This is a genomic window from Halobacillus alkaliphilus (genome assembly GCF_900113125.1).
Lineage (GTDB): Bacteria > Bacillota > Bacilli > Bacillales > Halobacillaceae > Halobacillus > Halobacillus alkaliphilus.
The window spans coordinates 1-52,143 of sequence record NZ_FOOG01000029.1 but is presented as its reverse complement, the minus strand read 5'-3'; the positions used below and the strand labels follow the sequence as shown (position 1 = coordinate 52,143).

53 protein-coding genes are annotated in these 52,143 nt (G+C 42.8%); 6 read left to right on the top strand and 47 right to left on the bottom strand.

Features of this window, described 5'->3' with window-relative positions; translation table 11 throughout:
* Nucleotides 1-225 precede the first annotated feature (225 nt).
* Nucleotides 226-732, bottom strand: a complete 507-nt coding sequence (locus BMZ06_RS14470) for a universal stress protein (protein WP_089752946.1) — start codon at nucleotides 730-732, stop codon at nucleotides 226-228.
* A gap of 1,060 nt (nucleotides 733-1,792) precedes the next feature.
* Here BMZ06_RS14470 and rlmN point away from each other — a divergent pair.
* Nucleotides 1,793-2,878 carry a dual-specificity RNA methyltransferase RlmN gene (rlmN, locus tag BMZ06_RS14465; protein ID WP_089752944.1) on the top strand — a complete coding sequence of 362 codons (1,086 nt, stop codon included), beginning with the start codon at nucleotides 1,793-1,795 and terminating at the stop codon, nucleotides 2,876-2,878.
* A 110-nt stretch (nucleotides 2,879-2,988) separates the two neighbouring features.
* On the opposite strand, the gene uvsE is transcribed toward rlmN, so the two are convergent.
* The 4 genes from uvsE to BMZ06_RS14450 all read right to left on the bottom strand — a co-directional run bounded on the left by uvsE (nucleotide 2,989) and on the right by BMZ06_RS14450 (nucleotide 5,704).
* Nucleotides 2,989-3,960 carry a UV DNA damage repair endonuclease UvsE gene (gene uvsE, locus BMZ06_RS14460; protein ID WP_089752942.1) on the bottom strand — a complete coding sequence of 324 codons (972 nt, stop codon included), beginning with the start codon at nucleotides 3,958-3,960 and terminating at the stop codon, nucleotides 2,989-2,991.
* A gap of 114 nt (nucleotides 3,961-4,074) precedes the next feature.
* Nucleotides 4,075-4,200 carry a hypothetical protein gene (locus BMZ06_RS21160; protein ID WP_281244481.1) on the bottom strand — a complete coding sequence of 42 codons (126 nt, stop codon included), beginning with the start codon at nucleotides 4,198-4,200 and terminating at the stop codon, nucleotides 4,075-4,077.
* 68 nt (nucleotides 4,201-4,268) lie between these two features.
* Nucleotides 4,269-5,399 (bottom strand): IS200/IS605 family element RNA-guided endonuclease TnpB, encoded by a 1,131-nt coding sequence (tnpB, locus tag BMZ06_RS14455; RefSeq protein ID WP_175477901.1) that lies wholly within the window; start codon nucleotides 5,397-5,399, stop codon nucleotides 4,269-4,271.
* 98 nt (nucleotides 5,400-5,497) lie between these two features.
* Complete coding sequence (locus BMZ06_RS14450; RefSeq protein ID WP_089752939.1) at nucleotides 5,498-5,704, bottom strand: hypothetical protein; 207 nt, start codon at nucleotides 5,702-5,704, stop codon at nucleotides 5,498-5,500.
* 235 nt (nucleotides 5,705-5,939) lie between these two features.
* Between BMZ06_RS14450 and BMZ06_RS14445 the strand changes: the two genes are divergently transcribed.
* On the top strand, nucleotides 5,940-6,470 hold the full coding sequence (locus BMZ06_RS14445; RefSeq protein ID WP_089752936.1) for a DUF420 domain-containing protein: 531 nt from the start codon (nucleotides 5,940-5,942) through the stop codon (nucleotides 6,468-6,470).
* A 96-nt stretch (nucleotides 6,471-6,566) separates the two neighbouring features.
* Here BMZ06_RS14445 and BMZ06_RS14440 read toward each other — a convergent pair whose 3' ends face one another.
* The 3 genes from BMZ06_RS14440 to BMZ06_RS14430 all read right to left on the bottom strand — a co-directional run bounded on the left by BMZ06_RS14440 (nucleotide 6,567) and on the right by BMZ06_RS14430 (nucleotide 8,978).
* Nucleotides 6,567-7,010 carry an Hsp20/alpha crystallin family protein gene (locus tag BMZ06_RS14440; protein WP_175477900.1) on the bottom strand — a complete coding sequence of 148 codons (444 nt, stop codon included), beginning with the start codon at nucleotides 7,008-7,010 and terminating at the stop codon, nucleotides 6,567-6,569.
* Nucleotides 7,011-7,098: 88 nt separating this feature from the next.
* Nucleotides 7,099-8,145 (bottom strand): DUF2332 domain-containing protein, encoded by a 1,047-nt coding sequence (locus BMZ06_RS14435; RefSeq protein ID WP_175477899.1) that lies wholly within the window; start codon nucleotides 8,143-8,145, stop codon nucleotides 7,099-7,101.
* A gap of 62 nt (nucleotides 8,146-8,207) precedes the next feature.
* Entirely contained in the window at nucleotides 8,208-8,978 is a 771-nt protein-coding gene (locus BMZ06_RS14430; protein WP_089752932.1) for an SDR family NAD(P)-dependent oxidoreductase, read from the bottom strand.
* A gap of 380 nt (nucleotides 8,979-9,358) precedes the next feature.
* On the opposite strand from BMZ06_RS14430, the gene BMZ06_RS14425 reads away from it, so the two are divergent.
* On the top strand, nucleotides 9,359-10,696 hold the full coding sequence (locus BMZ06_RS14425) for a sugar porter family MFS transporter (protein WP_089752929.1): 1,338 nt from the start codon (nucleotides 9,359-9,361) through the stop codon (nucleotides 10,694-10,696).
* 230 nt (nucleotides 10,697-10,926) lie between these two features.
* The gene (locus BMZ06_RS14420) at nucleotides 10,927-11,769 is read left to right on the top strand and encodes an STAS domain-containing protein (RefSeq protein WP_089752927.1); all 843 of its coding nucleotides are present in this window, start codon (nucleotides 10,927-10,929) and stop codon (nucleotides 11,767-11,769) included.
* A gap of 69 nt (nucleotides 11,770-11,838) precedes the next feature.
* Here BMZ06_RS14420 and BMZ06_RS14415 read toward each other — a convergent pair whose 3' ends face one another.
* Both BMZ06_RS14415 and BMZ06_RS14410 read right to left on the bottom strand, forming a co-directional pair.
* On the bottom strand, nucleotides 11,839-13,503 hold the full coding sequence (locus tag BMZ06_RS14415; protein WP_089752925.1) for a DAK2 domain-containing protein: 1,665 nt from the start codon (nucleotides 13,501-13,503) through the stop codon (nucleotides 11,839-11,841).
* Between the two features lie 30 nt (nucleotides 13,504-13,533).
* Entirely contained in the window at nucleotides 13,534-13,896 is a 363-nt protein-coding gene (locus BMZ06_RS14410; protein ID WP_089752923.1) for an Asp23/Gls24 family envelope stress response protein, read from the bottom strand.
* 245 nt (nucleotides 13,897-14,141) lie between these two features.
* On the opposite strand from BMZ06_RS14410, the gene rpmB reads away from it, so the two are divergent.
* Nucleotides 14,142-14,330, top strand: coding sequence for a 50S ribosomal protein L28 (gene rpmB, locus BMZ06_RS14405; RefSeq protein ID WP_089752921.1), 189 nt, complete (start codon nucleotides 14,142-14,144; stop codon nucleotides 14,328-14,330).
* A gap of 93 nt (nucleotides 14,331-14,423) precedes the next feature.
* On the opposite strand, the gene spoVM is transcribed toward rpmB, so the two are convergent.
* The 14 genes from spoVM to BMZ06_RS14335 form a co-directional block, all read right to left on the bottom strand.
* Nucleotides 14,424-14,504 (bottom strand): stage V sporulation protein SpoVM, encoded by an 81-nt coding sequence (gene spoVM, locus BMZ06_RS14400; RefSeq protein ID WP_139205836.1) that lies wholly within the window; start codon nucleotides 14,502-14,504, stop codon nucleotides 14,424-14,426.
* 43 nt (nucleotides 14,505-14,547) lie between these two features.
* The gene (locus tag BMZ06_RS14395; RefSeq protein WP_089752919.1) at nucleotides 14,548-15,210 is read right to left on the bottom strand and encodes a thiamine diphosphokinase; all 663 of its coding nucleotides are present in this window, start codon (nucleotides 15,208-15,210) and stop codon (nucleotides 14,548-14,550) included.
* 511 nt (nucleotides 15,211-15,721) lie between these two features.
* Nucleotides 15,722-16,384 (bottom strand): ribulose-phosphate 3-epimerase, encoded by a 663-nt coding sequence (rpe, locus tag BMZ06_RS14390; RefSeq protein WP_089752917.1) that lies wholly within the window; start codon nucleotides 16,382-16,384, stop codon nucleotides 15,722-15,724.
* A gap of 2 nt (nucleotides 16,385-16,386) precedes the next feature.
* Entirely contained in the window at nucleotides 16,387-17,268 is an 882-nt protein-coding gene (gene rsgA / locus BMZ06_RS14385) for a ribosome small subunit-dependent GTPase A (RefSeq protein WP_089752915.1), read from the bottom strand.
* A 12-nt stretch (nucleotides 17,269-17,280) separates the two neighbouring features.
* Nucleotides 17,281-19,374 (bottom strand): Stk1 family PASTA domain-containing Ser/Thr kinase, encoded by a 2,094-nt coding sequence (gene pknB, locus BMZ06_RS14380; protein ID WP_089752913.1) that lies wholly within the window; start codon nucleotides 19,372-19,374, stop codon nucleotides 17,281-17,283.
* Entirely contained in the window at nucleotides 19,374-20,132 is a 759-nt protein-coding gene (locus tag BMZ06_RS14375) for a Stp1/IreP family PP2C-type Ser/Thr phosphatase (protein ID WP_089752911.1), read from the bottom strand. The genes pknB and BMZ06_RS14375 overlap by 1 nt, the downstream gene beginning before the upstream one ends.
* Nucleotides 20,133-20,263: 131 nt before the next feature.
* A complete protein-coding gene (gene rsmB, locus BMZ06_RS14370) occupies nucleotides 20,264-21,616 on the bottom strand; it encodes a 16S rRNA (cytosine(967)-C(5))-methyltransferase RsmB (protein WP_089752909.1) in 1,353 nt (450 codons plus the stop codon).
* Nucleotides 21,609-22,556, bottom strand: a complete 948-nt coding sequence (fmt, locus tag BMZ06_RS14365) for a methionyl-tRNA formyltransferase (RefSeq protein ID WP_089752908.1) — start codon at nucleotides 22,554-22,556, stop codon at nucleotides 21,609-21,611. The genes rsmB and fmt overlap by 8 nt, the downstream gene beginning before the upstream one ends.
* Nucleotides 22,557-22,573: 17 nt before the next feature.
* Nucleotides 22,574-24,985, bottom strand: a complete 2,412-nt coding sequence (gene priA / locus BMZ06_RS14360; protein ID WP_089752906.1) for a primosomal protein N' — start codon at nucleotides 24,983-24,985, stop codon at nucleotides 22,574-22,576.
* Complete coding sequence (gene coaBC / locus BMZ06_RS14355; RefSeq protein WP_089752904.1) at nucleotides 24,982-26,187, bottom strand: bifunctional phosphopantothenoylcysteine decarboxylase/phosphopantothenate--cysteine ligase CoaBC; 1,206 nt, start codon at nucleotides 26,185-26,187, stop codon at nucleotides 24,982-24,984. Before coaBC ends, priA begins: the two co-directional genes overlap by 4 nt.
* 100 nt (nucleotides 26,188-26,287) lie before the next feature.
* Entirely contained in the window at nucleotides 26,288-26,515 is a 228-nt protein-coding gene (rpoZ, locus tag BMZ06_RS14350; protein ID WP_089752902.1) for a DNA-directed RNA polymerase subunit omega, read from the bottom strand.
* Nucleotides 26,516-26,518: 3 nt separating this feature from the next.
* A complete protein-coding gene (gene gmk, locus BMZ06_RS14345; RefSeq protein ID WP_089752900.1) occupies nucleotides 26,519-27,133 on the bottom strand; it encodes a guanylate kinase in 615 nt (204 codons plus the stop codon).
* Between the two features lie 13 nt (nucleotides 27,134-27,146).
* The gene (gene remA / locus BMZ06_RS14340) at nucleotides 27,147-27,410 is read right to left on the bottom strand and encodes an extracellular matrix/biofilm regulator RemA (protein WP_014643148.1); all 264 of its coding nucleotides are present in this window, start codon (nucleotides 27,408-27,410) and stop codon (nucleotides 27,147-27,149) included.
* Nucleotides 27,411-27,490: 80 nt separating this feature from the next.
* Nucleotides 27,491-28,372 carry a YicC/YloC family endoribonuclease gene (locus BMZ06_RS14335; protein WP_089752897.1) on the bottom strand — a complete coding sequence of 294 codons (882 nt, stop codon included), beginning with the start codon at nucleotides 28,370-28,372 and terminating at the stop codon, nucleotides 27,491-27,493.
* A 179-nt stretch (nucleotides 28,373-28,551) separates the two neighbouring features.
* On the opposite strand from BMZ06_RS14335, the gene BMZ06_RS14330 reads away from it, so the two are divergent.
* A complete protein-coding gene (locus BMZ06_RS14330; protein WP_089752896.1) occupies nucleotides 28,552-30,288 on the top strand; it encodes an Rqc2 family fibronectin-binding protein in 1,737 nt (578 codons plus the stop codon).
* A 410-nt stretch (nucleotides 30,289-30,698) separates the two neighbouring features.
* On the opposite strand, the gene BMZ06_RS21060 is transcribed toward BMZ06_RS14330, so the two are convergent.
* The 23 genes from BMZ06_RS21060 to spoIIGA all read right to left on the bottom strand — a co-directional run bounded on the left by BMZ06_RS21060 (nucleotide 30,699) and on the right by spoIIGA (nucleotide 51,589).
* On the bottom strand, nucleotides 30,699-30,866 hold the full coding sequence (locus BMZ06_RS21060; protein ID WP_223254276.1) for a hypothetical protein: 168 nt from the start codon (nucleotides 30,864-30,866) through the stop codon (nucleotides 30,699-30,701).
* Nucleotides 30,867-31,034: 168 nt separating this feature from the next.
* Entirely contained in the window at nucleotides 31,035-31,661 is a 627-nt protein-coding gene (gene pyrE, locus BMZ06_RS14320; protein WP_089752894.1) for an orotate phosphoribosyltransferase, read from the bottom strand.
* On the bottom strand, nucleotides 31,654-32,364 hold the full coding sequence (gene pyrF, locus BMZ06_RS14315) for an orotidine-5'-phosphate decarboxylase (protein ID WP_089752893.1): 711 nt from the start codon (nucleotides 32,362-32,364) through the stop codon (nucleotides 31,654-31,656). The genes pyrE and pyrF overlap by 8 nt, the downstream gene beginning before the upstream one ends.
* On the bottom strand, nucleotides 32,330-33,262 hold the full coding sequence (locus BMZ06_RS14310; RefSeq protein ID WP_089752891.1) for a dihydroorotate dehydrogenase: 933 nt from the start codon (nucleotides 33,260-33,262) through the stop codon (nucleotides 32,330-32,332). Before BMZ06_RS14310 ends, pyrF begins: the two co-directional genes overlap by 35 nt.
* A complete protein-coding gene (locus BMZ06_RS14305; RefSeq protein WP_089752889.1) occupies nucleotides 33,262-34,023 on the bottom strand; it encodes a dihydroorotate dehydrogenase electron transfer subunit in 762 nt (253 codons plus the stop codon). The genes BMZ06_RS14310 and BMZ06_RS14305 overlap by 1 nt, the downstream gene beginning before the upstream one ends.
* On the bottom strand, nucleotides 34,020-37,223 hold the full coding sequence (gene carB / locus BMZ06_RS14300) for a carbamoyl-phosphate synthase large subunit (RefSeq protein WP_089752887.1): 3,204 nt from the start codon (nucleotides 37,221-37,223) through the stop codon (nucleotides 34,020-34,022). Before carB ends, BMZ06_RS14305 begins: the two co-directional genes overlap by 4 nt.
* A complete protein-coding gene (locus tag BMZ06_RS14295) occupies nucleotides 37,202-38,314 on the bottom strand; it encodes a carbamoyl phosphate synthase small subunit (protein WP_089752885.1) in 1,113 nt (370 codons plus the stop codon). Before BMZ06_RS14295 ends, carB begins: the two co-directional genes overlap by 22 nt.
* Complete coding sequence (locus BMZ06_RS14290; RefSeq protein WP_089752883.1) at nucleotides 38,292-39,587, bottom strand: dihydroorotase; 1,296 nt, start codon at nucleotides 39,585-39,587, stop codon at nucleotides 38,292-38,294. Before BMZ06_RS14290 ends, BMZ06_RS14295 begins: the two co-directional genes overlap by 23 nt.
* Nucleotides 39,588-40,466, bottom strand: a complete 879-nt coding sequence (locus BMZ06_RS14285; RefSeq protein WP_089752881.1) for an aspartate carbamoyltransferase catalytic subunit — start codon at nucleotides 40,464-40,466, stop codon at nucleotides 39,588-39,590.
* Between the two features lie 145 nt (nucleotides 40,467-40,611).
* Complete coding sequence (locus BMZ06_RS14280) at nucleotides 40,612-42,003, bottom strand: uracil-xanthine permease family protein (protein WP_089752879.1); 1,392 nt, start codon at nucleotides 42,001-42,003, stop codon at nucleotides 40,612-40,614.
* 165 nt (nucleotides 42,004-42,168) lie between these two features.
* Nucleotides 42,169-42,711 (bottom strand): bifunctional pyr operon transcriptional regulator/uracil phosphoribosyltransferase PyrR, encoded by a 543-nt coding sequence (gene pyrR / locus BMZ06_RS14275; protein WP_089752877.1) that lies wholly within the window; start codon nucleotides 42,709-42,711, stop codon nucleotides 42,169-42,171.
* Between the two features lie 165 nt (nucleotides 42,712-42,876).
* Nucleotides 42,877-43,785: an RluA family pseudouridine synthase gene (locus BMZ06_RS14270; RefSeq protein WP_089752875.1), complete on the bottom strand. Its 909-nt coding sequence runs from the start codon at nucleotides 43,783-43,785 to the stop codon at nucleotides 42,877-42,879.
* Nucleotides 43,782-44,255: a signal peptidase II gene (lspA, locus tag BMZ06_RS14265; RefSeq protein ID WP_089752873.1), complete on the bottom strand. Its 474-nt coding sequence runs from the start codon at nucleotides 44,253-44,255 to the stop codon at nucleotides 43,782-43,784. The genes BMZ06_RS14270 and lspA overlap by 4 nt, the downstream gene beginning before the upstream one ends.
* Before the next feature lie 200 nt (nucleotides 44,256-44,455).
* Nucleotides 44,456-44,989 carry a DivIVA domain-containing protein gene (locus tag BMZ06_RS14260; protein ID WP_041601305.1) on the bottom strand — a complete coding sequence of 178 codons (534 nt, stop codon included), beginning with the start codon at nucleotides 44,987-44,989 and terminating at the stop codon, nucleotides 44,456-44,458.
* Nucleotides 44,990-45,067: 78 nt separating this feature from the next.
* Entirely contained in the window at nucleotides 45,068-45,841 is a 774-nt protein-coding gene (locus BMZ06_RS14255) for a YlmH family RNA-binding protein (RefSeq protein WP_089752871.1), read from the bottom strand.
* 77 nt (nucleotides 45,842-45,918) lie between these two features.
* Nucleotides 45,919-46,191 carry a YggT family protein gene (locus BMZ06_RS14250; RefSeq protein WP_089752869.1) on the bottom strand — a complete coding sequence of 91 codons (273 nt, stop codon included), beginning with the start codon at nucleotides 46,189-46,191 and terminating at the stop codon, nucleotides 45,919-45,921.
* Between the two features lie 3 nt (nucleotides 46,192-46,194).
* Nucleotides 46,195-46,650, bottom strand: a complete 456-nt coding sequence (locus BMZ06_RS14245; RefSeq protein ID WP_175477897.1) for a cell division protein SepF — start codon at nucleotides 46,648-46,650, stop codon at nucleotides 46,195-46,197.
* A gap of 24 nt (nucleotides 46,651-46,674) precedes the next feature.
* Nucleotides 46,675-47,343: a YggS family pyridoxal phosphate-dependent enzyme gene (locus tag BMZ06_RS14240; RefSeq protein ID WP_089752867.1), complete on the bottom strand. Its 669-nt coding sequence runs from the start codon at nucleotides 47,341-47,343 to the stop codon at nucleotides 46,675-46,677.
* Nucleotides 47,344-47,361: 18 nt separating this feature from the next.
* Nucleotides 47,362-48,162 (bottom strand): peptidoglycan editing factor PgeF, encoded by an 801-nt coding sequence (gene pgeF, locus BMZ06_RS14235; RefSeq protein WP_089752865.1) that lies wholly within the window; start codon nucleotides 48,160-48,162, stop codon nucleotides 47,362-47,364.
* A gap of 54 nt (nucleotides 48,163-48,216) precedes the next feature.
* On the bottom strand, nucleotides 48,217-48,492 hold the full coding sequence (locus BMZ06_RS14230) for a YlmC/YmxH family sporulation protein (protein ID WP_089752863.1): 276 nt from the start codon (nucleotides 48,490-48,492) through the stop codon (nucleotides 48,217-48,219).
* A 574-nt stretch (nucleotides 48,493-49,066) separates the two neighbouring features.
* Nucleotides 49,067-49,906, bottom strand: coding sequence for an RNA polymerase sporulation sigma factor SigG (sigG, locus tag BMZ06_RS14225; protein ID WP_245756022.1), 840 nt, complete (start codon nucleotides 49,904-49,906; stop codon nucleotides 49,067-49,069).
* 21 nt (nucleotides 49,907-49,927) lie between these two features.
* Nucleotides 49,928-50,647 (bottom strand): RNA polymerase sporulation sigma factor SigE, encoded by a 720-nt coding sequence (gene sigE / locus BMZ06_RS14220; protein WP_014643122.1) that lies wholly within the window; start codon nucleotides 50,645-50,647, stop codon nucleotides 49,928-49,930.
* 15 nt (nucleotides 50,648-50,662) lie between these two features.
* Nucleotides 50,663-51,589: a sigma-E processing peptidase SpoIIGA gene (gene spoIIGA, locus BMZ06_RS14215; protein WP_089752859.1), complete on the bottom strand. Its 927-nt coding sequence runs from the start codon at nucleotides 51,587-51,589 to the stop codon at nucleotides 50,663-50,665.
* Nucleotides 51,590-52,143 lie beyond the last annotated feature (554 nt).

Sequence of the window (52,143 nt, the reverse complement as noted above, 5' to 3'; positions counted from 1 at the left end):
GTGAAGTGAAAGGTCGCATCTTGAGTGCGACGGGGCTAGCCTAATCATTTGAACGAACCGTTAGGTTCGTGCTCTTAGGAATCCCCCAACTTCAAGGAGCGTCAGCGAATAAGTGGGGGTAGTTCAAATCGTCTTCTAATCTTTTATTATTAGACCTTTTGGTAAAACCTATTAAAAGGCTCTATATCCAAAAAGAAGTCCGGGCACTCCGCCCGGACTTCTTTTTTATTTTACAATTAATACGGGAATATCCGATTCTTTAGCTACTTTTTCACTCACGCTTCCGATCACCAATTTCTTAATCCCGCTGTGACCACGACTTCCAATTACTATTAAATCTGCTTCATGAGTGGAAGCAAAATTACATAATTGATTCACTGGATCGCCTTCCAGCCATTCATATTGAATAGGGAGCTGTTCACGTTCAAGTTTTCTTTTGACTTCTAGAAAAATAGGGTGGTTTCCTGCGTAAGCCCTTGGCTCACTTTGCACCACTTCTTTTTCACTAATACGCTCTTCAGAGCCCCCTACGTATGCGCCTCCTTCTTCAAGCGTCATGTCATTACGCATAGTCATGTTAAAACCTGTATTATTTTTGTATTTATCCTTTTCCTTCTCTACAAATACCACAGAGATTTGTGACTGCTGGGTTCTGCTTAATTCTACTGCATGAGTCAAAGCCTTCTCGCTTCCTTCTGAGCCATCAAATGCTACGACTACTTTTTTATACATTAAACTTCATCCTTTCCACTATTGAATAAGGAATATCCAGCATCATCCATGTCTTAGAGGACTTATTTAGTATATACCCGCTGTATCATGAATTAATTTTATATTTAGATAACAATTGCTTAACAGTTTATGTAAAACTTTAACCTCTAATGTTAATCAGCCCTAGTCTTTTATTTCCTTTCCCAAAGCTTTTCTCTTAAAATCTGAATAGTGAATAGCGTTTCTAAGGCAGTAATGCGGAAGTTGTAAGTAGAAAGCCCTTTAATCTTCTTATTCCAATTCTTATAATTATGCTTTGTTAAAGTTTATAATAGATTTTTCACAAGAAGCTTATTACGCTAAAGGACCGGATTGTTGTAGACTCGATTTCGAGATATCTTGGGTCCGTTACTTAATATAGAGGAGGGATGGCTGCGGAAACAACTCGCTTTCCTGCGGGGAAACTGGCAAGCCTCCTCGGTCGCTTCTGTGGGGTCTCGCCTAGCTCCTTCTCCCGCGGGAGTCTCGTTGTTTCCTTCGCCACCCCAGCCACGTGAGAAGAACGTACCCTACTATTGGAGAAGCTAGTGCCCTGCATTAGCCTTAAATGCTTCTATAGCAGGAATTCTCCCACGTGCACGCTCATTGTTATAGGTTTAACCCCACCGTAAACCAGGGCGTTCCGAACATGATTTCGAGTTCCCTATTTAGCAAGGTCCGGAGGGGGACGATGAAGACTTCTGCGGGATGAACATGATCGGTGAGATCCCGCAGGGCTGTTAAGCCCGAGGAAGCTCAGCACATATAGGAAGTTCGACTAAGACCGCCACATCCTGTGACAACGTCGAACGACCCTGCGTCGTGCAGGGCCGAAAAGCGAAATCGTCCCCCGCAGGACCAAATTCTCACAAAAGTCTCGAAATCAAGTCTTCAAGTAATGGGAGCTTTACTTTAGGATCAACACTGAGGTTTAATAGAGTCTTTAATTAAGCAAAAATTTGAACATTCAGTGGAAGGTTGTAAGTTGAAGCTGTATCCATTATGATAGAAATAGTGAACTTTTTTAAAGAGGAGCGTATTTATGAAACCATCTATTTATGGTTTAACGTTTGATCAACTGACGGACTGGGTCACAGAGCATGGTGAGAAAAAGTTCCGTTCCAAACAAATTTGGAATTGGCTTTATCAAAAGCGCATAACTGATTTTTCTCAGATGAAGAATGTGAACCAATCTTGTATTGATCTTCTACAGGAACATTTTACAATTGAAACGTTAACCGAGGAAATAAAACAAGAATCACAAGATGGAACGGTCAAATTTCTGTTCAAATTACATGATGGAAATATTATAGAAACTGTTCTTATGAGATTTAACTATGGGTTATCTGTATGCGTTACGACACAGGTAGGATGTAATATCGGGTGTTCCTTCTGTGCGAGTGGCGTACTGAAAAAAAACCGTGATTTATCAGCCGGTGAGATTGTCGAGCAGATTATGCAGGTGCAGCAGCACCTGGACAAACAGGAAAATGATGAACGTGTCAGCCACATTGTTGTAATGGGAATAGGTGAACCATTCGATAACTATGATAACTTGATCGACTTCCTTAAGGTTGTCAACGATCAAAAAGGTCTATCTATCGGCGCTCGTCACATTACTGTTTCTACAAGTGGAATTGCACCGAAAATGTACGAGTTTGCCGACGAAGGTATCCAGATCAACTTAGCGCTTTCCATTCATGCGCCAAACAACGATCTACGGACTCAGATTATGAAAATTAACCGGGCGTATCCCCTTGAGAAGCTAATGCCGGCCATTGACTACTACCTTGAAAAAACAAACCGGCGGATTACGTTTGAATACATTTTGCTTAAAGATGTTAATGATCATAAGAAAGAAGCTGAAGAACTCGCTGATCTTCTGCAAAATAAAAAGCATCTCTCTTACGTAAACTTGATTCCTTACAATCCTGTAGCGGATAACCCGTATGAACGTAGTGAAAAAGAATCCATTCTTACCTTTTATCAGACATTGATGGATCGCGGAATTAAATGCGGGGTCCGTACCGAACATGGCACAGATATAGATGCAGCATGCGGTCAGCTTAGAAGTAAACAAATTGAAAAAGAAAAAGCGCGCAAACAGAAAAAATTACAAACCAATTAAAAGCATGAGGCGTCGGCCTCATGCTTTTTTTAATCAGGGTTCGATGTTTCCTATCTTCTAAAAACAACACCCATTCCTCTATTTGTTTCTTTAGCTGCTCTATACTTACCTCAATCTACTTTCCACCTAAATGTACTTTCGCTCTCCATAATTACATTCGGATGTTTCTTCAATTCTTCTACTAATACAAAAAGTGCTTCGTCCTTCTTTTTAGCTTCGATCATACAGTCAATTTGATCGGTTGATCCGGTAGTTTGTTTGACAAAATCAAGAAATAATTCCACATCAACAAAATCTGCATGACTTTTAAACTCCTCATGGCTTTTTGGACTGGATATGTGCATTTTAACGGATAAGGGTGAACGGGACCATGTATGTAAAACACGTCCCCAGTGGGAATCCCACTGTTCGTTGTCATAATTGGCAAGATGATGATGGATATCAAAGACAAGGGGGATATTTAACTTCTCACAAACGTACAAACAATTTTCTAGTGTATAAGAGGTGTCGTCATTTTCAATCATAATCATTTTCTGAATCCCCTTCGGAACGAAGGCCCAGTTGTCTATAAAGCGTTCCAGCGATTTTTCTTTATCCTGGTACCTTCCTCCCAGGTGAATCACACATCGATGAGTTGGATCAAGACCCATTTGGTACAGTAAAAGGTAGTGGTACTTTAAAACCTTCATCGATGTTTTAAAAATTTCTTTATCGATTGAATTTATGACCACGAAATGGTCGGGATGGAAATCAAGTCTAATCCCCCATTTTGCAGCTAAAGTTCCAAGCTCGCTAAGATCCTCTTTAATGGCTGACAGGTAATCCCACTTTTCTAATGCTTCGTGAGTAGCAAGCGGTACCAGGCGCGAGCTTAACCTGAAGAATTCAATATCATGAGTTTTATTATGCTTTAGAAGCCTTATACAATTCTGTATATTGGATTGAGAAAGACGCTCAAGTTTTCTAATCGCCGCTTCGCGGTCTCTAACCGCTGAAAACCGTTTATACGTCATGGTTTGAGAAGGGGAAGCATTTTGAAGATTTACGCTCATGGCTACATAGCCCAGCCTGTATAATGTCATCTGCCATCACCCGGTTCTTTTTTAACTTAGTTTCTGCGAACCTGCATAGATTATGTAAGGTATGACCACCTGATTAAAAGAACGCTGAAAAACAGGATGCCCTTATTTACAGGTTCACACTACGTACAGCCACAAAGATAAACCTGCAAATACTTTGATAAATACAGCGGTGAAAGCCCCTTTCTCTTTCTTGCTAAATCCCATTTTCTTTTCTAAATCGTTTATTTGAACTACCCCCACTTACTCGCTGACACTCCTTGAAGTTGAGGGATTCCTAAGAGCACGAACCTAACGGTTCATTCAAATGATTAGGCTAGCCCCGTCGCACCGACGGTTGTAAGGGTTCTTTGAATCTCCTTCAATATATTGAAGCTCGCATTTAGGTCGCGGTCGTGGTGGCAGCCGCAATCTGGGCAATCCCACGTTCGAACAGCGAGATTCTTTACCTCACTGTTTTGGTATCCGCACTTGGAACACAGCTGTGAACTCGCAAAAACGTTCGATACGGTTACCAACTGCTTCCCGTACCACGTTGCTTTGTATTCGAGCATAGACGTGAACATCGACCAGCTCACATCACTAATCGATTTGGATAGTTTTCGGTTTTTGAGCATACTGGAAATTTGGAGATTTTCTACACCGATCACATCGTGGTTTTTGATGATTTCGGTAGAAATCTTATGCAGATAATCTTTGCGGGAGTTCGCTATCTTCTCGTGAAGTCTAGCTACTTTAATACGTTGCTTATGCCAATTCGAAGATCCCTTTTCCCTTCGGGAAAGGATACGTTGAGCTTTTGCTAGTTTCTTTTCGGTCTTACGTAGGTATCGTGGGTTTTCATAGGTGGTGCCATTCGAGAGAACAGCGAAGTCTTTCAATCCGAGATCAATGCCAACATAAGCGTTGGATTTTGGAAGTTCCTGAATATCTGTTTTAACAAGAATCGATACAGAATATTTTCCGGTCGGATTGCGGCGAACCGTCGCACTCAAGATGCGACCTTTCACTTCACGGCTCTTGGCAAATCTCACAAGCCCGAGTTTAGGAAGCTTGATTTTGCGATCCTGGATGGCAATATTTCCGTTTGTGCATTTTGTGGTGTAGGACTGGACTTTGTTCTTCTTTGATTTGAACCGTGGAGGTTGGTTTTGCTTTTTGAAAAACCGTTCATAAGCGTCAGAAAGATGTTTGACCGACGTTTGGATGGCCGTGCTATCCACTTCCTTTAACCAAAGGAATTCTCTTTTAAGCTTGGGTAGTTGTTTGGAACAAGTAGCGTAACTCAAACCTTTTCCGGTTTCCCTGTAGGCACGGCTCCATTTGGAGAGGAAATGGTTGAAGACAAAACGAGCGCAACCGATTGTCTTAGCGATGAGCGATTCTTGGGTTTTATTTGGATAGATACGAAAGTTATACGCTTTATGCTTCAACCTTTCCACCTCCTAATCAGGAACGTATGTTCTTACTTTAGGATATCACGGAAGGGAGAATATTCAAAGGCATTCGCCTTTCGGCGACGGCATTCATCTCCCCCTTGTCACCGGTCTTCGACACGGCGCTTGAAGAGGGAGTCTTCTGCCGAAGAATGATAAATATTCATTAATAAAAATCCAAAAAAAGTGAACGCAAACCCGGCTGAATCGTTTATTGCAGACATCATTCTCATAACTCCTAAGCCTACAAAGATCATCCCTAAATGCCCCAGTGCCATATAAAGATATTGGTTTTTCTTTTCAAAATTCATACTCCGCCTCCTTCTCCTGCAAATAAGAGGTGATTATCCGCAGTCATTTTTTAAGTTCTACTTTTCGGTTGCTTATGTTCAAAACTCTATATTGGCTAACCAATCCTTCTAAAAAATTCTTCATTAAATGCTGATATGTAACATTATCGTCACCTTTTCAGCCCTTTCCTTAATGAAGTGAATGCTATATTTCGATATACTTAACATGACTTGTTTTTTGAGGTGGTGAATCATAGTGGAGTTAAAAAAGGATTTTAATTATGTTCCATGGGTGATTGGTCTTTCTATAGCGATCAATCTCATTGTGTTGGCTTTATTATTTGTTCCTGAAATAGAAAGTGGGACTGGCTTTAACATTAAGCTGCTTCCCCTTTTGAATGCGATATTAAATTCATTTACTTTTGTCTTTTTATTGTCTGCGTTGTTTATGATCATTCGTAAAAATGTGGTGTGGCATAAGCGTTTTATTCTTGCAGCGTTTACAACTACAGCCCTGTTTCTTGTTTCTTACCTAACGTACCACTCCATGTCTTCCTCCACATCCTATGGAGGTGAAGGGGTTTTACAGTACATTTATTACTTTATCCTTATTTCTCACATTTTACTGGCTATTGTCATCGTGCCGCTGGCCTTGATCACTCTGTTCCGAGGTCTCGCTATGAAAATAGACAAGCATCGTAAAATCGCAAGGTGGACCATGCCTATTTGGCTGTACGTGAGTTTAACAGGAGTTATTGTGTACTTGATGATCTCTCCATACTATTAATCATAAATAAAAAGCCTTCGTTTGGAAATGCATTTCCAAACGAAGGCTTTTTTAAGATAGGGAGGCCTGAAAAAAGCTTTCCCCGAGGAAAAGCTTTTACTTAATATCTATATACCCACTGTCTGGATTTCTTTTTGGCGTTTTAATCGTCAAAATACCATTGTCAAAATGTGCAATTGTGTCTATCTCCGAAATGGTGAAAGGCAGAGTAACCGTCCGTTCCATTACCTGCCGGGTCTGCTGTCTTTGATATTGGTGATGTTGGTCATTCCTCATTTCGGTAACTTCTGTATGGTGGACAGTAATTCGTATATGGTTCCCTATAATTTCTATTTCAATCTGACTACGTTCCGCTTCAGGAAGCTGCGCTTGAATAATGACCTCGTTATTGATTTCCTGTAGTGTAACTGGAAAGGTATGCTCCTGTAAATAATCTCCCAGTTGTTTTATGGAATGACTAAAGTATGAATCCATTGATCGGATGATTTTATGGAAGGCATCATTCAATAGTTTTGGAAATTGCTCATCCTGCTTACTCATCAAACTCATCCCCCCTGCTTTCCTATCAATTTATGTTGAGGGGTGCAGAGTGTTCTGGGCAGCTTCACCAATTTAAGTGAAAGAATTATTAGTCAAACCTGATAAGGGGAGGCTGCCACTCAAACCAACGGCCGTGTCCATCGATCTGTCCAATGGTATGCCTCTGTTCCTTTTGATTGATAATAGCGTCTACATGGAGCTTCTGATCATCCATATTATTATAAATATGAAATACATTCCTTCGTTTGCCAATTTGCCGAATTTTATAAAGTAAGTCCTTTTTCATCGAATGAGATAGCTGGTTGGCTACATGGGTGTGAAAAATACATAGTGTTTCATTCTCAGGCACGGTCGCAACAAGGTCTTCCAGAAGTTCAACAGCGTTCCCTTCTACAAGCTGTGGAGGGTTTTTCACGTAATGTAAGGCAGCTCTCTCAAACAGAAGCCTTCTTTCATTATGCTCTGGCCAAATCAGGGCTTTTAACCAAAGGTACTCTTCTTCATTAGTTAAATCTGAAACATTCAGATCTACTCCGATCCGTTTACCAGCAGGTGGTGACGTTTTTAATAAAAAAGGAGCAGTAACTGTTCTTACTTCTGAAGACAAAAGAAGCGATGAGTTTCTGTTTCCATAAACCTCTTCTCCTTCATATACGTATGAATATTGATCCCATAACAGTTGTAACCCGGCACTTGTGCCAAGTTCGATCATAGCCAGTGGATTCTTGGTTAAACGATAAACTTCGCAAAAAACCGGGTAAAGATAGGTGCACCTCCGAACTTCATTTGTCTGTACCAATTTCGTCTGCAATAGTGATTCAATTTCCTTCGAGTACAGCCTGCAGAAATTTTTAAAACATGGAAAGGAGTTTTCAGGATCCTTAGGCTGATCCGTCATACTTCTATAAAAATGTTTAAGTTTATGCGGCCTGCCTTGAAGTAATAAATAATGTACAGCTCCAAAAAGTAAATTAGGTACCGGCTGTCCTTCCTTTGCTTTTTCAGAGAGTTTCAGAACTTCCTCATCTTCAGCAATATTCCTAGCTAGTACTTCATATAAACGGCTTACTCCTCTGCATTCTTCTTGAGCAAATGTACGGTAAATACTGACTAACTTGCTATTCAAAATCCTCATACCCCCTGTTAGTATGTAAAAGAAAAGCGCAATCCAGAGTTTGAATTGCGCTTTTCTTTTAATCATTTATCTGAATCAGTTGAGCGGGAAACATACGGATAAATGGGAGCCTGCAAATGAAACTCATAGGTTTTTCCATCCACAATTCCAACTACTTGATCACTATCATATAATTCTAATAGAAATTGAGCCATTTCCTTAGCCGTATGGTATTGCGGGACATTCCCTTCGTATTTCAGCTCATCATTATCAAATGAACGGTTTATAAATTCTGTCTCTGTAGCTGCCGGTGCGAGTACTTTCGCCTGCATAGCAGCTCCTTTACCAGATAACTCTTGTGCTAGTCCCTCCGTAAACGCACTCACAAAGTACTTTGTTGCACAATAGGTTACGGCGTCAGCCACAATGGCGTACCCTCCACCTGAGGAGACATTGATAAGCTGTGTTCCTGCTTTATCTTCATAATCCCGCACGAATAAGGAAGAGAGAATAGTTAGAGCTTCGTTGTTTAATCGAAGCATCTTCTCTATTTTAGAGAGGTCGTGTTCAGCTATAGGATCGAAATTACCAAACCCAGCATTATTGATCCATGTTTCTAATTCAAACTCCCTAAGGTCTTCGTATAATTGATAAACATTTTCTGATACTGATAAATCTGCTGGTTTCACAATAACATTTACATCAGGTTGATTTTTCTGGATCTCACTTTTTAATTCTTCCAGTTTTTCTTCTCTTCGAGCGACTGCGATTACATGTTTACCGCGCGCTGCAAAGGCATGAGCTGCTTCATAACCTATACCTGAGCTGGCTCCTGTAATAACGGTGTACTTCATATTAAATCCTCCTGCGTCTTTTATGATATATGATTCTCCCTTATCATAACCCTCACCGTTCACTATATGGCAAACGTTAGGACTTACATCCAAAAAACTATTATAACCGAGTTATTCAAACTATTGACTAATCAGAAAGGGTTTATTAACACAAGAACAGGACCATACAAAATTAGAAAGAAAATGCTATCATCCTATAAACTTACCTTTCGCTGTTAATCTCGAAATTTCCATGCTTCTATTAAAAATTTGACCTGTAATTGTCGTTGAACTCTTACTTAGTTTATCAACACTTATGTTAAATTCATACATTTATGTTTTCAGATTCCAATTATGTGGAAAATATTTGGACACAATTTGCAAAGAGGTGGTTAAATTCTATGAATAAGAACTTAAGTAAGGGCTGGATATTTTTCTTCGGCGCCTTAGGCGGTTTGCTGTATGGATATGACACAGGAGTGATTTCAGGTGCGCTTTTATTCATTAATGAGGATATTTCGCTATCCAACTTTCTGGAAGGAGTAGTAGTGAGTTCTCTGCTCGTTGGTGCTATTGTCGGCGCAGGAATGAGCGGTTATGTATCAGACCGCTTCGGGAGGAGACGTGTAGTATTTGTAATTGCGCTCATCTACTTAATAGGCTCTCTAGTTTTAGCTTTATCACCAAACGCAGCAATTCTAATTGCTGGGCGTGTCCTTCTTGGTTTAGCTGTCGGTGGTTCCACAGCCATTGTGCCCGTTTATTTATCTGAAATGGCCCCTACACACCAGCGCGGCTCACTTGCCTCCCTTAACCAATTGATGATTACAATTGGTATTGTGCTTGCTTACTTAGTCAATTACGCCTTCACTCCCATTGAAGGCTGGCGCTGGATGCTTGGGCTTGCTTCAGTACCCGCTATTATCTTAATGATTGGGGTACTGTTCATGCCTGAGAGCCCTAGATGGCTCATCAAACATAATCGTGAAAAAGAGGCCCGTAAAATCATGGCTCTTACTCGTCAGCAAAGTGAAATTGATGACGAGATTAAACAAATGAAAAAGATTGAAGAAGTCGAAGAGAGTACTTGGGATGTACTAAAATCAAAATGGGTTCGCCCTATGCTGCTCGTCGGAAGCGGAATTGCTGTCTTCCAGCAATTTATCGGTATCAATGCTGTCATTTATTATGCGCCTACTATTTTTACTAAAGCCGGACTGGGGAATGCAGCATCGATCTTAGGTACACTGGGAATTGGTATCGTTAACGTGCTTATGACGCTCGTGGCTATTGCAACGATCGACAAATTAGGCCGCAAGAAACTGCTGCTAATAGGAAATGTGGGAATGACCCTCAGCCTCGCCGTACTTGCGACTATACTATTCACAGCAGAACTGACCACAGCCATAGCGTGGATGACCGTGGTATTCTTAGGATTGTTTATCATGTTTTTCTCAGCCACCTGGGGACCAGTGGTGTGGGTAATGCTGCCTGAGTTATTCCCTCTTAAAGCGAGAGGAGCAGCCACAGGCTTTACAACTTTATTACTCTCCTTAGCCAATTTGATTGTCTCCCTTTTCTTCCCTGTTATGCTGGGAGCTTTGGGAACAGCATGGGTGTTTGTCATTTTTGCAGGCATCGGAGTACTTGCTTTCTTATTCGTCATGAAATTTGTACCTGAAACCAAAGGACGTAGTCTGGAGGATATCGAAAGAGATTTAAGAGGTGAAGCTTCTTAGATGATTCTTGTTTTTAAGAGCACTATTAAATGATAGTGCTCTTTTTATTTGGAGATTTGTTAATTTTAATTGATGCTCTTGATAAGGTATTTATTCAGATTATTGGATCGGTTGTTGAAAATAATCTTTTACGAAACAGTTACAATTATCCTGATTTATGTAAATAAGTTACAATAGATCTGTAGTCTCCCAGTATTCAACTTTTTTCAGATAGAGAGAGGAATGTATATATGTCAAATGGACCACAACTAATCGGGGAGTTAATTTTACAACATAAGTATTCGATTGCCCAGGAGATTCACGATGAACGTATGGCTCAAGTTCAGATGACCATTGCACAGCAGGCGGATTTTCAAAAAGTCGAACAGCATGTTATCGATACTCGAGTCAGCTTTATACAAATCTTTGGGGAATCATTAGCAAAACAATTGGATTCCCATAGATCCTCCAATAAAATTATAAAATGGGCGGAAGAGAATGGAAATTATTTTTTTTCATTAGGAGCAGACTTGGATGAATCCTTAAAAGATACGAGCTTCTATAGAGATTATTTATGGAAATTCATACGCGAACACTCGATCAAAAATCAATTCTCAGCTGACACGATTTTTAAGATACGCGCTGTCATAGATCCTTTATTGGATACAGCTGTCTATCATTTCGGTCATTCCTATGTGACTTCTTTGCAGCAGTCGCTCGAGAGTGCCCGAACCTCTTATCTTGCTTTATCCGTCCCTGTAGTCCCGCTTGGTCCAAGTACAGGCATTTTACCCTTGCTTGGTGCAATAGATACTGAAAGAGCTTATTACTTAATGGAAGAAACGCTAAGCCAGGCAGAAAAATTGCATTTAGATCACTTGGTTATAGACCTTTCCGGAGTTTCAACGATTGATACAATGGTTGCCAATCAACTGTTTAGAATAATCGAATCCCTGGATTTAATAGGCGTAGAAACGATTATAACCGGTATCCGCCCAGAAATATCACATACAATGGTGTCATTAGGTTTGAAAACAAAACATCTTAAAGTCAAAGGCAACCTCCAGCAAGCATTAAAGGAATTCAATTTTTAGCCAAAAAAAGAGGAGCCTTTACATGAGGTTCCTCTTTTTTCGCGCTATAAAATATCGCTTCTATCATTCTTATTCCACCGCAAAGATATAAGCGTAAATCGGTTGTCCGCCTTTGTGAATCTCTACTTCAAGATCTTCGAACGTTTCCTCCACGTAGGCTTCCAATTCAGCTATCTCTTTTTCATCCACTTCTTCACCGGAAATGATGGTGAGGATTTCGTCTTCATCTTCATCAATCATTTGGTTAAGGAGTGTCTTCGCTGTCGTGAATTTGTCTTTATCCGTGGCAGATATTTTGCCATCGGCTATGCCCATAAAGTGGCCTTTCTCAATCGATAGCCCTTCGATCTGAGTGTCCCTGACGGCATACGTAATCTGGCCAGTCTTTACTTCACCCATAAGACTGGTCATTTCATCTTTGTTCGTATCAAGATCCGCTTCCGGATTAAACCCTAGTAAAGCACTCATACCCTGAGGGATCGTTTTTGTAGCAATCACAGCTACTTCTTCTTCAGCCATATCTGCAGCCTGCTGGGCTGCCATAACAATATTTTTGTTATTTGGAAGAATAATAATATGCTTTGCGTGCGCCTGTTTGATGGCTTCAGAAATATCCTGGGTGCTCGGATTCATTGTCTGTCCACCTTGGATGACAATGCTTGCGCCAAGACTTTCAAACAACCGCTTAATTCCATCTCCCATGGAAACTGTCACTATACCATATTCAGCTTTTTCTTTAGGTTTTTGAACCTCTTTTTTATCGCCGACAATGGAGGTATGCTGTTCGCGCATGTTTTCGATCTTCATATTGATCAAGCTGCCGAACTGCTGACCGAGATTCATGGCTTCACCGGGGTACTCCACGTGAACGTGTACTTTAATTAAGTCTTCATCAGAGACTACAAGCAGCGAATCTCCAATTTCACTTAATGCCTGACGAAATTTTTCTTCATCAAATGGATTTTCTTCAAGCTTCTTTTCTTCGAATTTCACCATGAACTCTGTGCAATAGCCGAATTCAATGTCTTCTGTGTTCATGAAATCCTGTGCCAGTTTATGGTGTTCTGCACTAACCATCTCATCCATTGATACAGTTTGATCTAATTCAGGGAGTTCTTCTCCTCTTAAATTAGCAAGAAATCCTTCGTAAATAGTCAAAAGACCTTGCCCACCGCTATCAACTACACCGACTTCTTTTAATACAGGGAGCAGTTCCGGGGTTCCTTTTAATGATTCACGAGCTGCACTCACTACACCTTCAATAAAAGAAATGATCTCCTCATCTTCTTCAGCCAGGTTAGCAGCTGCTTCAGCTGATTCTCTGGCTACAGTAAGAATCGTACCTTCGACAGGCTTCATTACTGCTTTATAGGCTGTGGTTACTCCACCTTCAAAAGCCTCGGCTAAATCCTTAGTTGTTAATACTTCCTTATCTTCAATAGCTTTGGAGAAGCCTCGAAAGATTTGAGAAAGAATGACTCCTGAGTTGCCGCGAGCTCCCATTAAAAGTCCCTTAGCGAATGCTTTCGAAACTGCCCCAGCATGATTTTCATCCACGTTTTTTACTTCTTCTGCCCCAGAAGTCATAGATAAATTCATATTCGTCCCTGTGTCGCCATCCGGGACGGGAAATACATTTAACGCATCGATCATTTGGGAGTTCTTTTGTAAATTATGAGCTCCTTGTAAGATCATTTCGGCTAATGTTTTGCCGTCTATATTTTGTAACGTCACGCTTGCTTCCTCCTTTGACTACAACGAAACCTATTCACTTGTCACGCGAACACCTTGAATGTAGATATTCACAGAGTCCACGGATAAGCCTACCGTTTTATTTAATGTATATTTTACTTGTGATTGAACGTTATGAGCGACTTCGGAAATCTTAGTGCCATAGCTTACAATGATAAACATATCTATATGAAGGCGGTCATCGATTTGTCTGACCACTACCCCTCTGGAAAAGTTTTCTTTGCGAAGCATTTCCGATAATCCGTCTCGGATTTGATTCTTGGACGCCATGCCTACAATTCCGTAGCATTCCACGGCTGCCCCTCCTGCAATTGTAGAAATGACATCATTGCTGATCGTAATATGACCATACTGATTAGTGAGATCAACAGACATATGAATCCTCCTTTTAAACTCCTCAACTTCATGCCTATATTATAACACAAGGAAGGCATATGATTAGACGTTCACTTTTCAAAAATTGTATCTAAATATTCCTATTATACTTTGAAACAAATGAAAGTATCTGTCAAGAGAAAATTCTTGATATAATTCTTTTCACTATATTGCAAACATGAAGTGGGTATGATACATTAATTAAGTATCTGAAGATTTATGTATGTAACAGGAGGGATTATCATATGGCACGTAAAAGTGTAATATCCGGTAAAGGAACAACCACTGGAAATCACCGTTCACACGCAATGAACGCTAATAAACGTAAGTTTAAAGCTAACCTGCAAAAAGTACGTATTCTTGTAGATGGCAAGCCGAAGAAAGTTTATGTAACAGCACGTGAATTGAAGTCAGGTAAACTTACCCGCGTATAATTCAAGGCTTCCTATCAGCGTAAGAGATTCTTGCGCTCCGTGTCGAAGAGGTACTTCGACCAAAAAAAGCACCCTCCTGGGGTGCTTTTTTTGTTAATCTTTTTTAAAAGTAGTTATGACTGCGCGTACCAGGCCCCCGAGAAACCTTGGGAGTTTGATCGTATAAAACCTCAAAGAGCTCCCTCCTCCTATATCAAGCTAATGCGGAATGCTTGTTTCAGCCTCTATTAGTCAAGTCTTTACTTCTTATTACTAATAGTATGCCTGAACGAAATGAAAAAGTACCTGTATTATGAATCAGACAATTAGAGACACATAGGGTTGAACCATAAGGTAAATGGGCATTTTGCAGAGGATAATAAAAACCTTGAAGGGTAAGACCAGTTACTTCAAGAGTCATCGGTAAAAAGGATACATAAGGAAATTCACTATCCGCTTTAATCGTATGCTCACCTTCTGCTGCTAATTCCACTTGATTCTGATGGTCCCTTATTGTACAGCGTACTCCTTTCTTTAATAAAGGATAAAGCAGTTGCAAATTAGCCATTGAGTGATCGATTCTTCCACCCGTCACCCCGAATAATAGAATATGCTCTGGGTTCCAATTAAGTGCCTGGTTGATGGCCAGTTCAAGATCCGTTTCATCTTTTTCATTCGGGTATGGCTTAAACTGTACGGATATCTCTTTAATCTTTTCCAAAGAGGCCTGATCCACAGAGTCAAAATCTCCAATGGATACGTCCGGGCATATATCATGTTCGAGAAGAACTTCGGCCCCCTGATCCGCTCCAATCCATATTAGCTCCTGCTGATCAAATCGTTTTAATTCCGGAATATACGCTTTCGGTCCGCCTCCTACAATCGCTATAGACTTCGCCAAATTAGTTAACCTCCTTACTTAATGAATTGTTATAACCTCCGGGGTGCTTTTAAATTAAAACTCCCGTTAGTTGAAGACTTGATTTCGAGATAAATGGGGCCGTTACGTTTAAAGGGAGGAGGGTTGGTGGGGAAATAACTCGTCTTGTTCCATCACCCAGACACTCGAGACATAAGCCGCTCATCAACGGATTGAAAAACCGCAATCCTTTTGATGGTCGGCTTATGCTGATCGTGTCTTTCGGGGTGATGCCACATTTAAACACTTTCCTATGGCCCTACACGACGTAGGGTCGATCGACCCTGCGTCGTGCAGGGCCGCGGATAGCGAGTCGTTCCCTGGAGTCCCTATTTCTACCCAATATCTCGAATTCGAGTCTTCAACTAACCGGCCCTATAGCTTAATAAGCTCTTAATAAAATCAACAAAATGTTTAATATATCCTTCTACAGAAAAAGCCTAAAGGAACTGCCATCAGGCACTCCTCCAGGCGTATGCTACTGCTCAGTTTATTATTTTTCAGCTTTTACAGACTGACGGATGGCTTCGATGGCTTGGCCACGATCCTCTTCTTTAAAAATGGCACTGCCGGCTACAAGCACGTCGGCCCCGGATTCAATGCAAATTGGAGCTGTTTCCTCTTTTACCCCGCCGTCTATTTCGATCTCAAAGGAAAGGGACTGCTCTTCACGCCAATCAGCCACCTGCTGAATTTTTGGAACCACAGATTCAATAAACGATTGCCCGCCGAAGCCAGGATTTACCGTCATAAGTAGCACGAGGTCAACGTCCTGGAGCACAGGTTTAATCGTTTCAGCGGCTGTAGCTGGATTAATCACGACACCGGCCTTGACCCCAAAGCTCTTAATTAGCTGAAGAGTCCGGTGTAAATGCGGACACGCTTCCTGATGAACCGTAATAATATCCGCCCCAGCTTTTGCAAAAGCCTCAATATATTGATCAGGATTTTCAATCATTAAGTGGACATCAAGAGGCAGACTGGTCACAGGACGAATGGCATCCACGATAAGAGGACCAATCGTAATATTAGGTACAAAATGACCATCCATCACGTCCACGTGAATATAGTCAGCGCCGCCTTGTTCAACATCTTTAATTTCTTCTCCCAATTTAGAAAAATCGGAAGCCAGAATGGAAGGAGCAATCTTTGTCATCATTAATACCTCGGCTTTCTGTTTTGTATTTCTTCTAGAAATTGCAAGTAATGTTCATAACGCTGCTTGGAAATATTCCCTTCTTCTACCCCATGTTTTACTGCACATTTCGGCTCTTTATTGTGCAGACACCCACGAAACTTGCAGTCATCCTGTACTTGGACAAACTCGGGAAAACACTCGGGTAATTGTTCCAGCTGCAAATCACCAAACTCCAGTGAACTGAAGCCGGGTGTATCAGCTACAAGACCACCAGATATTTCATATAATTCCACATGTCTCGTAGTATGCTTCCCGCGTCCCAGGCTTTTAGAAATTTCATCTGTGTCGATTGAAAGCCTTGGATCAATCGTATTCAAAAGAGATGATTTTCCGACGCCTGACTGACCCGCAATGACAGTAGTGCGGCCAGCCAGGTGCGCCCGGATCTGTTCCATGGATTCAGCATCGTTTACGGCAGAAAGGATAACAGGATAACCAACCGACTCATACATCTGTTGATAGACTTTCATATCATTTGCTCTTCCTTCATCTAACTGATCCATCTTGGAAATCACGACGAAAGGTTCAATCCTTTTCGCTTCCACTAGCACAAGAAAGCGATCCAATAGTAAAGCGTTGAACTCTGGATTGGCTGCGGATGTCACAATTAAAGCCTGATCCACATTAGCAATTGGAGGTCTGACAAACTCATTCTTTCGCTTATCAATGGATAATATATACCCTTCATCCTGTTTTTCGGCTTTAAATTCTACGGTATCTCCTACGAGCGGACTGACTTTCTTTTTCCTGAAGTTTCCACGGCCTCTGCATTGATACACATGCCCTTCGTAAAGAACATAATAAAAACCACTCAACGCTTTAATAATTTTCCCTACTGGCATTCTTTCACCTTCTTAATACGGAACACTTCCTTCTTCAATTACCTCGTCACCTCTTTGCACTTTATAGGATGCTTCGGTTCCTGGCTGAATTGTTAATGGGATTTCAAACACGGTATCCTCTGTAATGGTTTCCTCTTTAAATACATCGGATAATTTATGGTCCATGTCTTCGATATAAATAAGTACATTTTGCTCCGTCACTTTTGTTTCTTCCGACGGTTCTTGTTCTTCATCTGAGTCTTCTTCCGTTTCACTGTCTGAATCCTGCGAACCATCATCGGGATTTTCAGTGGATTCCTGTTCTGAATCTTGTGCTGTTTCCGGTTCAAAGGGAACCTCTACCTGAATGGTTTCTGTCCTTGGAGGTTCTTCTTTAGGTCCCAATGAGATCGTGATGGAAACCGTAGATCCTTCTTTAACCTGAGTCGCGGCTTCTGGATCCTGAGAAATCACCTCACCTTTTGGAACCTGATCTGAATAACTCTCAGAGACGTCAACTTTAAGTTTTCGTTCATTCAGATATTTTGTTGCCTCTTCCTCAGTCATTCCTTCTAAGACGCCAAGATTAACCCTCGGAGGTCCACTGCTGACCCGGAAAATCACTCGCGTTTCATCCGGAATAACTTCTTCTCCTGCCTGAGGGGAAAGTTGAGCTGTAATATCACCTTCAGGCTGCTGACTGCTTTCCTCAAATGGAATGATGGTCTCATATCCTTTATCTTTAAGTTCCTGCTCCACTTTTTCATAATTCTGGCCCGTATAATCCTTAAATTCGGCTGTCTCTTTCCCCAGACTTGCATACACTACCACTTCAGACTGTTCCTTGATAATCTTACCGGGTTCTGGTTCTGTATGAATAACCTTCCCTTCAGAAACCTCGTCGGAATATTCAGTTTCCCTCTTCACTTCCAGATTCATCTCTCTTAGCTGGCTATACGCTTCTTCATACTCCATTCCTGATACATCAACCATCTCTACATTTGCAGGCTGAATAATACCCGGGATTAGAAACAGGGCAGCGACTCCGCTAAGTAGTAAGATTAAAATGGGTATCAGCCAGAACCGCACCCCTTTTTTCTTTTTCTCTTTGTGGAGCGGTGACTGTGCTGCCTCATCTTTAGACGACTTCCGCTCACGCACGGGAGGGGTTGAACTGGTCTGGCTGTGAACGATTGTATTCTCTTCTTCCTGGGCTCCGTATGTGTCATCCGTAATGACAGGGATGGCCTTTGTTTTCTCATCTTCTTCTTCAACAGGTGTTTCGAACGCAGGCTCATTTACTCGGTCGGGCTCCAGACTTGTTTCTAAATCCGCTTCCATATCCTCGACTGATTCATATCGGTGAAAAGGGTCTTTAGCTGTAGCTTTCAATACAATATTTTCTACACTTTGCGGCAGATTGTTAATCCACCTTCGAAGCGAAGGTGTCTCATGCTGAAGGTGTTTTAGAGCTATTGATACCGGCGATTCCCCCGAAAAAGGTAGCCTGCCGGTTAATAGTTCAAAAAATACAATACCCAGTGAGTACACGTCTGATTTTTTTGTGGCCATTCCCCCACGAGCCTGCTCAGGTGATAGGTAATGAACCGATCCAAGTACTGAGTTGGTCTGGGTCAGGGATGTGGCACTTAAAGCCATAGCAATTCCGAAATCGGTAACCTTTACATGCCCGTAATGATCAATCAAAATGTTCTGAGGCTTTATATCGCGATGGATAATTTCATTATCGTGGGCATGAGAAATGGCTGATGTAATTTGTCTCATAATATCGACTGCTTCCGCGACATCGATCGGACTGTGCTTTTGGATATACTGCTTAAGCGTCATGCCGTCTACGTATTCCATGACCATATAGTAAATATCTTCTTCTTCCCCTACATCATAGATATTGACTATATTCGAATGAGCTAAACTGGTAGCAGACTGAGCCTCTCTATGAAACCGCGCAATAAATTCTTCATCGTTTTCATGCTCTAAACGAAGAATCTTAATGGCAACTTCCCTGTCTAAAATGACATCGTGAGCCAAATAGACGTTGGCCATTCCACCGCCGCCTATCATATCCTGAATTTGGTAACGGTCATTAAGGAGACGGTCGTTAAGCATTAATCCGCACCTCTTTTCTCATCTGTGCTGTCATAATGCACTACGGCAAGCGTTATGTTGTCTTCTCCCCCGCGATCGTTAGCAAGATCCACAAGTTCCTGACAGAATTCCGCCCATTCTCCTTCAAAAGAAGCGAGCTTAGACAGTTCTTCATTATTTACTTTGTTCGTGAGTCCATCGGTGCAAAGGAGCAGTTTGTCTCCAGGTTCAAATTCCAGTGTCTTTGTATCCACTTTAATGTCATACTCCGTCCCCAGTGCTTTAAGAAGTACATTTTTACGGGGGTGATGTTCAGCCTGTTCCTCCGTGATTTGTCCAGATCGCACAAGTTCATTAACAAGAGAATGATCTTCCGTGAGCTGTTTAAATCCATACTCATTAGCATAGTAACAACGACTGTCTCCAATATGAGCGATCGTAATAAAGTCTTCTGTGCAAATTGCCGCGACTACAGTTGTTCCCATACCATGACAGTCCTCATTCTGATTGGCATAGGATATAATTTCGTTATTTACTGCCTGGATGGCAAGCTTTAGCCATGACTGAGATTCATCAGGCGTATGGAGCTTCTCTGCTTCCTGCCATTTGCTATGTAGATGAGAAGCTGCTTTCTGACTTGCTACATCTCCTGCACGGTGCCCACCCATTCCGTCGGCAACCACCGCTAAGATTTGACCGGAGTCATTCTTAAATACGCCCCCGGCATCTTCATTATGATTTCTTACCCTGCCTTGATCTGTAAGATAATAGCCATTCATGGACTCACCTCATTTTCGGTAAGCTCTGCGGCACAAATGGATACGGCAAGCTTTCTAATACTCACCTCAACTCACACTTGCACACGAAAAGCAAAAAATTGGAAGGAGGGGGCCGTGATTGACCCCTCCAATTATTTGGATTGTTTGACTAGTCTCGTCAAAAAGAATCCATCTGTATCAAAATCCTGCGGAAACATCTGGAGGCCAAAGTCGCTTTGACCTTTTGAACCTTTCGTGACCTCAGGAAGATCATTGAAGAATTCGTGATCGACCGTAAATTCAGGATGGTGTTTCAGGAAATGTTGTACAGCTTCTTCATTTTCGTGGCGGTCCACTGTGCATGTACTATAAACCAGTTTTCCACCTTCTTTAAGAAGCGGCGCTACTCGATCCAGTAGTTCATCCTGTATTTTCCTGAGTGAAAAGACATCTTCCACTTGTTTATGATACTTAATATCAGGTTTTCCCCGTAGAACTCCCAGTCCAGAGCATGGGGCATCGAGTAAAATCCGATCAAATGAAGCTGCCTCATGCAATTCAGCAAGGTTTCTAGAATCAGCTTGACTGGCATGAATAGACGTTAACTGCAGTTGTTCAGCTTTCTTATTTACCAGTTTAGCCTTTTTAGCGTGTAAATCATACGCTATAACTTCGCCCTGGTCTTCCATTTTCTCAGCTATATGAGTGGTTTTCCCACCCGGAGCACTGCAAGCATCAAGGATTGTCATTCCTTTTTCAAGATCCATCATCTCAGCTACAAGCATAGAACTTTGATCCTGAATTGTTACCTTACCCTCGGTAAACAAGGAATGCTTCAGCAGCTGTCCTTCACTGACCACCATTCCCTGTGGAGAGAGCAGGCTTTCCTCCACCTGAAAGCCATCTTCTCTTAACTGTTCCATAGCTTCCATCCGCGAAATTCGAAGCGGCTGCACACGAACGGAGAGAGGCAGATGCTGCGTGTTGGCGCGGCACATTTCTTCCGTAACGTTCATGCCATATTGATCCACCCAGCGCTTGACTAGCCATTTCGGGTGACTCGTTTCAATCGACAAGCGCTCCACTGGATCCTTAATCTCATCCAAGCTGCGTAAGCATTTGCGCTGCACGCTTCTCAGCACTCCATTTGTAAAAGAAGATATCCCTTTATGGCCGCGTCTTTTTGAAATTTCAACGGCTTCATGAATAATGGCATGGTCTGGAACGCGTTCGAGAAACTCCATTTGGTACACGGACATATACAACAGCCATTTGACCCAAGGTTTAATTTTCTTCTGCTTAGCTATAAAAGGCTGAATATAATAGTCAATTAAGTCTCTGCGCTGCAGAGTTCCATACACGATCTCTGTAAGCAGCGCTCCGTCCTGACGGGATAAGTCCTGTTTTGTAATTTCACGATCTAACAGCACATGACTGAACCCGCCTTGCTCGCCAATCCGGGTTAATAAATCAAGCGCCGTTTCTCTCAATACATATTTACTCATCATGCTCCCCCAGACGTTCACCTTCTGTAAGTGATTGACCGGTTCCGTTAATGAAGGCACGTCCGTCCATTCGTTTTTTGCCAGAAGGCTGCAGATCGACAACTTTAACAGCTTTTCCATCACCTGTCTGAACGAGGAAGCCGTCCTCCGCAAATCCAACTACGGTTCCGGGCTCCTGATTAAAAGTACCGTTCACTTTTTCCACCCACCATACTTTCAGGGGCTTTCCATTCCATGTGGTATAAGCTACCGGCCAAGGGTGAAGACCGCGGACGTGGTTATAAACCTCCTGTTGATCCTTTTGCCAATCTATACGCTCTTGTTCACGCTTAATGTTTCCAGCAAAAGTCGCCTGGGAATGATTCTGCGGTTGTGCGGTGATGGATCCTTCCAATAAAGAAGGAAGCGTCTGCATTAGTAAATCAGCTCCGGCCACGGAAAGCTTATCATGAAGAGTGCCTACGTGGTCATCGTCGTCAATAGGTACCGTCGTTTTAGCAAGCATATCGCCTGCATCAAGCTTCTTCACCATATACATGATTGTAACGCCGGTTTCCTTTTTCCCTTCAAGAATGGAGTAATGAATGGGAGCTCCTCCGCGGAATTCAGGCAATAACGAGGCATGTACGTTAATACAGCCATATTTAGGTGCTTGCAGCAGATCTTCTGTAAGGATCTGTCCAAAAGCTGCCGTAATGATGAGATCAGGCTCATATTTTAATACTTCCTCATATTCATTCTTAATCTTTTCCGGCTGGAAAACCGGAATGCCATGCTTTTCGGCTGCCACTTTAACAGGCGGAGGGGTCATAACCTTCTTTCTGCCTTTAGGCCTGTCTGGTTGAGTTACAGCGAGGACTACATTATATTGATCTTCCATCAGCCGGTCCAAAACCGGCACTGCAAAATCAGGCGTCCCCATAAATGCAATGCGTGTCATCAAGCAAGTCTCCTTTCCTACATCAACTGGTACGGTTGAAAATCGACCACGATCTGCAGTCCATTTTCCTGTTTCATTTCATCTTCATAGTAGTGCAAAATCCGTTCTACGAGCTTTCGCTGCTCTGGTTCCTTCTTGTATTTTACCATGCATTGATAGCGATATCTATTATTGATCCGAGTAAGTGCGGAGGGGGTTGGTCCAAGCACCATAGACTGATCTGATAACTTCTGTCGCATAAACTGCACAATCTTTTGAGTAACTTCCTGAACCTTCAACTCGTTGGGATGAGAAACCGTAAATAGGGTCAGAAAGTAATAAGGAGGATAATTAAAAGCTTTTCTTAGCTTCATTTCTTCTTGGAAAAACTGTTCGTATTCATACTGACTAGCGAGCTCCACACTGTAATGCTCGGGTGTATAAGTCTGAATAATGACTTCGCCCTGTTTCTCATGACGTCCGGCCCGCCCGCTCACCTGTGTAATAAGCTGGAAGGTTTTTTCAGAAGCACGAAAGTCAGGAAGATTAAGAAGAGCATCTGCGGCAAGTACTCCTACCAGGGTCACATTACCAAAATCCAATCCTTTGGCAATCATCTGTGTACCGAGCAGTATATCGGCTTTTTTATCTCCAAATTGCTGCAGGAGTTTCTCATGAGCGCCTTTTCTTCTGGTGGTATCTACATCCATCCTGACCACTTCCGCTTCTGGTATAAGCTGCTGAAGTACTTCTTCTACCTTTTGCGTTCCCGTACCAAAATAACGAATGGTTTTACTTTCACATTCAGGACAATCCGTAGGCATAGGCTCTTCATGAGAGCAGTAGTGGCACTTGAGGCGATTTTGTTTTTTATGATAGGTCAGCGCAATATCACAGTGCGGACATTCCATTACATGTCCGCAGTCCCGGCACATGACAAAGGTGGAATAGCCCCTTCGGTTTAGGAACAAAACAACCTGTTCCTTGCGTGCCAGCCGCTCTTCGATTTTCTCTTTAAGTACTCTGGAAAACATCGATCGATTGCCTTCATGAAGCTCCTCCCGCATATCTACAAGTTCTACTTCAGGCATAACGGCATTATTCATCCGCTTTGATAACGTTAGCAAATGATAATTACCTTTGGCTGCACGGGCATAACTTTCAAGAGCCGGGGTTGCACTCCCCAGAACAACCGGAGACCCGTGGCGGCTTGCCCGCTCGATGGCCACATCTCTTGCATGGTAACGTGTCCGGTCTTCCTGCTTATAGCTGTTTTCATGTTCTTCGTCGATAATAATGATCCCAATATTTGAAAAGGGAGCAAAAATGGCGGAACGGGCACCTACTACAACCTGAACTTCTTTCCGCTGAATCTTTCGCCACTCATCATATTTTTCCCCTGCAGATAGGGCACTGTGCAGCACGGCTACTTTAGATCCAAACCGGCCTTTAAATCGCTCAACCATCTGCGGAGTTAAGGCAATCTCAGGAACGAGCATGATCGCTTCTTCTCCGTTATCAATGACCTGCTGGATCGATTGTAAGTAGACTTCGGTCTTACCGCTTCCCGTTACACCATGAAGCAGAAACACTTCATGCTGCCTCTGTTCTATGGATGATAAAATCGGTTCTATAGCCTTGGATTGTTCCTCGGTAAGAGGAAATGGCTCGGTCCTTTCAAAATTTCGGTTTTCATAAGGATCTCTGAAAACTTCCTGCTCATATTCCTGAAGAACTCCCTGTTTCACCAAAGGTTTAACTGAGGCAGCAGTCGTTCCCAGTGTCTGAAGCAGTTGTTTTTTCGGAATTGGTTCTTTATGATCCAAAAAATACTCAACTATCGCACGCTGTTTTTTAGCTTGTTTGGATAAGTCCACAAGCACTTCTTCAAGCTGCATGGTATCCATTTTGGGCTCCAGCATGCTGGTGACTTTTTTTGTTTCCCTGCTTTTCACTTCATAATGAACATCTACTTCCCCATCATCTATATGCTTCCTGAGCATTTTATAACTGAGATTGGATTGTTCAAATTCTTCATAGTCAATGACAGCTCTTCCATCAAACAATGGATCTAAATCCGATTGCAGATACTCGTCTGTGAGCTTCCAGAGTTCTTTCCTATATTTTGCTTTCATTACTTGTGGAAGCATTACTTGAAGACAGGAAATATAGTAACTAAGTGTCTTTTGCGAGAGCCATTTTCCAAGCTCGAGCAATTCCTCAGTGAGTACCGGTGTCACGTCCAGGACGTCGATAATATTTTTTATTTTTGAAAAGTCACTTTCCTCTGAAAGAGATACGACATACCCCATTATTTTCCGGGGACCAAAAGGGATAATCACCCTGACCCCCGGCTGTACAATTCCTTCAAACTTCTCTGGAATTCCGTAATCAAAGGGACGATTCGTGTTCTGTGAGGGGACATCAACAATAACGTTGGCAATGGTCACGAAGATTCACCCTTCAAATCATGAACTGACTCTTCAAGAATATTACGGGCCAAGTCGTCCTTAGACATTAAGGGATATGTGTTTTCTTTACCTGTTCTGAATATCATGAGTGAAGCGTTCGTATCATGACCAAAGCCAGAACCTTCCTCAGCCACGTTATTGATCACAATCGCATCGAGATTCTTTTTCTCAAGCTTTTGTCTTCCGTATGACTCAAGGTCATTCGTCTCCGCCGCAAAGCCGATTAAATACTGATGTTCTTTCTGCCTGCCAAGCTCTTTTAGGATATCCTTCGTTCGTTCCATTTCGACTGCGTATTCGCCTGAGGATTTCTTCATCTTTTGCTCATAGGTCACCTTAGGCTTGTAGTCTGCTACCGCTGCAGATTTAATCACAATATCCTGTTGGGGATATTCTTTTAAAACTGCCTGATACATATCCTCAGCTGTTGTAATGTCAATTCTTTTTACGCCACCGGGTGTTTCTAAGTCGACCGGACCTGTGATGAGTGTGACCTCCGCTCCCATTAGCGAAGCCTGACGGGCCAGTGCAAATCCCATCCTGCCTGTCGAGGGATTTGTAAAATAGCGGACAGGGTCGATGTTCTCTCGCGTCGGCCCTGCAGTAATAAGAACTTTTTTACCCTGGAGAATTGTTGTTTTTCTGAATTCATTTTCCAATACCTGTACGATGCTTTCCGGTTCTTCCAAACGGCCTTTACCTACATAACCGCATGCCAAGTAACCTTCACCCGGTTCTATAAAGCGAAATCCCCATTCATCCAGCTGTTTTAAATTCTTGATCACCGCAGGGTGGCTGTACATATGGACATTCATCGCAGGTGCTATATAGACAGGGGCTTCTGTTGCAAGCAGAGTAGTTGAAAGCATATCATCGGCAATTCCTCCTGCTAACTTTCCAATAATATTCGCCGTCGCAGGGGCAAGCAAAAATAAGTCTGCCCAGTCTGCCAGATCAATGTGCTGGATTTGAGTCGGGTCGACTTCTTTAAATGTGTCGGTGTAAACCGGTCGTCTGGATAGGGCTTGAAAGGTGTTCGGCCCTACAAAATTATGAGCGCTTTCTGTCATGATCACTCTCACTTCAGCTCCAGCCTGCGCCAGCTTACTTGTAAGGGCTGCTGCTTTATACGCTGCAATTCCTCCCGATACTCCTAAGACGATCTTCTTCCCTTCTAACATAGGTCCGTCCTCCTCCGTTCCTGTAAAGGATAGGAAAAGCCGCGCTATGACAACCAGGAAGCGCGGCTTTTTCTACAAATTATTCAAGAAGCTCATAGCTTTATGTGGTTTCTGTACGAGACTGTATTTCGTCGGAATACGTGTAGTCGAGTTTACCATCACGAATTTCTTCCAATGCGACACCCACGTGCTGATGGGAAGTTGGTCTATCTACCATTGGAGCACTGCCCTGCTTCAATTCACGGGCTCTTCTTGCTGATAAGGTTACCAATGTATACTTGGATTTGATTTGTTCCTGTAAAGAATCAATGGACGGTTCTAACATCATAATTTATTCATCCTCCAATGCTTTTTTATACTGATGAGCTACTCGCTCCCGCTTGCAATGTTCGCTTGCGACAATGGATTGCACTTTCGTAACCGCATTGTCAATTTCATCGTTGACGACGACATAGTCGTAGGCGTCCATCATATCGATTTCTTCTTTAGCCGCATGCAAACGGTTCTTCACTTTATCTTCCGTTTCTGTGCCACGATTCACAATTCTGTCTTTTAATTCCTCCAGGGAAGGTGGAATTAAAAATATGAACACGCCTTGAGGAAAGTTCTCACGGACTTTAAGTGCGCCCTGCACTTCAATTTCTAAGAAAACATCCTTGCCCTCGTTCAACGTTTTTTCCACGTATTGACGCGGCGTTCCATAATAATTGCCTACGTACTCAGCATGCTCTATCAGCTGACCTTCACTGATCAGTTTTTCGAACTCCTCTCTTGACTTAAAGAAATAATCAATCCCGTCTACTTCCCCTTCCCGGGGATGGCGGGTCGTCATAGAGATGGAATAACGAAGGTCGGTAGATTGATCGAACAGTGCTTTTCTTACTGTTCCTTTTCCTACACCCGAGGGGCCGGAAAGTATAAATAGTATTCCCTTCTCATCTATCACTGCAAAAGTCCTCCTAGTTCTCGTCGGAAATCTCGTCGCTGCTGATTACACGCTGTCCTACCGTCTCCGGCTGTACAGCTGACAGGACTACATGATCACTGTCAGTAATAATAACGGCGCGTGTGCGACGACCGTATGTAGCATCTACTAATTTATTATTGTCACGCGCAACCGTAATAATACGTTTAATAGGTGCAGACTCCGGTGACACGATAGAAATGATACGGTTGGCAGATACTACATTACCAAAACCGATATTGATTAACCTTAGACTCAAAGCTGACTCCTCCTTCTTTTGACCAGGACAAAATAATCGTTATCTCTATTATAAGAAAAAACTAGTCATAAACACAATTACTATTCAACATTTTGTACTTGTTCTTTCATTTTCTCTATTTCACTTTTTAATTCTATAACCCACTCTGTCACTTTTGAATCATTGGATTTCGATCCAATTGTATTTACCTCACGGTGCATCTCCTGAACAATAAAATCAAGCCGTCTTCCAACAGATCCTGCCTGTTCAAGAGTATTGGTAAATTGAAAGATATGAGAACGCAGCCTTGTAAATTCCTCCGTGACATCTCCTTTTTCAGCTAAGAGCCCTACTTCCTGGAGGATACGGGCATCATCCGGCTGAATTTCTTCCTTCACGTAATCTTCAATTCTAGTACGAATCCTGTCCTTGTATTCATTCACAACAACCGGACGTCGGGATTCAAGTTTTTCAAGGAGCTGACTTACACTGGATACACGGGCCTGGAGGTCTTCTGAAAGCCTTTCCCCTTCGTTCTCCCGCATAATAATTAACTGATCAAGAGCGTGGTCCAATGTAGATAAAAGTGATCGTTGAAGTTCGCTTGTGTCATCCTCCATATCCTCGGTAAAGAAAACATCGTCTAACTTGGATACCATATCAATAGATATATCACCCGTCAAATCGTATCGTCCCTTCACTTCATGCAGTCTGTTTATGTATTGATCAAGGACATTCCAATCCACAGACACTCTCTTTTCAAACAGCCTCTGGCCCTCCAGGGAAATAAAGAGATCCACACGGCCGCGCTCCAATTTATCCCTGACGGTTTTTTTTAGTTTTTCCTCTAAAAAAAGCAGGGTTCTTGGCATTTTGGGGGAAATGTCCAAATATCTATGGTTGACCGAACGTAACTCGATCAATACCCTGGATCCTCCTACTTCTGCGGAGCTTTTTCCGTATCCTGTCATACTATTAACCATGATTTATCACCTTTATTAGTTATTTAATTCTATTTTAGCAAATGGGGAGCTTCAAACGCGAATCATTGACCTAAAGTCTGACTTATAAGAGAATCGCATAAGTAGTGATATTCCCAGCCTTTGGTCGTGTAGAGGCGGGCAAAACATGCTATACTGTCAACATTAGAGAGGTGAAGACAATGTCTTTTGACGGAATTGTAACCCGGGCGATCACCCATGAACTTGAGGAGACGATCCAGTCCGGACGAATTATGAAAATCTATCAACCTACAGATACAGAACTTGTTTTTACGGTTCGAGCACAGCGTAAAAATCATTCTTTATTATTATCCGCTCATCCAAGCTATGCACGCTTTCATCTAACAAAGGACGATTATAATAATCCAAAAGAACCGCCGATGCTTTGTATGCTTCTTCGTAAGCATCTGGTTGGAGGATTTATCGAAAGCATCGAACAGGTCAGCATGGAACGGATTGTAAAATTCCAGGTGCGGACCCGTAATGAAGTAGGCGATGAAACACTGAAGACGTTAATTATCGAAGTCATGGGCAAACATTCGAACATCCTGTTAGTTGACGAGGATCAGGGACATATTCTCGACAGCATTAAGCATCTTCCTCCTTCCCAGAACCGGCACCGCACCATAATGCCCGGCCAGCCCTATAAACTGCCGCCTGAGCAAGGGAAAATAAGCCCTCTTGACTTAGAACCAGAGGCGTTGCTAAGAAAGCTTGACTTTAATGCTGGAAAAATTGATCAGCAAATTCTAAGAACTGTGATGGGTTTTTCCCCTATGATCACAAAAGAAATTGCTCATCAGGCAAAACTCGGTGGACGAAGAGCCTATGCCGACGCTTATGGGGATGTTCGGGAGCGTATCCTAAATCATGACTACGAGCCTCGCGTTCACTTAGCGGAACGGGAACAGTTTTATGTGTTTCCCCTCCATTCCTTCTCAGAAAAAGTAGAGACGTATGACACGGTCAGTGGAATGCTGGACGGCTATTATTCAGGGAAAGCAGAAAGAGACCGAGTAAAACAGCAAGCAGGCGACCTGTATCGCTTCCTAAAAAATGAGCGGGACAAAAATAAGCGAAAAATCAAAAAGCATGAACAGACGTTAAAACGTTCCGAATCAGCGGAAGAGTATCAGCGTTTAGGCGAATTGTTAACTGCTCACATGCATATGGTGCAAAATGGAGACTCTGAAGTTACAGTCGTAGACTACTATGATCCTGATCAGTCAGAGCTTACTATTGAATTGAATCCAAATAAATCACCAAGTGAAAATGCTCAAAACTACTTCCAAACGTATCAGAAACTGAAAAAATCTAAGCAGGTTGTTCAGCAGGAAGTTAAAAAGGCAGAAGAGGAAATTCAGTATTTCGAGCGGTTGATTCAACAAGTAGAAACAGCCCGTGAGCAGGACATTGAAGAGATCAGGGACGAACTAAGAGAACAAGGTTATATGAAGAAGAAACCTTCCTATCACGGCAAGAAAAAGAACAAACCTCAGAAGCCGGCACCTGAAAGTTTCTTATCAAGTGATGGCACGTTGATTTATGTCGGCAGGAACAATAAGCAGAATGAATATTTAACCAATCGTATGGCGAACAAATCCGATATATGGCTGCACGCGAAGGATATCCCAGGCTCTCACGTAGTCATTCGGAATGATGATCCGAGCGAAGATACTCTGCTTGAAGCAGCTCAGCTGGCAGCTAATTTCAGTAAATCAAGCCAGTCTTCTTCTGTGCCTGTGGACTACACTCAAATCAAGCATGTCAAAAAACCGTCTGGTGCAAAACCTGGCTTTGTCACCTATGACCATCAACAAACGCTTTTCGTTACACCTGAAGCCTCTTTTGTTAGAGAATTGAGAAGGGCAGCCAAAGAGAAAAGCAAAGAAAGTTAAATGGTTTAATTGAGTTGGTTTATGGCTGAAAAACTGAGGTCTATGATAGAGACCAAAACTATCTAAAAAATAAGGGACAGCTATAAAACATTAACAGTGATAATAACCAAGGGTGCCTGAGTTTAACTCTGGCACCCTTGGTTTGTTTTAAAGTTAGTATATAAGCCTTTAATGCTGCCTAAACTTCCTATTTAAAGCAGATAAAAAAGCCTGCCTCTTTTTTCCACAAGTCCAGGCTTAAATAAGACAGCTATGAACCTTGATTTTCAATGAAGATACTGTCCCGCAAAACTATGTATTTGACTCTGCAACCCGCGTGTCGACCTTACAGCAAAGCTCCCGATACTGGAAGGCTCCGGTTCGAGACAGTGATGGAACAGAAGGTCCTGTAACAGCATAGGCCCTGTATTTCACGTTAAAAAATAAGCAAAAATAACAATGGAGCCAACATAAGAAAAAATAGCCTGCGCCCAGTATCGGTTTCTTTCTCTCTTCAGCATATACATGTTCCATAGAATAAACAGCGTAATCGAACCTGCCAAGCTTAAGAGAGGCTGCCAGGAAAACATGGATTCCATGAAAGAAAAAGCCACCCACGTATATAAATAAACAAAGCACGTGAGTAACCCCAGGGACGCGTTCATTAATATGAAAAAAGAATGCTTTCTTGATTTCAATATCATCACCATTACTTTCTGATGATTCTATCCTACTAGGAGACACTCCAAATAGCAACTGACGCTATGTTAATTTTCCGTAAAGACAGCGGGATCTTTTTTCCACTCATTCAGTAATTTAACTTCTTTCTCTTTCAATTGACCTTGCTGAATTAATTGAAGCAATAGCTGGTCAAAGCTCGCCAGCGATTGATAGGACAATTCACTTTCCTGAAAGGCTTCATTTGCTCTTTCTAAATTGTACGTAAAGATAGACAGTATAGTCTCTACTTCTACTCCGGCCATTCGCAAAGCCTGAGCAGACTCAATAGAGGACTTGCCTGTAGAAATCAAATCTTCGATTACCACGGCGCGCTGCCCCTTTTCAATATGCCCTTCGATTTGATTCCCTTTCCCATGCTTCTTCGGAGACGAACGTACATAAACCATTGGCAGATCCATTCTCTCGGCTACCCAGGCAGCATGGGGGATACCGGCTGTTGCACATCCAGCAATCACATCGACATCAGGTTCAAGCTCTTTAATTAACTTTACAAATCCATCAGCCACACGGCGCCGAATCTCTGGATACGACATGGTCAGCCGATTGTCGCAATAGATAGGTGAACGAAGCCCTGACGTCCAAGTGAACATGTCTTCAACTTCAATTTTAACGGCTTCAATTTTTAATAAGTCCTGTATCAGCTGATCATCCATTGATAAATGCCTCCTTAACGGTTTCATAGGCGTGCTGCGGGTCTTTGGCGTCCCTGATCGCACGGCCAACCACAATTGAATTGCTTTGTTCCTTCTTAGCCTCTTCAGGTGTTGCTACACGCTTTTGATCATGGGTTTCCCCCGAAGGCAGACGGATGCCAGGAGTAAGCGTGTAAAATTCTTTTCCTGCAGCTTCTTTTATTAGACGTGATTCTTTAACTGAACATACTACTCCATCAGCTCCATTTTGTGCAGCCATCTCTGAGTAATGACTCACCATACTTTCTAATGACCGGCTGAGAAGCAGCTCATTTTGGATCATTGCAGCATCAGAAGATGTGAGAATGGTCACTGCGAGCAGTAAAGGTCGTTTAGGCTCGTCTACTTGTTCAAGTCCTTCGCGAGCAGCCTGGATCATATCAGATCCTCCCTGGGCATGAACGTTAACTACATCTACTCCCAGGCGGGCCAGATTTGCCATCGCTCTTTGCACGGTTCTTGGAATATCGTGAAGCTTCAAATCCAGAAATACAGGATGATGATTTTCTTTTAACTGCTGGATAATAGCCGGCCCTTCTCTGTAGAAAAGTTCCATTCCCACCTTCACCGGGATGCCTCCCAGTTGATAGGTTTGCAGAAAGTGAAGAGCCTCTTCTCCCGTTTCAAAATCAAGCGCGAAATAAACCGGATGCAGTTGTTTCATGATGGGCCCCTCCAATCACTTCCTCTATAGATGAAAAACCATATCTCTCAAGTGCTTCAGGTAATTGTTCGATCAGTTCTTTACAAATAAGAGGATTCTTGAAATTCGCGCTTCCTACTGCCACCGCACTCGCACCTGCCAGCAAATATTCGATAATATCATCTGTGGTTTCAATTCCGCCCATGCCAATAATCGGCAGGTTTACGGCTTGATAGACCTGATGAATCATTCGGATGGCCACCGGTTTTACGGCTGGTCCGGACAGTCCACCTGTCTGGTTGGAAATAATCGGCCTTCTCGTTGCCGGATCAATTCTCATGCCTGTTAATGTATTGATCATCGATAACCCATCTGCTCCACCAGCTGCTGCTGCTTTAGCGAGCGCAACGATATCTGTCACGTTTGGTGAGAGTTTCACGTAAACCGGAACCGTACTTACGGCTCTTACCCTGGCTGTTACTTCTTCTGCAAGTCTTGGATCTGTACCAAACTGCACACCGCCTTCTTTTACGTTCGGACAGGAGATGTTTAACTCCAGCGCATCGACTTCCTTACAAATGGTTGCTGCCACCTGTTCATACTCTTCCATCGTACTTCCAGAAACATTAGCAATCAAAGGAGTATCGTAAGTTTTTAAAAAAGGTATTTCCTCTTTCACAATTTTCTCTACGCCCGGATTCTGAAGTCCGATCGCGTTCAACATTCCACTGGATGTTTCAGCTACTCGCGGCGCCTCGTTTCCGTACCGCTTCTCGCCAGTCGCAGCTTTTAAAATAACGGCCCCTAACTCGGAAAGATCATAAAACTGGGCGAATTCTTTCCCAAATCCAAAACAACCGGAGGCTGGCATAATAGGATTCTTCAACTTTAGTCCAGGCAGGGATACTGAAATGTCCATTACAACACAACCTCCTTCGCTTTAAAGACTGGTCCATCACAGCAGACGCGGCGATATCCTTTTTCATCATCTTCCGGTGTATGAACGACGCAGGCGAAACAAGCTCCAATACCACAGCCCATTCTTTCTTCCATCGAAATATAACCGCGTACGTCCTCAAGCTGATTAGCTATAGCCTTCAACATGACTGTGGGGCCGCATGAAAAATACGTATCAAAACTTCCGCGCAGTTCATCGGTTCGATCGGTCACCAGCCCCTTTTCTCCAAGACTGCCATCATCCGTAGTCACATATAATGCTCCGAGAGCCTTGAATTCATCGATTAAAAAAGCCTCTTCCTTACTTCTGAAACCCAGCACTGTAGTAACTTTTATACCTTGTTCTACGAGCTGCTTCGCCAGGTAATACAGGGGAGGGACCCCGATCCCCCCACCTACTATTAAGGCTTCGCGCACGTCTTTTTCAATTGGAAAGCCCTGACCGCCTGGTCCAAGAACATCCAGTTTATCCCCTGTCCGTTTCTCTGTAAGAGCTTGGGTTCCATCTCCTAATACTTTATAGAGCAAAGTAATCTCGTTCTTGTCTGGATGGACATCTGCTATGGAAACTGGACGTCTGAGAAAGAAACGATCACTCACCTGGATATGCACAAACTGGCCTGGATCCTCGACTTCTTCTGCGATTTGACCTTTCAAGACCATTCGATAGGTATCTTTCGCTACGGCACTGTGATCAACGATTTCCATCCATTCTCTTCTCATGAGTTTCTCACCGCTTCCATTGGCGGAATGGCGCGGGCTGTAAAGGTCATCACGTTAATCACATCTACGATTGCTTTGGCAGTATCGAGACTGGTCAGACAAGCAATGCCATGTTCGACTGCTTCCCTGCGGATACGGAATCCGTCAGATCTAGCTCTTGATCCTGTATTCAGTGTGTTAACGACGAACTGGACATCGCCATTTTGTATTAAATCAATGACATCCCTTTGATCAGATCCTACTTTGCCGACCGCTTCAACAGGAATTTTGGCTTCTTCAATGACTGCTGCTGTTCCTTCGGTAGCAAACAGCTGGAAGCCTAACTCATAAAATGTCTGCGCGATTTCCAGCATTTCTGATTTATCTTTATCAGCTACGGTTAGTAAGACTGACCCCTGGGTTGGTATTTTAAGCCCTGCGGAGATCATTCCTTTAAATAAGGCTTTCTCGAGCGTCTGGTCATATCCGATTACTTCACCCGTGGATTTCATCTCAGGTCCAAGCGTCGTATCCACACTTCTTAATTTCTCAAAGGAGAAGACCGGCACTTTCACGTATACACCGTTTGGCTTCGGAGCCACCCCTGAAGGAAAGCCTAGCTCAGGCAGCTTTTCACCGAGAATAACTTGAGTTGCCAGTTTTGCCATAGGTACACCGGTAATCTTACTGAGGAACGGAACGGTACGACTGGCTCTAGGGTTCACTTCAAGAACGTAAGCTGTATCCTCAAACACCACAAACTGAATGTTGATTAGCCCCTTCATGTTTAACTCTCTGGCGATTTTAGTTGTTGCCTCAATGCACTGATCTTCAAGAGACTGTGCCAGACGCTGGGTCGGATAGACGCCCATGGAGTCGCCGGAGTGTACACCAGCTCGTTCAATATGTTCCATGATTCCTGGAATAAATACATCATGACCGTCTGTGATGGCGTCCACTTCAATCTCCATCCCTGTCATATATTTATCTATTAATATCGGGTGGCCATTGTGGACCGTTACATTCGTTTTCAAGTATGTCTTCAACTCTTCTTCCGAATAGACGATCGCCATCGCGCGTCCGCCGAGTACATAGGAAGGCCTTACCACAAGTGGATAGCCAATGTGAGCGGCTGCCTTAAGAGCTTCCTCTTCGCTTGTTACGCTCTCCCCGCCAGGTTTTGCAATTTCGAGCTTGTTCAGCAGCTGTTCGAATAAGTCACGGTCTTCTGTCTGATTGATGGCATCCATGGTGGTTCCTAATATTTGAACTCCCTGGCGGCTTAACCCTTCGACAAGATTAATGGCCGTCTGTCCGCCGAACTGGATGATCACGCCTTCCGGTTCTTCCAGATCGATGACGTTCATAACATCCTCAAGCGTAAGCGGCTCGAAATACAACTTGTCGGAAACGCTAAAGTCTGTGGAAACTGTTTCTGGATTGTTATTCATAATAATCGCTTCATAGCCCATTTCTTTAAGAGCGAGTACAGAGTGAACCGTAGCATAGTCGAACTCTACCCCCTGGCCGATTCGGATCGGTCCAGAACCAATTACGAGCACTTTTTTGTTACTGGAAGGCAGTGATTCATTCTCGTCTTCATAGCTGCTGTAAAAATAAGGTGTTTCTGATGCGAATTCCCCGGCGCATGTATCGACCATTTTGTAAACAGGCAGAATGCTGCGCTCTTTACGATAGGCCATCACATCATCGATGGAACGTTCAGCAAGACGGGCAATTTGTCGATCCGCGAAGCCTGCGCGTTTAACTCTTAGGAGTAAATCTTCCTGCAGGCCATGCTGCTTGAGTTCTTCTTCTAAATGGATAATGTTCTGAAGCTTGTTTAAAAAGAAGTAATCAATCCCTGTTTGTTCGTGCAGTTCCTGAATCGTATGTTTTCTTCTTAAAGCTTCCGCTAAGATGAAGATCCTTTCATCATCTGCGGACTTCATACGAGTAAACATCTGCTCTTTCGACAGATCAGCAATTGAACTCATGTACAGTTCTTCTGTCTCACCCTCCAGGGAGCGGACACCTTTTAACAAGGATTCTTCCAGCGTTCTTCCAATTGACATGACTTCACCAGTCGCCTTCATTTGAGTTCCAAGCTTTCGGTTTCCTTTAGCAAATTTGTCAAAAGGCCATCGTGGAATTTTCGTAACCACATAGTCGAGTGCTGGTTCAAAGCAGGCGTATGTGGTACCTGTAATTGGATTTTGTATTTCATCAAGCGTCATACCTACCGCAATTTTAGCGGCAAGCTTGGCAATTGGATAACCTGTAGCTTTTGAAGCAAGCGCAGAAGAACGACTGACTCTCGGATTCACTTCAATTACATAATATTGAAAGCTGTGAGGATCTAAAGCAAGCTGGACGTTGCATCCCCCTTCGATTTCAAGCGCGCGAATAATATCCAGGGAAGCATTTCTAAGCATTTGATACTCCCGGTCGCTTAGAGTCTGGGACGGTGCTACAACAATAGAATCTCCGGTGTGAATGCCTACCGGGTCAAAGTTCTCCATGTTACATACGACTATTGCGTGATCGCTTTTATCGCGCATGACTTCATATTCTACTTCCTTAAATCCAGCGATGTTTTTTTCAATTAAACATTGTTTAACTGGAGACAAAGCCAGACCGTTCCTTGCGGTTTCTCTTAGCTGAGCTTCGTCATCACACATGCCTCCGCCTGCACCGCCCATTGTATAAGCGGGACGGACGATTACGGGATAGCCAATATCATCGGCAAAGCTGAGCGCTTCATCTACAGAGCTTACAATTTCACTTTCAGGTACAGGCTCCTTCATCTGATGCATAAGAGAACGGAACTTCTCACGGTCCTCCGCTTTTTCAATAGCTTCAAGCGGTGTGCCTAACAGTTCGACTCCATATTGCTCGAGAATACCGGATTCGCTTAAGCCAACGGCCATGTTCAAACCTGTCTGACCGCCAAGGGTAGGCAGGATGGCATCAGGTTTTTCTTTACGAATAATTTTTTGCAAAAATTCAACGGTTAGAGGTTCCATATACACTTGATCGGCAAAGGTGTGGTCTGTCATGATCGTCGCAGGATTGGAGTTGGCGAGAATGACTTCGTAACCTTCTTCTTTCAGAGATTGGCAGGCCTGTGTACCTGAATAATCAAATTCAGCAGCCTGTCCGATGACGATAGGACCGGACCCGATCACCATAATTCTTTTTATATCTGTACGTTTTGGCATGCTGAGTCCCCCTTTTCATTGGCTAGATTTTCTTTAACTTGGCGTAGAAACTCATCAAATAAATGAGATGTATCTTCCGGCCCCGGTGAGCTTTCCGGATGGTACTGGGCGGTAAACACCGGGAAGCGGTTATGTTGCAGTCCTTCTACGGTCTCATCATTCAGTGAGGTTTGCGTCAAAGTGAGATCCGTATGGGTAAGAGAATCTTTATCGACCGCATACCCATGGTTTTGAGAGGTGATATATGTCCTTCCAGATTCAATATCTTTTACTGGCTGGTTGGAGCCGCGGTGACCAAATTTCATTTTCGTAGTATCGCCTCCTGAAGCCAGAGCAATCAACTGGTGGCCCAGACAGATCCCAAAGATCGGAACGGCTCCAATCAATTTTCTTACGGTTTCAATTGCTTCCGGCACGTTCTTGGGATCTCCTGGTCCGTTCGATAACATCACGCCGTCAGGCTTAAGACGTTCGATTTCTTCAGCGGAGGTGTTATAAGGAACAACTGTTACATGGCAGTTACGCTTCGTGAACTCCCTTAAGATTCCGTGTTTCATACCGTAATCAATCAGAACAATCCTATAACCACGGCCTGGAACGACATAAGGCTTAACCGTAGACACTTGTTTAACCTGATCCGTAGCAAGCTCTGTTTCACTTAAGATTTGCAACACTTCATTTACAGGACGTTCGGTTGATGTAAGCATCGCCTTCATCGTTCCATGTTTTCTAATAATTTTAGTAAGCTTTCTTGTATCTATGCCGCTAATGCCAGGAATTTCTTTAGCTTTTAGAAACTCATCCAGCGTCTCTTCGCTGCGGAAGTTCGACGGTTGTTCACAATGCTCTTTCACCACCACGCCGAGTAAGGACGGGTTCACTGTCTCAAAATCATCACGGTTAACTCCGTAATTTCCGATTAAAGGATAAGTGAAAGTGACGAGCTGGCCACAGTAGGAAGGGTCTGAAATCACTTCCTGATAGCCGGTCATTCCTGTGTTAAATACAATTTCCCCAATGGTTTCTCTTTCACTGCCAAACCCTTCTCCGACAAATATGGTGCCATCTTCAAGTACGAGCTGCTTCTTCATTTTGTGCCTCCTCCCAAACGATTTCTCCGTTTGATAATGTTAGGACTGGAAAGCCTTTAGCTGTCCAGTTATGAAACGGGCTATTTTTGCCCTTTGAGATGAATTGATGACGGTTAATCACTCTGCTCGATTCCAGGTCAATAAGAGTAATATCCGCAGGTGCCCCTTCTTGCAAGCGCCCGTATGGCAAGCCGAATACATCAGCCGGAGCCTCTGTCAGCCAGTAAAGAAGCTCTTCCAGTGTAATCACTTCTCTTTCAACCAATTCCGTATAAAGAAGAGGGAATGCCGTTTCGAATCCAGTGATTCCAAAAGGTGAGTTCAAGAAACCTTGCGTTTTATCCTCTTCCGTATGAGGGGCATGGTCGGTAGCGATAAAATCAATGGTCCCGTCTCTCAAGCCTTCTAGAAGAGCTTGCTGATCCTCAACAGATCTGAGTGGAGGATTCATTTTAAACATGGCATCGTCTTCATGAATCGAATGTTCATTTAAAATTAAATGGTGAGGTGTAACTTCTGCAGTTACCCGAATCCCGGCTCGTTTAGCATCTCGAATGACGCGGACAGACTCTTTAGTTGATACATGACATACATGATAGTGGCAGTCAGCTGCTTCAGCCAGAAGCACATCTCTCGCTATTTGAATGGATTCGGCTATGTTCGGGATGCCCGGAAGATTTAAACGTTCGCTCACCTCACCCTTATGGGCAACTCCTCCGTAAACGACCGAATTATCCTCACAGTGAGCCACAACAGCCTTGTTCACTCGGCTAGCTTCAAGCATAGCTTCATACATCTTTCCAGCTGTCTGAACCCCGACACCGTCATCTGTAAATGCAAAAGCCCCATTCTCACTTAAAGCTTCCATATTGACGAGCTCTTCTCCAAGCTGTCTCGTAGTAATCGATGCGTATGGAAGTACGCGCACATGCGCATCTTGATTGATTTTATCCCACAAAGAAGTGAGGTTTTCCTTTGTATCAGGTACTGGTCTTGTATTTGGCATTGCGCATACGGTAGTAAAACCACCTTTCGCCGCCGCCTTCGTCCCGGTTGCAATCGTTTCCTTCGCTTCCCCGCCAGGTTCTCTCAGATGGACGTGAACATCAACCAGCCCAGCGGATACAAGCTGACCTTGAGCGTCAATCATTTTATCTGCCTCTTCTTTGATGGAGACACCTATTTTTTGAATAATTCCATCGTTGATTAATACCTCACAGGCTTCCCATTCTCCGTTAACTCGCCTTTTTCCATTAACAATTTTCATCTGCATTTACAGCTCCCCTTTCAATAATGCTTGAATTATAGCCATTCGGATCGTCACACCATTAGACATCTGTCTGAAAATCCGTGATTTTTTGGATTCGACAAGGTCGGAATCTATTTCTACCCCCCGATTTACCGGGGCTGGATGAAGAATAATCGCATCTTCTTTCATTCTTGATTCTCTTTCTTTTGTTAAGCCATGATCTTTCAAATAGGATGAGGCAGAGGTCTTTTGTTTGTGTCGTTCATGTTGTATTCGGAGCAGCATAAGAACATCACATTGCTCCACCGCTTCATCCATCGTTATGTACCGATGGGAGAAAGATGAGTCTTTCCATTCTGGTTTTGTCACAAATGACACCCTTGCACCAAGCTGTTGAAGTGCATGAGCGTTGGAGCGTGCCACCCGGCTGTGCTTCAGGTCTCCTGCAATGGCTACGTGGAGACCTTCAAACTCTTCAAATTGTTCTTGTATGGTATATAAATCAAGCAAAGATTGAGTCGGATGTTCGCCACATCCATCGCCTGCATTAATAAGAGAAAGGTTTACGTTCTCTGCGCAACTGTCCAGGAGTCCAACTTCAGATTGTCGGACGACAGCTACATCCGCACCGATCGCTTCCAGCGTTTTCAAGGTGTCATATAAACTTTCTCCCTTTGTAAGGCTAGAATCCATTCCATCGAGATGCAGAACATCCAGTCCAAGTTTCCGCTCGGCTATATGAAAACTGCTCTTCGTTCTTGTGCTTGGCTCTAAAAAAAGGTTAGCGGCAAATTTCCCTTCAGCCTGCCAGGAGAGTTCACCATTTTCCAACTGTTTAGCGATTTTAAATAGATGATGAATTTTATCGTTGGTTAACTGTTTCATGGAAAGTAGATGCTTCATGTTCCTTCTCTCCCATCTCGTAAAATTTTATAAAAAAAGCACCCCCAGGTGTATGGGGGTGCTGAACTCGCATGACGAACGAGCCCAACCCTTTACACCCTTCTAAGTCTCACAGGACTTGGTTAAAACGTGTACGTTGGTTAAACTAGACAGCTCTTTTATTTTCCTCTTCCATTTCTTCTTCGCTCGGTTCCTCAAACATGCTTCCGTTTCCTTCCCCTTTTTCTTTACCAGGAAGGATTTGATTAAGAAGCACACCGATAATGGCTGACAGAGCCATGCCTTCGATTTGAAAATTATCTGTGAACTGAATGAAGGCTCCTCCGATTCCGATGACAAGAATAACCGAAGAGATGACCAGATTTCGTTTTTCACCCAAATCAATCTGATTATCAATCAGCATCCGCAGGCCGCTTGATGCGATAATTCCGAACAGGAGGATGGATACCCCGCCCATCACAGCAGAAGGGATAGAGCCGATCAGCGCTGTGATCATTCCTAAGAATCCGAATATAATGGCAATCACTGCGGCTCCTCCAATAACGAACACACTGTACACTCGTGTAATGGCGAGGACACCGATGTTTTCACCATAAGTAGTGTTTGGCGGTCCGCCCAGGCAGGAGGCAATCACAGTTGCTACTCCGTCTCCTAAAATCGAGCGGTTTAATCCTGGATTTCTTAGAAAGTTCCTGCCCACTACTTTTGATAGGACCATTTGGTCACCTGTATGCTCAGCTATTGTCACAAGGGCAAAGGGTACCATGAGAAAGACAATCTCCCAGCTGAACACTGAAAGCGGCGAGAAATCAACAAAGGGTACAACAAAATCGGGCATTTCAAAAATGGCTCCTATAACTCCTCCGAAAGATTCTGCTGATGTAAGAGCAATCCACTCACTTTTCAGGCCGCTAGTGTCTACAATCCCTTGAGAGAGGGCAAACACATACCCGCCTACGATTCCGAATAAAATCGGAAGCAGGGAGAAAAATCCTCGGAAGAATATAGAGGCGATGATGGTTATAGCCAGGGTGACCAGCGCTACCATGAAATGAGTACCGCTGTAAACATTTTCTTCCTGACCTGGCAGGTACATGGCCATATCAATGGCGGTAGAAGCAAGTCCCAGTCCAATCACCATAATAACGGGTCCTACAACAATCGGCGGAAGCAGTTTCGTCAGCCATTTCGTTCCAAACAAGGAGATGAAGAGGGCGACGAGTCCGTACACAAGCCCGGTCAGAAAGCTTCCGATCATGGCTCCGGCTATGCCGTGGTTCTCGGATACCTGAATAATAGGAGCAATAAAAGCAAAACTGGATCCGAGATAAGCTGGTATTCTTCCTCGTGTAATTAATAAATAAGCTAGCGTACCAAATCCGCTTGATACTAATGCAACCGATGGCGGCAGACCGGTTAAGAATGGAACTAGTATAGTAGCTCCGAACATGGCAAATAAATGCTGCAAGCTTAACGTTAACCATTGGTGCATTTTAGGAACTTCATTGATATTAAGAGCGGCTTTTTGTTGGTTCATGTTGATTTCCTCCTTTGAATTCAAATGTAGATGTGAGGAATTTTGTCATAAAAAAACCTCCTTGCTTAAAAGTACGCAAAGAGGTAAACGTGTTAATGGCACACGTGTATCATTACGACCTTTTAAGCCTCTCGGGACTTCCTTAAAGGTAGTGATTGGGATGATTTATTTTTCAAAGATGGTCACTTGATCCGCTTCGTCGGTCTCAGAAAGGGTTACTGTTACCACTTCATCCTGAGAGGTTGGCACGTTCTTTCCTACAAAATCTGCGCGAATCGGAAGTTCCCGGTGTCCTCTGTCGACAAGCACAGCCAACTGTACTTGAGAAGGCCGTCCGAGGTCAATGAGAGCGTCCATTGCGGCACGCACCGTACGACCCGTATAAAGTACGTCATCTACGAGAATTACTTTTTTCCCATCGATATTAGCTTTAATATGAGCTGCTTTCAATTCAGGCTCCGACTGTTCTTTCTTAGGAGTCAAATCATCACGATACAGCGTAATGTCCAACTCACCGTCGGGCAGGTCCTTACCTTCAATTTCCTGAATTTTATTTTTCAAACGCTGAGCAATCGGGACCCCTCTCGTTTTAATTCCAACAAGAACAAGGTCCTCTACTCCTTTGTTCTTTTCAATAATTTCATGAGATATCCGTGTCAGTGCGCGGCGAATGGCTGCGTCATCCAGAACGGTTGTTTTAGATTTCATATTCATTCCCCCATGCAAAAAACCCCTTTTCCGCGGAAAGGCAGAAAAGGGGTTTTGGTACACACGAATGTCGCGTGCCAATCCGTCACCTTTTCAGCCTCACGGGACTGCTCTTAAAGGACTTTTTTATTCTATTCATGATTATGTCATGGCTTGTCCGGTTTGTCAACGTCGGTTCTTCAGAAACGTAATCATTTCCGTAAAGTCTTCTGGAGGCTCCGCCTCAAATTTCATCCATTCTCCTGTCCGCGGATGTTCGAATCCAAGAGATTTAGCATGCAGCGCTTGACCTTTCAGCCCCCATGTTTTCCGAGGGCCGTACTTAGGATCACCGGCAAGCGGATGACTAATATACTTCATATGAACACGGATTTGGTGGGTACGTCCCGTTTCCAGCGTACACTCAACCAGCGTAAAGTCATCATAATGATCAAGCACTCTGAAGTGAGTAACTGCCTCGCGCCCATTTTCTACAACCGCCATTCGCTGACGGTCTTTAGGGTCACGTCCAATCGGCGCATCAATCGTTCCGTATTCATGAGAGATTAAACCGTGAACAATCGCTTCATATTTTCGCTCTACCGATTTATTAGACAGCTGTTCAGCTAGTGATTGATGAGCCTTATCGTTTTTAGCTACAACTAAAAGGCCGCTCGTGTCTTTATCAATGCGATGGACAATTCCAGGGCGTTCTACCCCATTAATTCCGGAAAGCCCTTTACAATGATACAATAAAGCATTTACGAGAGTTCCACCTGAATGACCGGCGGAAGGATGAACCACCATTCCTGCCGTTTTATTAACGACAACTACGTCCTCATCTTCATAAACGATATCAATATCGATATTTTCTGGGGCAGCTTCCAAAGGTTCTGGTTCAGGGATGCTCCACGTAATGGTGTCCCCCTGCTGTACTTTATAATTACTTTTAACCGCTTCTCCATCTACTTCAACCAGCTTATCTTTCAGCCAGCCTTGAATTTGAGAGCGCGAGGCATCGGTTATGACTTCTGTCAAAAGCTTATCGATCCTTTTAAACTCGTCATCCGGCCTTACTTCATATTGTTCACTCACTGTTCCAAACTTCCTTTCTTCTTTCGCTCATCCAGCAATGTAGCGAGCATGACTAATATAACTCCAACGACTAAAGCAGAATCCGCAACATTGAAAATAGGAAAGTCGTACGTAAAAATTAACGTGTCAGCAAAATCTACCACTTCTTTACGGAATACACGATCAATAAAGTTACCGATTGCCCCTCCAAGAATTAAAGATAATGCCACTCCAGCTAGTCTGCTTTCCTTTGCGAATTGTTGCATGTAATAAATGACGACACCAATCACGATGATCGTAATAATATAAAAGAACCACATTTGTCCCTGCAGTATTCCCCAGGCAGCTCCCTGGTTACGATGGGAAGTGAGGTAGAAAAAATTCTCTATGATCGGAATGCTTTCTCCAATCTTCATGTTCGATACCACAAGCCATTTGGTCCACTGGTCAAGAATGATAATAGCAATGGCTATTAAATAATACACGTACATAGGCGGCCTCCATCAAGTATATTCCTTCGCTATTGTACCATAAAATGAGCGGGCAGCATTTACCAATAGAAAAAGAAGATAGTTGCTTTCACTACATTGGTCCGCTTACCATGCTATTTCTCCCTCACAGGAAGTTGAAAATGCCGTCTCCCCAAGAGACGGCATCTATCCACCCGCTGTTCATTCATACTATGTAGAAATTAAGAGCGGTTTTGATTCGGTGTCAGTTCCTTATCAATGGCTTCTTCAAGGGTTTCACTTCCATCAAGCTCCGTCTCAAACATATCTTCCCAACCCTCGTGGTCAATCATTTCCATTTGGGCTTCCACAAGCTTACGTACTCGTATTTTGAAGAATTTAGCCTGCTTCTTCATCGTTTCCACTTCTGAAGATATTCGACGAGATTTCTCTACTGCTTCATTTACAATTCGAGACGCATCATTTTCAGCTTCTTTAATAATTAAACTAGATTCTTTATTCGCATTGGTTTTTACTTCTTCTGCTGTTTCTTTGGCGACTTCAATTGATTTATTAAGGGTCTCTTCAATATTGCTATAGTGGCTTAGACGTTCATTCAACTCACTAACTTCCTGTTCAAGTTCTTTCTTCTGGCGAATTACCATTTCATAGTTTTTAATAATCTGATCTAAAAACTCATTAACTTCATCTTCATCATATCCCCTGAATCCTCTTGTGAATTCCTTATTATGAATATCTATTGGTGTTAATGGCACACCAGACACCTCCTAGATGTATTCCATTCGTAGATTAGTTTCGACCATTTGTTGGAAGATTCCTTCTTGAATCAGCTTTTAATTCAATTTAGAAGTGGATACTTTATATTTTTCTTTTTTAGTTATGCCTTGAATTTCCTCAAGCTTACTTCGCCCCTGACCTCTAAGAGAAATTAAATCTCCCTCTTGCAGCTGAAAAGCACCGTTTTCTACAACACGGAAATTGACCTTTACGTGACCGCTGTCAATGTGCATACCTGCTTTCTTTCTGGACATGCCATAGATTTCTTTCACGAGAACATCCAGTCTTAGGGAGGAAACCGTTGTATCTTTCATAACCCACGTTTCTTCGCTTTCAAGCATTTGAGATAACGGCTTTTCTTCAAAGTTAACGGTTGCTCGCTTGACCCCTGTAAAATTCATCCGAATGTAATCACTTATGTCCTGGTCAGTAATGATCTGGATGGTGCCATCTTTCACAACTAAGTCGCCAAGTTTTTCCCGTCTGATCCCTAAAGACATGAATGCCCCAAGGACATCCGGGTGTTCAAGGGTCACAAATTTTGAAGGATAAGATGCTTCCAGCATAATAAGCTGGTAATCATCTTCTTCAATGATTTCGTACTCCGGAGCAATAATAGCCCGTTTGCGCTCGGCTTGATCTTTTCCACCGTTCAGACCAAAATTAAAGTCTGGATGGTTTCCCATAACCGCTTTTACAATGTCTTGCTCCCTTGGATTTAGAAAGTCACTCAACTTTCTCTGAAACTTGAGCTCTACATCCTCCCTCCATGCTAAAACCTGGTCAATGAAGGGTCGTTCCTCTTCCCTGAAATGCTGATAAATATCCATAGCAACCTCCAACCAAAAATAAAGGGAACAGATATATGGGCGCTTCACAGCGTAATTCCCAAGACCTGTTCCCGTTTTTAAAATATTTCTGCAAGCACTTTATAAAGTTCACCTAATCCAGCTGAGGCAAACCTGAGTACCAGGATCGCTACAATCGGTGAAATATCAATCATTCCAAGAGGAGGAATAATTTTGCGGAAAGGCTCTAGAAACGGCTCGACTAAACGTCCTAACGTTTCCCCGAAGCTTGATTCCCTGGCACCTGGAAACCAGGATAACAGAATATAGATTATGACAATCCAGCTGTATATTTGTAATACACTCGTTAAAATACTAAACAAAAACGCCATGACTTACCACCTTTTATAAAGTTCATCATCTTCTTGTGAAATCATATCAGAAATGGAACCCGATATTTCCACGTTGTCAGGAGTACATAGAAAAGTCTGAGAACCTAACTTCTGAATGTCTCCCCCTATAGCATATACTGTACCGCTCAAAAAATCTACAATTCGCTTCGCCTGATGATGATCCACCCGTTGAAGATTAATAACCACGGCTCTGCGATTAACAAGTTCATCGGCTATTTCCTGAGCTTCATTATAGCTGCTGGGTTCGTTCAATACCATTTTGGAAGAGGACTTTGCACTTTTCAAACTAACGATATTCTGCGTATCTTCTTTTCTTCTGCTTCGCTGTTTCTGCTCGTATTCTTCTTCCATAGGTTCATCCGTCTCCTCATCTACATATTCATATTCATATTCATCATCCAAAGTAAAAAATGACCGTAATTTGTTTTTCATACTCACGCTGATCACCTCAAGTTTTATTAGTTAACCTACAAGGCTGGAACCAATTCGGATATGAGTCGCACCTTCTTCAATGGCTAAACGGTAATCATTGCTCATTCCCATAGATAAATATTCGCAAGGAGCATAAGGCAAATGTTTATCTCTGATTTTATCGCGCAAAGCACGAAGCTGCCTGAAAATCCCTCGCAGACGTTCATCGTCTGCATCATGAGGCGCCATGGTCATTAACCCTGCCACTTTGACGTTATCATAGGCTTCCATTAAATGGATAAAATCTTCCACCTCTTCCGGGGCCAGTCCATGCTTGGACTCTTCCTGGCTGATATTAACTTGCACAAAGCAGGATACTGGTGATGAAGCCCGTTTATTAATTTCTTTTGCTAAAGACTTCCTGTCCAGGGAATGAATCATGGTGATCTTATCAATCACATCTTTTACTTTTCTTGACTGCAGTGACCCTATAAAATGCCAATTTGCACGGGAACCAATGGCTTCGTATTTTTCCAGCAGTTCTTCTTTACGATTCTCACCCAGGTTAACAACTCCCGCATCAATAGCTTCTTGTGCACGCTCAACGGACACGTATTTGGTTACTCCAATAATAGTAATATCCTCAATAGAACGCCCACAATTATAGCAGGATTCCGCAATATTTTGTTTTATTTTTTCAAGATTTTCAACTACCGACATCTTTCTCTCCTTCCACCATCAGCCCTTCAAACCAATAAAACCAAGCATACGACCTGTTTGTCCCTGGTCACGGCGATGGGAGTAAAACAAATTCTCTTCCTCGTATGTACAAAGCCTCGAGACTCTGACGTTCTCTTTATGCAGCCCTGATTGAAATGCCATGGATTCATTCAGTTTCTTTAAGTCCAGCTTGTACTTTCCAGAAGAAACAGGTACAGCTGATTCTCCTTGGAATTCCACGGGTATCTGATCATATACACGCTGATCAACTTCATAGTGCTCCTCGCTTATACATGGACCAATGACGAGTTCGATCTCTTCAATCGAACAACCCTGCTCAGTCAAATGGCCAACCATCTGCGAAACCATATTTCGAACGGTTCCCTTCCAGCCCGCATGGGCCACCCCAATCCAACCGGAAACCGGGGCATAGAAGAACAAGGGTACACAGTCCGCATAGAAGGCTCCGAGTAACAGATCTGGTTGATTGGTGATCAATCCGTCGACACCAGCGACTGCTGATTGATGAGAGAATACACCTTTTCCTTTTTCCCCATTTCCTGCCACTTTCACACGGATATCATGAATTTGTTCTCCTATAATCCAGTTTTCTAAAGGAAAACCGGTTTCCTGCGCTAGTTCTTTTCTGTTTCGCAGTACAGTGTCTGATTCATCCTGAACATGGAGCCCCATGTTCAGGGTATTAAAAGGACGTTCACTATGACCACCGTATCTAGTGGTAAGACCCGCAATTATATTTTTATGATTCGTAAAACAAGAATATTGTCGCAGCGATTTAGCTGTAAAAGGTTCACGCATGTTACCACCTCAATTTCCCTTCATTTTAACACATTTTTCATCTTATTTCTTGTATTATTCTTTTGAATCTGACTTTTGAGATACAGTAAAACCTGCAGAACCTGACTTTTTAATGAGAATTACATCAGCACCGATGTTGACAATCTGATCCCATGGAATGACCATCTCTTCTTCTTTGCCAAAAAGCCCCATTGCTTTCCCTTTCATCGTTAGGACAAGCCCTTTTAAACGTCCTCGCTGCGTGTCTATGTCTAAATCGCTAATATACCCCAGTCGTTCCCCTGTTTCCATAGCAATCACATCTTTAAGTTGCAGTTCTGAAATTTTCATCCTTCATCCCCCTTTCCTTCACTATATGCTTCAATGTTGCAACACTTGTGAAAATAAAAGATGAAGCAGGTATAAATCATTTTTAAGAAATGCTCTGTTAAAGGTCAGTATTGATTATTTATAAGAAACTTATTACACTAAAGGACCGAATTGTTGAAGACTCGATTTCGAGATAAATCGGGTCCGTTACGATATAAGGAGGGGGCTGATGGGAAAATAACTCGCTTTCCTATGGCCCTGCACGCAGGGTTGATCGACCCTGCGTTGTGTAGGGGCGGAAAGCGAAATCGTCCCCCGGAGAACCTTCCGCTCAACAAATATCTCGAAATGGAGTCTTCAACAAACGGTAACTTGTCTGTAATATCCTCAGAAAGCTTAACGGACCCTTGAGAAATAACGAACTGAAAATCTCTGGCTACTCAAGAGTTGTTCTAACTTTTTAAATATAAACTATATTTTTCACTGAGGGCATTTTTACTCTCTTAACGAGTGGATATCTCTTCGAAGTACAAAAAAAGACTGTCGAGGCTTTCTCGACAGCCAGAACACTTATGAACAAATAGGGTACTAATACTTATTGAAACATAGATGAATTCATTTCTTTAATTGCAGCTTTTTCTAATCGAGATACTTGAGCTTGAGAAATTCCGATTTCTTCGGCGACTTCCATTTGAGTTTTACCCTGGAAGAACCGTTTCGTCAGAATCATTTTTTCACGATCATTCAATTTCTTCATACCTTCTCGCAAAGAGAGTTCATCTAACCAGATGGAGTCTTTTTCACGGTCATCTTTTAATTGATCAACCACAAATATTGGATCGCCTCCATCGTTGTAAATCGGTTCGAATAAAGAAACTGGATCTTGAATGGCATCCATTGCAAAAACTACATCCTCATGTGGCACTCCCATCCTCTCAGCAATTTCGTGAGGGGCTGGATCCTTATTGGTTTCACTTATCATTTTTTCTCTCATTTGCAAAGCCTTATAGGCCGTGTCTCGTAAAGATCTCGAAACACGTATCGGGTTATTGTCCCGCAAGTATCTGCGTATTTCTCCGATAATCATTGGTACAGCGTAAGTAGAAAATTTAACATTGTGGCTTAAATCAAAATTGTCTATGGACTTCATTAATCCAATGCAGCCCACTTGAAATAAATCATCACCATATTCTCCGCGATTATTGAAGCGCTGAATAACCGATAATACTAAACGAAGATTCCCATTGACTAATTCCTCACGTGCTTCCGTTTCACCACTTTGGAGACGTATAAACAGGGCCTTCATTTCTTTATTGGTCAGCACTGGAAGTTTGGATGTATCTACTCCGCATATTTCTACTTTGTGTCGTGTCAAATAAGACCCTCCCAAGAAGCTGTAATCAGTTCTCAGTATCTCCTTGGGAGGAAAAATTATGCATTTGTATTATTAGTTCTATTAGACCATTTTATCGAATTCACGCTGTAAGCGGCGAATAATCTTTTTCTCAAGCCTTGATATATATGACTGGGAGATCCCCATCATATCCGCTACATCTTTTTGTGTTTTTTCTTTTTTGCCAATTAAACCGAACCTTAATTCCATAATCTGCTTTTCACGATCATTTAATTGATCCAGTGCCGACATCAGTAATTTCTTATCTATTTTTTTCTCAATGCCTTTTGTCGTCAGATCTTCTTCCGTACCTAAAATATCCGATAATAATAGTTCATTTCCGTCCCAGTCAACGTTTAGCGGTTCATCGAATGAAACCTCTGTTTTCAATTTATTACTCTTTCTTAAGTGCATAAGAATCTCATTTTCGATACAGCGGGAAGCATAAGTGGCGAGCTTTATTTTTTTCTCAGGATCGAATGTATTAACGGCTTTAATTAAGCCAATGGTTCCAATACTGATTAGATCTTCTATATTTAACCCCGTGTTTTCAAATTTTCGAGCTATATAGACTACAAGACGCAAATTCCGTTCGATCAACATAGCCCGTGCTGCTTTATCTCCTTTAGGAAGAAGTTCAAGCAGTTCTTTTTCTTCTTCTCTTGAAAGGGGAGGCGGTAAAGCTTCACTACCTCCAATATAATAAATTTCATCTTGCTTAATCCCAAGCTTAATTAAAATCCGATAAAACCACAGCCTTAATTTAAAAAACCATTTGACCATGTCATTCCCCTTCCCTTAGGCAGTTTTTCCTTTAACCATTATGTGGGGATGTATCAGCATTTGATAAAGACGATCATGGGTAAGGTCATGATGCTGCACACCGACCAATGGCTGTTTCATTTCTAAATTTCCTTGAGGAGTTACAATCGATATTTGATCCACTAACAGAGTAACAAGCAGTTGACCTTTAGAACCTGCGGCTTGAAAAGGGACTAAGCGAACAGACGATTGAATGTCTGATGGCAACTCTTCCATTGAAGTCACGATTTGATCTACTTTAAGTTTTTCAAGTACTTCCGGTTCAAGAAACTGGCCCATCACCGTATGGTCAGCCAGGAAAACCATTTTTCTGCTGATTGGATCAATTAATTGATTACCGCTATCGACCATTCCACGACAAAGGACTTCTTTACCATTCCAAGTGACTTTCACATCATAAATGTTCTCAAGCTTCATTTGGTGGACACTTACTTGCTCCATCCGCCACTTCGTGAAGAAAAATGAACAAGGAAATCCAACGCATACAAACATCCAGCTAACAGGATCACCATATCCCCCTGAAAATGTTACAATCGATCCTCCTTGAATACTTATTTCCGTGGCTAGGAAAAAATGGACACCAAGCATACTTCCTCCGATGGAAAATGTTATAAAATAAAAGCTGACCAACTGTAGAATAAAAGCACGAAGTGAGGTAAAGGAAAAGGCAATTCCGACAATAAGTAATGAAAAGACCAGCTTCCCAAGGGTGCTCATCAACCACAGATCCGGCATAAAGACCGATATAGGCACAATGCTGGAGGCTGCAAAAGCGGCACAAAACATACGTGTTTTAGACGATTTGGCCCGCACCACCCCCTGGGTAAGATAGAGGATCATGGCATCCATTAATAGATTGAGCAACCAGACAGCATCAAGATAGATGACCCCCGCTCCCTTCATCTATTGTTATAAAAAATTATAAGCCTGTCCGCCTGAAAAGTCTGTCACAATCTGAATAGTAGGCTAGCAAGTTTTGTAACTTCATGTAATGGACTGTAATCGCAGCATGTGGTAGTTAACCTTTGTGACTCCTACCGAACCTTGCCCGCCTATCCTTCTTTGTTGCATTATCAAAAGTCGATTTTCAGGGGTAGTAGATCGACCTGAATGAAAACGAATAGTTATGGCCAAGGAATTTTTGGGCTGATTAAATCTTGAATTGATTTTACAGATAAGCTCCCATTACTTGAAGACTCAGTTTCGATATATTTGGGGTCCGTTACGATATTTGAGAGAAGGGCTGGTGGGGAAATAACTCGTCTTGTTCCATCACCCAGACACTCGAGACATACGCCGCTCATCAACGGATTGAAAAACCGCAATCCTTTTGATGGTCGGCTTATGCTGAGCATGTCTTTCGGGGTGATTCCACATTTGAACACTTTCCTATGGGGGAACGGTGAGCTTCCTCGCTCGTTTCACTCCCTGCGGGATCTCACCTAGTTCCTTCTCCC

Bases quoted from the DNA above. Each gene is read 5' to 3' on its own strand.
- BMZ06_RS14470 (WP_089752946.1), bottom strand. From the start codon at position 732: ATGTATAAAAAAGTAGTCGTAGCATTTGATGGCTCAGAAGGAAGCGAG.
- rlmN (WP_089752944.1), top strand. From the start codon at position 1,793: ATGAAACCATCTATTTATGGTTTAACGTTTGATCAACTGACGGACTGG.
- uvsE (WP_089752942.1), bottom strand. From the start codon at position 3,960: ATGACATTATACAGGCTGGGCTATGTAGCCATGAGCGTAAATCTTCAA.
- BMZ06_RS14450 (WP_089752939.1), bottom strand. From the start codon at position 5,704: ATGAATTTTGAAAAGAAAAACCAATATCTTTATATGGCACTGGGGCAT.
- BMZ06_RS14440 (WP_175477900.1), bottom strand. From the start codon at position 7,010: ATGAGTAAGCAGGATGAGCAATTTCCAAAACTATTGAATGATGCCTTC.
- BMZ06_RS14435 (WP_175477899.1), bottom strand. From the start codon at position 8,145: ATGAGGATTTTGAATAGCAAGTTAGTCAGTATTTACCGTACATTTGCT.
- BMZ06_RS14430 (WP_089752932.1), bottom strand. From the start codon at position 8,978: ATGAAGTACACCGTTATTACAGGAGCCAGCTCAGGTATAGGTTATGAA.
- BMZ06_RS14425 (WP_089752929.1), top strand. From the start codon at position 9,359: ATGAATAAGAACTTAAGTAAGGGCTGGATATTTTTCTTCGGCGCCTTA.
- BMZ06_RS14420 (WP_089752927.1), top strand. From the start codon at position 10,927: ATGTCAAATGGACCACAACTAATCGGGGAGTTAATTTTACAACATAAG.
- BMZ06_RS14410 (WP_089752923.1), bottom strand. From the start codon at position 13,896: ATGTCTGTTGATCTCACTAATCAGTATGGTCATATTACGATCAGCAAT.
- rpmB (WP_089752921.1), top strand. From the start codon at position 14,142: ATGGCACGTAAAAGTGTAATATCCGGTAAAGGAACAACCACTGGAAAT.
- rpe (WP_089752917.1), bottom strand. From the start codon at position 16,384: ATGACAAAGATTGCTCCTTCCATTCTGGCTTCCGATTTTTCTAAATTG.
- rsgA (WP_089752915.1), bottom strand. From the start codon at position 17,268: ATGCCAGTAGGGAAAATTATTAAAGCGTTGAGTGGTTTTTATTATGTT.
- pknB (WP_089752913.1), bottom strand. From the start codon at position 19,374: ATGCTTAACGACCGTCTCCTTAATGACCGTTACCAAATTCAGGATATG.
- BMZ06_RS14375 (WP_089752911.1), bottom strand. From the start codon at position 20,132: ATGAATGGCTATTATCTTACAGATCAAGGCAGGGTAAGAAATCATAAT.
- rsmB (WP_089752909.1), bottom strand. From the start codon at position 21,616: ATGAGTAAATATGTATTGAGAGAAACGGCGCTTGATTTATTAACCCGG.
- fmt (WP_089752908.1), bottom strand. From the start codon at position 22,556: ATGACACGCATTGCATTTATGGGGACGCCTGATTTTGCAGTGCCGGTT.
- coaBC (WP_089752904.1), bottom strand. From the start codon at position 26,187: ATGTTAGAAGGGAAGAAGATCGTCTTAGGAGTATCGGGAGGAATTGCA.
- rpoZ (WP_089752902.1), bottom strand. From the start codon at position 26,515: ATGATGTTAGAACCGTCCATTGATTCTTTACAGGAACAAATCAAATCC.
- BMZ06_RS14335 (WP_089752897.1), bottom strand. From the start codon at position 28,372: ATGGTTAATAGTATGACAGGATACGGAAAAAGCTCCGCAGAAGTAGGA.
- BMZ06_RS14330 (WP_089752896.1), top strand. From the start codon at position 28,552: ATGTCTTTTGACGGAATTGTAACCCGGGCGATCACCCATGAACTTGAG.
- BMZ06_RS21060 (WP_223254276.1), bottom strand. From the start codon at position 30,866: ATGGAATCCATGTTTTCCTGGCAGCCTCTCTTAAGCTTGGCAGGTTCG.
- pyrE (WP_089752894.1), bottom strand. From the start codon at position 31,661: ATGGATGATCAGCTGATACAGGACTTATTAAAAATTGAAGCCGTTAAA.
- pyrF (WP_089752893.1), bottom strand. From the start codon at position 32,364: ATGAAACAACTGCATCCGGTTTATTTCGCGCTTGATTTTGAAACGGGA.
- BMZ06_RS14310 (WP_089752891.1), bottom strand. From the start codon at position 33,262: ATGGACATTTCAGTATCCCTGCCTGGACTAAAGTTGAAGAATCCTATT.
- BMZ06_RS14305 (WP_089752889.1), bottom strand. From the start codon at position 34,023: ATGAGAAGAGAATGGATGGAAATCGTTGATCACAGTGCCGTAGCGAAA.
- carB (WP_089752887.1), bottom strand. From the start codon at position 37,223: ATGCCAAAACGTACAGATATAAAAAGAATTATGGTGATCGGGTCCGGT.
- BMZ06_RS14295 (WP_089752885.1), bottom strand. From the start codon at position 38,314: ATGAAGAAGCAGCTCGTACTTGAAGATGGCACCATATTTGTCGGAGAA.
- BMZ06_RS14290 (WP_089752883.1), bottom strand. From the start codon at position 39,587: ATGCAGATGAAAATTGTTAATGGAAAAAGGCGAGTTAACGGAGAATGG.
- BMZ06_RS14285 (WP_089752881.1), bottom strand. From the start codon at position 40,466: ATGAAGCATCTACTTTCCATGAAACAGTTAACCAACGATAAAATTCAT.
- BMZ06_RS14280 (WP_089752879.1), bottom strand. From the start codon at position 42,003: ATGAACCAACAAAAAGCCGCTCTTAATATCAATGAAGTTCCTAAAATG.
- pyrR (WP_089752877.1), bottom strand. From the start codon at position 42,711: ATGAAATCTAAAACAACCGTTCTGGATGACGCAGCCATTCGCCGCGCA.
- lspA (WP_089752873.1), bottom strand. From the start codon at position 44,255: ATGTACGTGTATTATTTAATAGCCATTGCTATTATCATTCTTGACCAG.
- BMZ06_RS14255 (WP_089752871.1), bottom strand. From the start codon at position 45,841: ATGGATATTTATCAGCATTTCAGGGAAGAGGAACGACCCTTCATTGAC.
- BMZ06_RS14250 (WP_089752869.1), bottom strand. From the start codon at position 46,191: ATGGCGTTTTTGTTTAGTATTTTAACGAGTGTATTACAAATATACAGC.
- BMZ06_RS14240 (WP_089752867.1), bottom strand. From the start codon at position 47,343: ATGTCGGTAGTTGAAAATCTTGAAAAAATAAAACAAAATATTGCGGAA.
- pgeF (WP_089752865.1), bottom strand. From the start codon at position 48,162: ATGCGTGAACCTTTTACAGCTAAATCGCTGCGACAATATTCTTGTTTT.
- BMZ06_RS14230 (WP_089752863.1), bottom strand. From the start codon at position 48,492: ATGAAAATTTCAGAACTGCAACTTAAAGATGTGATTGCTATGGAAACA.
- sigE (WP_014643122.1), bottom strand. From the start codon at position 50,647: ATGGTCAAATGGTTTTTTAAATTAAGGCTGTGGTTTTATCGGATTTTA.
- spoIIGA (WP_089752859.1), bottom strand. From the start codon at position 51,589: ATGAAGGGAGCGGGGGTCATCTATCTTGATGCTGTCTGGTTGCTCAAT.